At 32.2% G+C, this 46,885-nt stretch carries 49 protein-coding genes and 3 pseudogenes; 18 read left to right on the top strand and 34 right to left on the bottom strand.

Features of this window, described 5'->3' with window-relative positions:
- Positions 1 to 61: 61 nt before the first annotated feature.
- On the bottom strand, positions 62 to 340 hold the full coding sequence (locus Q4517_RS09980) for a hypothetical protein (RefSeq protein WP_303508711.1): 279 nt from the start codon (positions 338 to 340) through the stop codon (positions 62 to 64).
- A 483-nt stretch (positions 341 to 823) separates the two neighbouring features.
- On the opposite strand from Q4517_RS09980, the pseudogene Q4517_RS09975 reads away from it, so the two are divergent.
- Positions 824 to 958: pseudogene (locus Q4517_RS09975) on the top strand (IS110 family transposase); the annotation flags it as partial.
- 308 nt (positions 959 to 1,266) lie between these two features.
- Here the strand turns inward: Q4517_RS09975 and Q4517_RS09970 are convergent.
- On the bottom strand, positions 1,267 to 2,148 hold the full coding sequence (locus Q4517_RS09970) for a LysR family transcriptional regulator (protein WP_303508709.1): 882 nt from the start codon (positions 2,146 to 2,148) through the stop codon (positions 1,267 to 1,269).
- A gap of 94 nt (positions 2,149 to 2,242) precedes the next feature.
- Between Q4517_RS09970 and Q4517_RS09965 the strand changes: the two genes are divergently transcribed.
- Positions 2,243 to 3,169 (top strand): DMT family transporter, encoded by a 927-nt coding sequence (locus Q4517_RS09965; RefSeq protein ID WP_303508708.1) that lies wholly within the window; start codon positions 2,243 to 2,245, stop codon positions 3,167 to 3,169.
- Between the two features lie 208 nt (positions 3,170 to 3,377).
- Positions 3,378 to 3,995: pseudogene (locus Q4517_RS09960) on the top strand (IS110 family transposase); the annotation flags it as partial.
- Positions 3,996 to 4,050: 55 nt separating this feature from the next.
- Here Q4517_RS09960 and Q4517_RS09955 read toward each other — a convergent pair.
- The 3 genes from Q4517_RS09955 to Q4517_RS09945 are packed head-to-tail and all read right to left on the bottom strand — an operon-like array spanning position 4,051 to position 5,807.
- The gene (locus tag Q4517_RS09955) at positions 4,051 to 4,653 is read right to left on the bottom strand and encodes a bifunctional 2-polyprenyl-6-hydroxyphenol methylase/3-demethylubiquinol 3-O-methyltransferase UbiG (protein WP_303508706.1); all 603 of its coding nucleotides are present in this window, start codon (positions 4,651 to 4,653) and stop codon (positions 4,051 to 4,053) included.
- 1 nt (position 4,654) lies between these two features.
- On the bottom strand, positions 4,655 to 4,927 hold the full coding sequence (locus Q4517_RS09950; protein WP_303508704.1) for a hypothetical protein: 273 nt from the start codon (positions 4,925 to 4,927) through the stop codon (positions 4,655 to 4,657).
- The gene (locus tag Q4517_RS09945; RefSeq protein WP_303508702.1) at positions 4,902 to 5,807 is read right to left on the bottom strand and encodes an NAD(P)/FAD-dependent oxidoreductase; all 906 of its coding nucleotides are present in this window, start codon (positions 5,805 to 5,807) and stop codon (positions 4,902 to 4,904) included. Before Q4517_RS09945 ends, Q4517_RS09950 begins: the two co-directional genes overlap by 26 nt.
- Positions 5,808 to 5,994: 187 nt before the next feature.
- On the opposite strand from Q4517_RS09945, the gene Q4517_RS09940 reads away from it, so the two are divergent.
- Together Q4517_RS09940 and Q4517_RS09935 are read left to right on the top strand one after the other, a co-directional pair.
- Entirely contained in the window at positions 5,995 to 6,372 is a 378-nt protein-coding gene (locus tag Q4517_RS09940) for a Fur family transcriptional regulator (protein WP_303508700.1), read from the top strand.
- 132 nt (positions 6,373 to 6,504) lie between these two features.
- Positions 6,505 to 6,633, top strand: a pseudogene (locus tag Q4517_RS09935) (IS110 family transposase); the annotation flags it as partial.
- Positions 6,634 to 6,673: 40 nt separating this feature from the next.
- On the opposite strand, the gene Q4517_RS09930 reads toward Q4517_RS09935, so the two are convergent.
- A complete protein-coding gene (locus Q4517_RS09930; RefSeq protein WP_303508699.1) occupies positions 6,674 to 8,089 on the bottom strand; it encodes a hypothetical protein in 1,416 nt (471 codons plus the stop codon).
- A 253-nt stretch (positions 8,090 to 8,342) separates the two neighbouring features.
- Here Q4517_RS09930 and Q4517_RS09925 point away from each other — a divergent pair, with 253 nt between their 5' ends.
- The 3 genes from Q4517_RS09925 to Q4517_RS09915 are packed head-to-tail and all read left to right on the top strand — an operon-like array spanning position 8,343 to position 9,882.
- Positions 8,343 to 8,852, top strand: coding sequence for a hypothetical protein (locus Q4517_RS09925; protein WP_303508697.1), 510 nt, complete (start codon positions 8,343 to 8,345; stop codon positions 8,850 to 8,852).
- Complete coding sequence (locus Q4517_RS09920) at positions 8,849 to 9,427, top strand: hypothetical protein (RefSeq protein ID WP_303508695.1); 579 nt, start codon at positions 8,849 to 8,851, stop codon at positions 9,425 to 9,427. Before Q4517_RS09925 ends, Q4517_RS09920 begins: the two co-directional genes overlap by 4 nt.
- Positions 9,428 to 9,453: 26 nt before the next feature.
- Positions 9,454 to 9,882, top strand: coding sequence for a hypothetical protein (locus tag Q4517_RS09915; RefSeq protein WP_303508693.1), 429 nt, complete (start codon positions 9,454 to 9,456; stop codon positions 9,880 to 9,882).
- Between the two features lie 648 nt (positions 9,883 to 10,530).
- Here the strand turns inward: Q4517_RS09915 and Q4517_RS09910 are convergent.
- The 6 genes from Q4517_RS09910 to Q4517_RS09885 all read right to left on the bottom strand — a co-directional run bounded on the left by Q4517_RS09910 (position 10,531) and on the right by Q4517_RS09885 (position 18,301).
- Positions 10,531 to 10,959 carry an META domain-containing protein gene (locus tag Q4517_RS09910; protein WP_303508691.1) on the bottom strand — a complete coding sequence of 143 codons (429 nt, stop codon included), beginning with the start codon at positions 10,957 to 10,959 and terminating at the stop codon, positions 10,531 to 10,533.
- Between the two features lie 10 nt (positions 10,960 to 10,969).
- Positions 10,970 to 11,956, bottom strand: a complete 987-nt coding sequence (locus Q4517_RS09905; protein ID WP_303508689.1) for a PliI family lysozyme inhibitor of I-type lysozyme — start codon at positions 11,954 to 11,956, stop codon at positions 10,970 to 10,972.
- Between the two features lie 273 nt (positions 11,957 to 12,229).
- The gene (locus tag Q4517_RS09900; RefSeq protein WP_303508686.1) at positions 12,230 to 14,038 is read right to left on the bottom strand and encodes an acyl-CoA dehydrogenase family protein; all 1,809 of its coding nucleotides are present in this window, start codon (positions 14,036 to 14,038) and stop codon (positions 12,230 to 12,232) included.
- A 119-nt stretch (positions 14,039 to 14,157) separates the two neighbouring features.
- The gene (locus Q4517_RS09895; RefSeq protein ID WP_303508684.1) at positions 14,158 to 15,348 is read right to left on the bottom strand and encodes an acetyl-CoA C-acyltransferase; all 1,191 of its coding nucleotides are present in this window, start codon (positions 15,346 to 15,348) and stop codon (positions 14,158 to 14,160) included.
- Between the two features lie 68 nt (positions 15,349 to 15,416).
- Positions 15,417 to 17,822, bottom strand: a complete 2,406-nt coding sequence (locus tag Q4517_RS09890) for a 3-hydroxyacyl-CoA dehydrogenase/enoyl-CoA hydratase family protein (protein ID WP_303508682.1) — start codon at positions 17,820 to 17,822, stop codon at positions 15,417 to 15,419.
- A 17-nt stretch (positions 17,823 to 17,839) separates the two neighbouring features.
- A complete protein-coding gene (locus tag Q4517_RS09885) occupies positions 17,840 to 18,301 on the bottom strand; it encodes a MarR family winged helix-turn-helix transcriptional regulator (RefSeq protein WP_303508681.1) in 462 nt (153 codons plus the stop codon).
- Between the two features lie 191 nt (positions 18,302 to 18,492).
- Between Q4517_RS09885 and Q4517_RS09880 the strand changes: the two genes are divergently transcribed.
- The 5 genes from Q4517_RS09880 to Q4517_RS09860 all read left to right on the top strand — a co-directional run bounded on the left by Q4517_RS09880 (position 18,493) and on the right by Q4517_RS09860 (position 23,268).
- Complete coding sequence (locus tag Q4517_RS09880; RefSeq protein ID WP_303508679.1) at positions 18,493 to 19,422, top strand: ABC transporter ATP-binding protein; 930 nt, start codon at positions 18,493 to 18,495, stop codon at positions 19,420 to 19,422.
- Positions 19,423 to 19,425: 3 nt separating this feature from the next.
- The gene (locus tag Q4517_RS09875) at positions 19,426 to 20,748 is read left to right on the top strand and encodes an ABC transporter permease (protein ID WP_303508676.1); all 1,323 of its coding nucleotides are present in this window, start codon (positions 19,426 to 19,428) and stop codon (positions 20,746 to 20,748) included.
- A gap of 92 nt (positions 20,749 to 20,840) precedes the next feature.
- Positions 20,841 to 21,680: a mechanosensitive ion channel family protein gene (locus Q4517_RS09870; RefSeq protein WP_303508673.1), complete on the top strand. Its 840-nt coding sequence runs from the start codon at positions 20,841 to 20,843 to the stop codon at positions 21,678 to 21,680.
- Between the two features lie 71 nt (positions 21,681 to 21,751).
- Positions 21,752 to 22,063, top strand: a complete 312-nt coding sequence (locus Q4517_RS09865; protein WP_303508668.1) for a four helix bundle protein — start codon at positions 21,752 to 21,754, stop codon at positions 22,061 to 22,063.
- A gap of 41 nt (positions 22,064 to 22,104) precedes the next feature.
- Positions 22,105 to 23,268, top strand: coding sequence for a sigma-54 dependent transcriptional regulator (locus tag Q4517_RS09860; protein WP_303508666.1), 1,164 nt, complete (start codon positions 22,105 to 22,107; stop codon positions 23,266 to 23,268).
- Between the two features lie 73 nt (positions 23,269 to 23,341).
- On the opposite strand, the gene katG is transcribed toward Q4517_RS09860, so the two are convergent.
- On the bottom strand, positions 23,342 to 25,534 hold the full coding sequence (gene katG / locus Q4517_RS09855; RefSeq protein WP_303508664.1) for a catalase/peroxidase HPI: 2,193 nt from the start codon (positions 25,532 to 25,534) through the stop codon (positions 23,342 to 23,344).
- A gap of 288 nt (positions 25,535 to 25,822) precedes the next feature.
- On the opposite strand from katG, the gene Q4517_RS09850 reads away from it, so the two are divergent.
- From Q4517_RS09850 to Q4517_RS09840, 3 genes are all read left to right on the top strand, one after another.
- Complete coding sequence (locus Q4517_RS09850) at positions 25,823 to 26,464, top strand: peroxiredoxin (protein WP_303508662.1); 642 nt, start codon at positions 25,823 to 25,825, stop codon at positions 26,462 to 26,464.
- Positions 26,465 to 26,556: 92 nt separating this feature from the next.
- On the top strand, positions 26,557 to 26,865 hold the full coding sequence (locus tag Q4517_RS09845; RefSeq protein WP_303508659.1) for a co-chaperone YbbN: 309 nt from the start codon (positions 26,557 to 26,559) through the stop codon (positions 26,863 to 26,865).
- 2 nt (positions 26,866 to 26,867) lie between these two features.
- Entirely contained in the window at positions 26,868 to 27,125 is a 258-nt protein-coding gene (locus Q4517_RS09840) for a DUF6952 family protein (RefSeq protein WP_303508657.1), read from the top strand.
- Positions 27,126 to 27,183: 58 nt separating this feature from the next.
- Here Q4517_RS09840 and Q4517_RS09835 read toward each other — a convergent pair whose 3' ends face one another.
- Positions 27,184 to 28,077 (bottom strand): LysR family transcriptional regulator, encoded by an 894-nt coding sequence (locus Q4517_RS09835; RefSeq protein WP_303508652.1) that lies wholly within the window; start codon positions 28,075 to 28,077, stop codon positions 27,184 to 27,186.
- A gap of 110 nt (positions 28,078 to 28,187) precedes the next feature.
- Between Q4517_RS09835 and Q4517_RS09830 the strand changes: the two genes are divergently transcribed.
- Positions 28,188 to 28,811, top strand: a complete 624-nt coding sequence (locus Q4517_RS09830) for a LysE family translocator (protein WP_303508649.1) — start codon at positions 28,188 to 28,190, stop codon at positions 28,809 to 28,811.
- Between the two features lie 118 nt (positions 28,812 to 28,929).
- Here Q4517_RS09830 and Q4517_RS09825 read toward each other — a convergent pair whose 3' ends face one another.
- From Q4517_RS09825 to Q4517_RS09815, 3 genes are all read right to left on the bottom strand, one after another.
- Positions 28,930 to 29,103: a hypothetical protein gene (locus Q4517_RS09825; protein ID WP_164723466.1), complete on the bottom strand. Its 174-nt coding sequence runs from the start codon at positions 29,101 to 29,103 to the stop codon at positions 28,930 to 28,932.
- Positions 29,096 to 30,538 (bottom strand): sodium:solute symporter, encoded by a 1,443-nt coding sequence (locus Q4517_RS09820; RefSeq protein ID WP_303508645.1) that lies wholly within the window; start codon positions 30,536 to 30,538, stop codon positions 29,096 to 29,098. The genes Q4517_RS09825 and Q4517_RS09820 overlap by 8 nt, the downstream gene beginning before the upstream one ends.
- Positions 30,539 to 30,626: 88 nt before the next feature.
- A complete protein-coding gene (locus Q4517_RS09815; protein WP_303508642.1) occupies positions 30,627 to 31,256 on the bottom strand; it encodes an NAD(P)H-dependent oxidoreductase in 630 nt (209 codons plus the stop codon).
- Positions 31,257 to 31,472: 216 nt separating this feature from the next.
- Between Q4517_RS09815 and Q4517_RS09810 the strand changes: the two genes are divergently transcribed.
- The gene (locus Q4517_RS09810; protein ID WP_303508640.1) at positions 31,473 to 32,744 is read left to right on the top strand and encodes a DUF2851 family protein; all 1,272 of its coding nucleotides are present in this window, start codon (positions 31,473 to 31,475) and stop codon (positions 32,742 to 32,744) included.
- Positions 32,745 to 32,815: 71 nt separating this feature from the next.
- On the opposite strand, the gene Q4517_RS09805 is transcribed toward Q4517_RS09810, so the two are convergent.
- The 17 genes from Q4517_RS09805 to Q4517_RS09725 form a co-directional block, all read right to left on the bottom strand.
- Positions 32,816 to 35,269: a thiamine pyrophosphate-dependent enzyme gene (locus Q4517_RS09805; RefSeq protein WP_303508637.1), complete on the bottom strand. Its 2,454-nt coding sequence runs from the start codon at positions 35,267 to 35,269 to the stop codon at positions 32,816 to 32,818.
- A 117-nt stretch (positions 35,270 to 35,386) separates the two neighbouring features.
- Positions 35,387 to 38,209, bottom strand: a complete 2,823-nt coding sequence (locus tag Q4517_RS09800; protein ID WP_303508634.1) for an aminopeptidase — start codon at positions 38,207 to 38,209, stop codon at positions 35,387 to 35,389.
- A gap of 111 nt (positions 38,210 to 38,320) precedes the next feature.
- Entirely contained in the window at positions 38,321 to 39,031 is a 711-nt protein-coding gene (locus Q4517_RS09795) for a TIGR00730 family Rossman fold protein (protein WP_303508632.1), read from the bottom strand.
- A 592-nt stretch (positions 39,032 to 39,623) separates the two neighbouring features.
- Positions 39,624 to 39,845 (bottom strand): hypothetical protein, encoded by a 222-nt coding sequence (locus tag Q4517_RS09790; protein ID WP_303508630.1) that lies wholly within the window; start codon positions 39,843 to 39,845, stop codon positions 39,624 to 39,626.
- A 35-nt stretch (positions 39,846 to 39,880) separates the two neighbouring features.
- On the bottom strand, positions 39,881 to 40,060 hold the full coding sequence (locus Q4517_RS09785; RefSeq protein WP_303508628.1) for a hypothetical protein: 180 nt from the start codon (positions 40,058 to 40,060) through the stop codon (positions 39,881 to 39,883).
- A gap of 235 nt (positions 40,061 to 40,295) precedes the next feature.
- A complete protein-coding gene (locus tag Q4517_RS09780; protein WP_303508625.1) occupies positions 40,296 to 40,487 on the bottom strand; it encodes a hypothetical protein in 192 nt (63 codons plus the stop codon).
- 69 nt (positions 40,488 to 40,556) lie between these two features.
- Positions 40,557 to 41,846, bottom strand: a complete 1,290-nt coding sequence (locus tag Q4517_RS09775; RefSeq protein ID WP_303508622.1) for an HlyD family secretion protein — start codon at positions 41,844 to 41,846, stop codon at positions 40,557 to 40,559.
- A gap of 63 nt (positions 41,847 to 41,909) precedes the next feature.
- Positions 41,910 to 42,140, bottom strand: coding sequence for a hypothetical protein (locus Q4517_RS09770; protein ID WP_303508618.1), 231 nt, complete (start codon positions 42,138 to 42,140; stop codon positions 41,910 to 41,912).
- A 19-nt stretch (positions 42,141 to 42,159) separates the two neighbouring features.
- Complete coding sequence (locus Q4517_RS09765; RefSeq protein WP_303508614.1) at positions 42,160 to 42,366, bottom strand: hypothetical protein; 207 nt, start codon at positions 42,364 to 42,366, stop codon at positions 42,160 to 42,162.
- An 84-nt stretch (positions 42,367 to 42,450) separates the two neighbouring features.
- Positions 42,451 to 42,600: a hypothetical protein gene (locus Q4517_RS09760; protein ID WP_303508613.1), complete on the bottom strand. Its 150-nt coding sequence runs from the start codon at positions 42,598 to 42,600 to the stop codon at positions 42,451 to 42,453.
- 330 nt (positions 42,601 to 42,930) lie between these two features.
- Complete coding sequence (locus Q4517_RS09755; RefSeq protein WP_303508611.1) at positions 42,931 to 43,146, bottom strand: hypothetical protein; 216 nt, start codon at positions 43,144 to 43,146, stop codon at positions 42,931 to 42,933.
- 83 nt (positions 43,147 to 43,229) lie between these two features.
- A complete protein-coding gene (locus Q4517_RS09750) occupies positions 43,230 to 45,416 on the bottom strand; it encodes a peptidase domain-containing ABC transporter (RefSeq protein ID WP_303508608.1) in 2,187 nt (728 codons plus the stop codon).
- A gap of 79 nt (positions 45,417 to 45,495) precedes the next feature.
- Positions 45,496 to 45,654, bottom strand: a complete 159-nt coding sequence (locus Q4517_RS09745) for a hypothetical protein (RefSeq protein WP_303508604.1) — start codon at positions 45,652 to 45,654, stop codon at positions 45,496 to 45,498.
- Between the two features lie 20 nt (positions 45,655 to 45,674).
- Positions 45,675 to 45,914, bottom strand: coding sequence for a hypothetical protein (locus Q4517_RS09740; protein ID WP_303508602.1), 240 nt, complete (start codon positions 45,912 to 45,914; stop codon positions 45,675 to 45,677).
- Positions 45,886 to 46,125, bottom strand: a complete 240-nt coding sequence (locus Q4517_RS09735) for a hypothetical protein (protein WP_303508600.1) — start codon at positions 46,123 to 46,125, stop codon at positions 45,886 to 45,888. Before Q4517_RS09735 ends, Q4517_RS09740 begins: the two co-directional genes overlap by 29 nt.
- A gap of 15 nt (positions 46,126 to 46,140) precedes the next feature.
- Positions 46,141 to 46,296: a hypothetical protein gene (locus tag Q4517_RS09730; protein ID WP_170137048.1), complete on the bottom strand. Its 156-nt coding sequence runs from the start codon at positions 46,294 to 46,296 to the stop codon at positions 46,141 to 46,143.
- Positions 46,297 to 46,623: 327 nt separating this feature from the next.
- Positions 46,624 to 46,788, bottom strand: coding sequence for a hypothetical protein (locus tag Q4517_RS09725; RefSeq protein WP_303508597.1), 165 nt, complete (start codon positions 46,786 to 46,788; stop codon positions 46,624 to 46,626).
- Positions 46,789 to 46,885 lie beyond the last annotated feature (97 nt).

The following is a 46,885-nucleotide window of genomic DNA, read 5'->3' as shown; positions in this document are numbered from 1 at the left end:
CTATTATTAGAATGATTAATAATGAGCCTATGACCTGGAAACAAATAAAACAGAACGTAACTTAATAACTCAATAAATTTAATTCTAGTTGAAAATGTGGTGAGTCGTTGTTTATTGGTTTGGATTGAATAAATAAATTGGCAGGTTCTATAACTAATTTCTCAAATTGGGTACTAGGGTTTTTTCCAATTTTTAAAGGCATTGTAATAGAACTGTTTATCATATTATTGTCTGATTGTGCATATCCTGTAAAATGAATAAATACAAGTAATATAATCAGTATGTTAATTTCAGAAACCTTCATTATTAAGCTCGATTTATCATTAAAAAAGTTTGTCAAATTTGAATGCGAACATATAATAAAACATTCCTATTGTAGCCAATAAATGAATTCCAAATCCAATGAAATTTATGACTTTTACATAAGCTTTATTATGAAAACCAATTATAGAGTAGAAAGCGAATATAAAAATAAAAGCTTCCAAACATATCACTAATAATTCTCTAAATTCAAAGTTATGTTGTTTTATAGTCGGGTTAGTAATGATCCAAAAAACAAATATGCCTATCACAGTAACCATATTCAAATAAGAAATTATTAAAGTTGTTTTTTGCATTTTATACCCAATGGTAATGGCTGCTAAATGGCAAATCAATATAATAGTTATTATTGTGCTTACGTGTAAATCATTCATAACTTAGTATATCAACATTCTCATTTTGTTACGATTGCCGGTAATGTGGTTTAAGCAACCAATTTAGTAAATACAAACCGAAGAAAAAAACAAGAAATTTAAAAAAAAAGCAAGAATTCTATAAGTGAATTTTAGCTAAGAGTAAAGGGCAAAAGCTTGCTTTAATAGCGGTGTGTAATAAGCTACTAAAACAAGCTTTTGCTATCGCAAAATCAGGGCTAACCTATGATAATAATTATAGAAGTATTTTAGTGAAAAGTTAATGAGTTTTTACTTGTTTTTTACCACATTACTTTGTTGTGCATAGTGTTTTCTACCCAAGTTTTTGTGATTAAAATAATTTTTCCTTTTATTCTAATCCATTAATTTTAGTCCGAATGTTTGTTTTTGTAAATGGAATGTTCTTCAAAAGTTTTCTTCTAAAGTGTTCCTTTTGAAAGGTAGTGAAATCGACAAAGGAGATTCACGAGCATTTATTTATCATATAATAAAGAAGGGAGTAAACACTCATTTTTGCAGCGGATGAAGCGTTGGTGTAAAAGTGTGTGTAACGGGTTAAGTATTCCAATGTTTAAATCTTCAAATAGTGTTTCAAAAAATTTAGATACGATTCCAATTCATTTTCCCGTTCCGTTTTCCACACCAATTTCATATCCAATTGGTATGGCAAATCAGAAAGTTCTATACTTTTTAGGTCAAGCGAAAACCCTTTTAAGGTCGATTTTCCCATCATCGTGATTCCAAGTCCTGCAGAAACCATTCTTAGGACGGTCGATGTATTCGGCGAACGATGCACGATTTTCGGGGAATATCCATAATTTCCAATGATTTTTAAAATTTCTTCCATATATCCAAACCCCTCGGGTTGTGGATTCAAGACCCATTTTTCGTTTTTACAGTCCGCCAAATCCTTAAAATTAGAGGTGTTCAACCGATGTTCTTTGGGTAAAATTAAAAGATAGTTTTCTTTGTAAATCGTTAGGCTCGAAAGTCCATCGGGAATAAATGCGTTTGGAACAAAACCAAAATCCACCTCGTTGTCGTTCAATTTGTCGAAAATCATTTCATTAGTTCCCTCTACGAGACTTGATTTTAAGTCGGGCAGATTCGTTTCCATATATCGTAGCAGTTTTGGCAAGACAGTATGCATCGCCGAACTTGCGTGTCCAATTTTAATTTCGCCTGCCTTTCCCTGATTAATCAAAACTCCTCTTTTAATGGATTGGTCGAGTTGGTTCAACATTTTGGAAACCTCCGTTTTAAAGAATATTCCCGATTTAGTCAACGTAATTTGCTTTCGTGAACGGTCGAATAATAAAAAACCGAGTTCTTCCTCAAGCACCTGAATCTGTCTACTTAAAGCGGGTTGGGCAATAAAAATCCGTTCCGATGCCTTTCTGAAATTCAGCGTTTCGGTCAATACCAAAAAGTTTTGTAATTGCGTAGTTGTCATTCTATTGATTAAAATATGTTATCAATTAATCAAAATTAAGTATTTTTTTTAATAATAAGAGTGTTCTTCCTTTGTATTTCAATTTATATTAGAGATGAAAGTAAAAAATAATTATAAAGTTTGGTTCTATTTTATAGCGTTGGTTTTAATTTGGGGCAGTTCGTTCATTTTGATTAAAAATGGATTAAATGGTTATACGGTTTGGCAGGCTGCAACTATCCGGTTAGTATCTGCTTTTTTAGTCATGTTTTTTTTTGCCATTCGGCATATTAGAAAAATACCAAGTGAAAAAGTTCCAGTAATTTTACTAGTAAGCTTGTTGAGTATGGTTTTTCCATCCTATCTGTTTAGTATCGCACAATCTCAAATTAGTAGTGCACTTGCGGGAATATTAAATGCTTTAGTTCCAATGTTTACAAGTATTCTTGGATTACTGTTTTTTAGAAAATCTATTAATAAATTACAATGGTTGGGTCTTGCTATAGGTTTTATTTCTGCTAGTTTTTTAATTTTGATTAATACAGGAAGCACATTTTCGTTAAACGAGTATGCGTTATTAATTATTATCGCAACTATTTGTTACGGGTTGAATTTTAATATTGTAAAAACGTATCTATCTGATGTGAATTCACTTCACGTAACCACAATTGCTGTTTCTTTTTCAGGAATATTCGGCTTTCTTTTTTTATTTTTTAGTGGATATGAGTCGTATATCAAAATTAGTGAGCAACAAGTTTTTCCGTTGCTATCATTAATTACATTAGGTGTTTTGGGAACAGCTTTAGCCCAGTTTATGCAGAATCAATTAATTCAAAAATCTACAGCCGTTTTTGCTAGTTCGCTTACATATCTGATTCCCGTTGTTGCTGTGCTTTGGGGTGTGTTAGATGGTGAAAAGTTGGTTTTTTGGCATTATTTAGGGATGTTAGGAATACTTATAGGTGTTCTGATTTTGAACAAGTTTGGAAAGTCTAAAAACAATTTGGCTTATGATAAAAAAACGAAAGTGTTGCATGTTTAATTGAAGTACAGAACGAGTAAGGGCATAGAAATTTTTGTATGGATGATGAATTGGAAAATTTTATGCTCTTACGGCTTGTTATTTTAAACTTTCTGAAAACTTTTATTGCGGAATTTTGAATCTTGGTAAGTCGTTTTTTACATTATACACTTCTTAAGTTTGTAATTCATTAAATTTAAAAATATAAATAAGAAAGGAAAAAGCGTAGAGTAAGGAACAACAAGAATGTTTACAAATAGTACGTTTATTGGGAGTTTACACGAAACAATCTACTCAATTAAAGAATAAGCTTCATGGTGAATCAGTATTAGGGAATCCCTCAAAATTGGTAGTTAATTCTTTTAAAAAGGCAGCTAAAACAGTAACAAAAAGAGATGGTTAAATTAGAAGAGTTGTTATCAGAGAGCGTAAAAAAGAGCTACCAAAATGAAGTGACTTTACTAAAAAAGATACCAGGTATAGGAACAAAAACAGTATTGATGTTATTGGTTTTTACCGATGGCTTTAATCGTTTTACATCAGTAAAAGAGCTGTGTAGTTACGTAGGTATTACCCCGACTATTAGAGAATCAGGAAGCAGTATAAAGGGAAGACCATAAATAAGTAAAATGGGCAATCCAAAGCTTAGAAATTTATTATTTATGTGCAGTTTTATGCTTGTAAATACAACAAAGCATGTCGAGAACTTTATGAACGAATAGTTGCTAAAGGTAAGAGTAAAAAACTAGCATTAATAGCCGTGTGTAATAAACTATTAAAGCAAGCATTTGCCATAGTAAAAAGTGGTTTGCCTTATGATAAAAATTATAAAAGTACGTTGGTTTAAAAAAGTATAAAGTGTACTTGTTTTTTACCTCAGTTCTTTGTTGTGGGCATTATTTTTATTCCTTTTTGCATTTAATCAGGTACATTGGCTGATTTTCGCTTACTTCGGTGATTTCAAAAACTCCGTACTTTTCAAATTCTGTTTTGACTGATTCTTTGTCGTAGTAAAATATTTTTGCTCCTTTATAAATTTCGTAACGGTCTTTACTTATTAATTTGCCCTTTCCAAATTGAGATGCATTTTTGGTTATGGCGGTAAAAACCATAAATCCATTTTTTGTCAATTGGTTGTAGCAGTCTTGTATCAATTTTTTTCTTTCTTTACTGTCCAATAAATGAATAAGAGCGTGACAAAATATTCCGTCATATTTTTTGTTATCAAAAGGCATTTTCTTTACAGATCCGTGAAAAATGGTCATTTCATTTCTAAAATGTTTTTTTGCGAGTTCAATGGCTGTTTTAGAAATTTCTATTCCGCTTACTATTATTCCATTTTGGATAAATGTTTGAGCATTTCGACCATATCCAATTCCGGGAATTAAAATGTCTTTTACCGAATTTTCTACAAAAAAGGTTTTTGTCAATTCAGCCGATTTTGCAGGTTTCATTCCCCATATTTCTTGTTTGTCGTTAAATGCTGTTTCCCAAAATTCTGTCATACTACATACAAGTTTTATCTTCTAATAATTCACATTTAATTCCTTTGCTTCTAAGTTGTTGAGTTATTAAGTTTGTGTCAATTACTTTTCCTTCAATTCTTAAAATGGAATGACCACAAGGATATGGTTTGTTAAAATCCTCCAAGTCGAAATTGATTTTTAGAGTTGGAAAACTTTTCTCTAAGAGTTTCAGTATTTCTTGTGAGAGACACACTGATTTTACATTAGTTATAAATACTTCAACCATATTAAAAACTCTCTTGTGTAAGTTCATTATTAATAACTGCCCCTGAAATGTTACCACTAGAAACTGCTATGGCAACAGAACGCATCATTGTACTGTTGTCACCACAAGCAAAAATGCCTTCTTCTGTGGTTTTTTGCATAAAATTTACTTTAATGTGTCCGTTCTCTGTAAGTTCACAACCTAACTCTTTGGGGATATTCGAGTTTTGCTCAAATGGAATAGAAGCATAAGCACAATCAAAGTTTTCCGAACTACCATCTTTGAATACAATTTTTTCTAATTGTCCATTTTGATATTCTATTGCAGAAATTTCTTTTTCAATGATTTTAATATCGTGTTGTTTTAATTTTTTGAGCTGGTTTTCATCAAAATCTTTTGTTCCCGAAGTGAGAATTGTTATTTCTTGGGTTAAATTATTCACTAAAGAAGCAAGGTGAAATGCTCTTTCTCCATTGGCAATTATGGCAGTTTTATTATTTCTTATTTCGTATCCGTGACAATATGGGCAGTGCACAACTGAAATACCCCAACATTCTGAAAAACCTTTTATATCTGGCATTAAGTCTTTAATTCCTGTTGCTAAAACCAATTTCTTTGCTGTAAACATATCTCCTTTTGAAGTGGCGATTTTAAATCCTTCATTACTTTTTTCTCCACTAACTGCAAGTCCGTCATAAAATTTTATACTGTCGTATTTTGTTACTTGGTTTTTTGCAATTTCAGAAATTTCCTTTGGTGTACTTCCATCTTGAGTTAAAAAATTATGTGAATGCGGTGTTTGACGATTACACGGTTTTCCTGCATCTATTACCAAGGTTTTACGAAGTGAACGACCTAAAGTCATTGCTGTTGAAAGGCCTGCATAGCTTCCGCCTATTATGATTACTTCAAATTCTTTATTATCCATATTGTTTTTGTTTTGAGCAAAGAGAGTTAATGATTTAGGTAGTGTAAGAACTAAACCTGATTGATGCTCCAAATAGTTTTATGATCTCTCTTCTTGTCATTGATTTGTATTATTGCGAAAATGTCGCAATAGTGTTTTTGACAAATATACAATCTTTTTGTATTATTGCAACTTGTTCGCAATAAATATGAGTCGAAGAAATACACCTACAAAAGAGGCAGTACTGAATTTACTATTAAATTCAAGAAAAGCGTTAAGTCAAGACGTTATTGAAAAGCAGTTAGATATTAAAATCAATAGAGCTACAATTTATAGAGTATTAAACAGGTTTTGTGAGGATGAGATAGTCCACAAAATAGTAGCAGAAGACGGAAAACAGTATTTTGCCATTTGCAAAAAATGTGAGAATCCACAAGAAGTTATTCAACATCATTTTCATTTTCGGTGTTTGTCGTGTGATACGATTGAATGCCTGCAAGTTCCTGTTGAGTATTCAGTTCCTAATGGCTATGAAGTTCAAAACGCAAATTGCGTTCTGACTGGGTTTTGTAATGACTGTTCGTAGGTTTGTTTACATTGCCCACAACGTGTTTCTTTAGTTTGTTGCGTGTTAAAATACCTAATTTAACAAATACAAACCGAAGAAAAAAACAAGAAAATTTAAAAAAAAAGCAAGAAATTTATAGGTGAATTGTAGCTAAGAATAAAAGGTAAAAGCAAAAAACTAGCTTTAATAGCGGTGTGTAATAAGCTATTAAAACAAGCTTTTGCCATAGTAAAAAGTGGTTTGCCTTATGACGCAAATTATAAAAGTACGTTGGTTTAAAAAAGGATAAAATGTACTTGTTTTTTACCTCAGTTCTTTGTTACCTGCTGGCTTTTTCTTCTTCTTCCTCATAGTCCCAATATAATTGTACAAAACCGTTTATAGATTGAAGCCTTAATGTTAAGTTTTCAAATTTCCATTTTCTTCCATCCCATTTATCATTATTATATTCGTCGGGTTTTAACTCGCCTTCATTATTTAAATCTGTTCCAAAATAAAGCAATAATCGTTTGACAAGTATTTCTACTTCTTTCGGTATAATGAACCAATTTGTTGGCTTATCTTGACTTAAGAAGGTTGAACTTTCTTCTGATTCATCTGTTGGAAAAAAACAAATGATTTTATTAAAGAAACCAAATAAAAAGAATGGGAAATAGTATGTCTTGTAAATTCCATCTTCGGTTTTTGATTCATAAAAGTTATCTGAATTAAGAATGTCTTGTATGATTCTTAAATCTATTATTGGATTATTATAATCTAAATACCTTTTGTAAAAATCGATGAATTCATCTGGTTTAAAAACTCTAGTATTGATGTTTAGTTTTTCGTAAACTTTTTTAGTTTTTTTGTAAGACTTATTGTCATTAATCACATAAAAATTGCAAGTAGAAGCAAAAGAAGCGTGAAATCCGTCATCAGTTGTATTTTTGAATGTTTCCTTTCTTCCTTTTTTAATATTTACTTTATCTTCTTGATAACCGTGCATATCTAATTTAAGATACTCATTTGTAATATCATCGAACCATTGTGGACTGTATTTCGATTCTTGTTTTAATTGGTCAAGTGAAACACCTAGTTTATCATAACTTTTTTGAATCAAATCAAAAGGGTTTTCTGTGTCGAATATTTTATCTCTATTGATTCCTGTGCCACTTTGGACAGTTTGCCTTAAATCTTTGTAACCTTCTAATTCGTTCAGGTTGAATTTCATTTTACTGAAACTTTTAAAAAATCCATCCATTGTTGGATTTTCCTTTAAACCAGGAAACATTTTTTCCATAATTTGAGAACTTTCAGGATTATCGAAAGCTTGCTTAAAAGATTCTTCGATAGGTAAGGATTTGAGTAAGTCAAATATTGGTTTTACTAGACTTTTAGATAATTCATCATCTTCAAAGTTATTCATTAATCCATCAATGCTCAAATCACTAAAAGTGTCTTTGTCAGTGATATTTTGTTCAAATAATTCTTTAGGTGGATAAAAATCTAGGACAATTCCTTTGCCGTTATTGAATAGACAATATTCGTTGGTTACGTTTGAAATAAAATCTAAATCAGAATTAATATATTCTTTTTGTTCAGGTGTATTATTGAAACTTGAAGATAAATCGTTTATGTGTGATGTTGAAAACGGAATTAATAATTTTTCGTTGTCTTGAATTATTTCTTTTAACTCGGAATGCTTACCGTTTTTCATTTGTGATAGAACATTCCAGTCAAAATATATTTTAATCATTTTTTATTGTTTCAAAACGTATGAGTGAGTTCAGCTTGCAGGTAACGGTTTTGTATAAGATTAGTTGCGTGCTTAAGTAACTAAAATAACAAAAAGAAACTAACCAATTGAATCATTCGAAGGATTATTCCAAAAAGACAATAACCTAGCAATTAATTTTATACGGTGTTAGGTGCAGTTTTTATTTATGATAATTTTTACATAATAATTCAAATAAATTATTTAGTTTAGCGTTTTACATATATGTGTATTTATGAATTTTAAAATTGGCGAATTTGTTGAGGATGCTGCAGTAGTAGACATCTACACTTATGAGGTTTGTGATCCAAAAGGAAATACAATATCTAGTCCAACATTTGATTTTTTGAAAAAACTTTCTCAAATATCACTACAAGATGCTCAAATTTTAAAATCTCAAATACTTCATACAGCTAATGTATATGGAATCGAAGGACGTAACGAGGTCTGTAAAGGAAGAGAAGGCTTATTTGCTTTACCAAGTAAATATGAAGATGGAGTGAAAATTACCAGCAGATATAGGATATATTATTGGGTGTTAAATGGTAGTACAATAATTATTGGTGGAGGATGTCATAAACCTGAAAAGATTAACGGAGTTGAAATTAAAACTTATCAAGAAGTTCCAGAATGTGAAGATGCTGCCGAAGAATTATGTAATATTTCAAAACACATAGAAATGCTTGACAAAAAACAAGCAATATCCATTGATGAAATTGATAAAGAAGAAATTTTAGAATTATGAAAAATATAAACGATTTAGATTTTGAAATACCAAAAGAAATTGAAAATTATACTGCTCATTCTGCTGAAATAGGTATAATGATTAGTAATTATATTCGTTCTGTTGAAGGTATGAATAAGAAGACCTTTGCTGAATTAGTAGGTAAAACTGCTAGTGATGTTACTAGATGGGTTTCTGGAAACCATAACTTTACTATTTTAACTTTAAGTTTGATAGAAGCACATACTGGAATGTCAATTATAAAAAGACTTTCAAGCAGTAACATTAAAGAGCATATCAATTGTAATATTTTTAAAATTGAAACGGAAAACGATTTAAAGTTAGAGATTCATAGGCTTAAAAAAAGAGTGAAAGAACTAGAAAGGGAGACTCAGCAGATAAGTGTTAAAGAAAATATGTGGAGTGTTGTTGAAACACACGGGGTTTATGAAGTACAAGAACCTTCAAATATTCACGATTTAGTTTTAATCGGTTCAGAGGTTAGTACTTTCAAATGGAGAGCTAAAGAAGTTCGTAAAATCCGAAGTAAAGGAAATGAGTTATCCGTAGGAAAACCAACATTAGTTAATATTTAACATTGATTAATTTTAGATAATAGACAATGAAAAAATCAGATATAAGCATTGAAATATACAACGCTAAACCACTTTCTTTTCAAGTGAATAATGATAATATATTTGAAGGCGATTTGAAATTCGAAAATATTAATTTAGCATTAAACACAGAGTTTCAAATTGATGAAAAGAACTCTGCAGTTGGTATTAAGGTTGATTTAGCAGTTATACTAAAAGAAAATGAAAAAGATTTATTTAGTTTAATTTCCTTTTTTGAATTTGGTGTGTTTGACATAAAAGATGTTTTAATAAAAAGAAAAGGAAAAAATGTTTTAGATTCAAGTTTTGCTCGTAAACTATTAAACATTGCAATTGGAGGTACGAGAGGTATGTTGTCAGTTTATTTATCTTCAACACAATACAAAGGATTTACTCTGCCAATAGCTAACATTCCAGATGATTTTTTTGAGGACTAATTAGTTTTTTCAAATTGCACCTAACTTGTTTATATAGATGTAAAATACATCGTTATACACCTGTTTTGGTAGGTTTATAGTTGTATTTTATGTTTGTTTATACATTTACGAACTTACTAATAATAACTTAATTTTCTTACGAAAACCCATAATCGCAACTATTTAACGACTAAAAGTAGTTTTAGTCGTTATTAACGACCTCTGATATCTTAATTTAGAAAATTAAAAACGAGTTGACACACTTTATTGAATACTCCCATAACACGGGTCGCTGATATCACGGCGTGCTCCGTTAACACCACGGCGTACTCCGCAGACACTGCGGCATGCTCCGAAGACACCACGGCGCAGGTCGCTGACACCGCGGCATGGGTCGCTGATATTACGGCATGCTCCGAAGACACTACGGCACGGGTCGCTAATATCACGGCGTGCTCCGAAGACACGACGGCATGGGTCGCTGATGCCACGGCATGTTCTCTGCTTTTACATCTGTATAGATTCAACCCAACATTCACTATATACTTATTAGCGGACGTTGCCTTTGGCAATAAAAAATAAACCTCATACCAACAAACCCAAAAAAGGCTGTATAGTATGAGGTTTCCCCTATGTTATTAGTTCGTTTAAAGTAACAACTATCGTGAATTATTCTTCAGTAGTTACTTTTTTAAAACGCATCATGGTTACATCGTCCATTAATAAGTTTAGTTTTCCTTCTAAGTCAAAACTATACTTGTTAATTCTTTTAATGGTTTTTAAAAACTCTTGCTCCCCTTGTCCGCAGTACATCATGGTAGTTGGCCCCGCTTCTCCAAAAGAAATCGCGTTTTCTTCTCCTAACGTAAATTCAGCAGTATACCCGTTACAACCGTTGTTTCCTGTAGCTTTCTTTGTTTCTTTATCAAACGTAAGTTGTGGTTTTTTATCAGGAAACAATCCTTCAAAAGCAATTCTTGGTCCAGAGATGTATTCTAGTTCCCAAGTAGTGCCATATAATTGTTCAGCAGCCTCTTTTTTAGCACAAGACACTGTGATTAATAGAATAGTTGCGAATACAAATGATAGTTTCTTCATAATAAATAGTTTAATTGTTAGTGTTAAAGTTAGTTGAGTTTTTTACTACAAATTTTCTAGAAGCTTCACCATCAACCAATTTATAGTTAATTTGTCTAGTACCACCCGTTGGGTTGGCATTGGTGTCTTCTTTTGTATAAATAGGAAAACGTTGCGCTAAGGTTGTTTCAATAATGGTAAACTCATCATGTCCCATATATCCTTCACTTAACTTTTTATTTTCAGTAATAGGAGGGAAGTATATTTGACTCATCGATTTTTTATTGTTTACTGAAAATCCTATTACATTTCCGTAGCTTCCACTTCCGTCAGATTGTGTATAAATTAATACTTCAGGAGAACCATCAGAGTTTAAATCTTCAATTTCAGCATCAACAACGTTACCATCAATTGTTTGAGTAACAGCTGAGTTATCAATTTCTAATCCGTAAGGAGTAACTGTTAACTCGGTTTCCATTCCATTTTTTTGAGTAGAAATGTTGAAGCCAATTCCTTGTAAGGTCACATTTTTTCTAAAAATGGTTTTGTCTATCTGTGTTTCGTCAATGTTTCCTTCAATTTTATGATAAGAACCCGCAAGACTTCCTCCACCAGAACAGTAAAAGTTTAATAAACTATTATCTTCTTTGTTTGCCGTGGCAATAGAAATTTGTTTGTTTTTAAAAGAAAATACTACAGTCTTACCGTTTATAACAGCTTTGTAGGTGCTGTCATTTGTTTTTTCGGCAAGAGCGTCAAAAGTACAGGTAGGTTTTTTCTTGTCAGCACGTGAGCGAACAGCAATTTTTATATTGTTATCTGCGGCAGGTCTTACAGCAACTGAAACCCAGTCGTACCCTTCGTTCCTTTTTTCGTATTCTGAAGAAACATAGTTTCCTGTAACATCAGTTATTGTAGTTACGGTTTCTTGTGTGTCTGTTTTTTTTGCTTCATTTTTACAGCTAATTATGGCTAAGAAAGCCATTCCTAGTAGTGCTGTGGTAGTAAGTTTTATCATGCTGTTTTATTTTTCATAGGGACTGATTCAATAAATATACCATTAAAGGTATGAAAAAACGTTTTAAGAAAAACTTAAGACTCTTTCTTTTTAAGCGTATTGATACCGTAGCGTATAGGTTAAATAATAATTTTTAAAGACAAAAAAAAGACCGCCAAAAATTAATTTGACGATCTTTTAAACAAACAACTAAATTCTAAAACCTATAAAAGTTGAAGAAAATTTTTAAAAACCACCTATGCTTGTTAGCAACATTAGGTAGTTTTAATATGTTTAGAAGCAGTATTTATTTTCTGCTTTTAATTTTTCTGCGATTGTGTTACGTAACTCAACTACGTTAGGGTAGTTTGCGTATTTTGTAAAACGCTTAAGTCCCATTAACATCATACGTTGCTCATCACCTTCAGCGAAAGAAATAATTCCTTCTCTTGCACTTTTAGTAATAGTTTCTACAGCGTTGTATAAGTATAACTTCGCCATAGCAATCTGTTCTTTTTGAGCATCTTCACCAAAACGCTTCACGTTCTTTTCAGTTCTTAAAATTCCAGACTCTGCCATGTATACTTCAATTAAAATATTTGAAGCAGCGGTTAATAACTGTTGGTGTTGTTCTAATTCAGGGCCAAATTTTTGTAAAGCAGCACCTGCTACCATTAAGAATACTTTCTTCAATTTAGCGATCATCTCTTTTTCTTCTGAGAATAATTCAGAATAATCTGGAGTATCAAAAGAAGGAATTCCCATTAATTCGTTTTGAACTGCCATTGCAGGATTTAATAAATCTACATGACCTTTCATGGCTTTTTTAACTAACATTCCTACCGATAATAAACGGTTAATTTCGTTAGTTCCTTCGTAAATACGAGCAATACGAGCATCTCTCCAAGCAGACTCCATTGGAGTTTCTTCAGAGAATCCCATACCTCCGTAAATTTGAATTCCTTCATCAGCACAGTTTTGTACGTCTTCTGAAACTGCTACTTTTAAGATTGAACATTCAATAGCATACTCTTCAACACCTTTTAATTCTGCATCTTGGTGAGAGCTTCCTTCAGCTTCACGGATAGCAATTCTATCTTCAATATTTTTAGCAGCTCTGTATGATGCAGATTCACCAACATAAGCACTAGTAGCCATTTCAGCTAACTTCATTTTAATAGCTCCAAATTCAGCAATTGGAGTTTTAAATTGTTTACGCTCGTTAGCATAGTTTACAGCATGGCTAATAATTCTTCTTTGAGAATCTAAACAAGCACCAGCTAATTTAATACGACCAACGTTTAAGGCGTTCATTGCAATTTTGAATCCACCACCACGAACAGATAACATGTTTTCAACAGGAATTAATGTATCGTTGAAAAATACCTGACGTGTAGATGATGCACGAATACCTAATTTGTGTTCTTCTTCTCCTAAAGTTACTCCGTTAGGATTGTTTTTATCATATTCTAAGATAAAACCAGTAATGTTTTTATCGTCTTCGATACGAGCAAAAACGATAAAGATTTCAGCAAAACCTGCATTCGAAATCCACATTTTTTGTCCGTTAATTTTGTAGTGCTTTCCGTCTTCAGTTAACTCAGCAGTAGTTTTACCAGAATTCGCATCCGATCCTGCTCCTGGTTCAGTTAAACAGTAAGCTCCAAAACGCTCTCCCATTGCTAACGCAGGAACATATTTTTGCTTTTGCTCTTCGGTACCATATAAAGTAATTGGCATCGTACCAATACCTGTATGTGCACCAAAAGCAGTACTAAAAGATCCTGTTCCACTTGAAATGTAATCACATGTTAACATGGTAGAAACGAATCCCATTCCTAATCCGCCATACGCTTCAGGAACAGCCACACCTAAAAACCCTAATTCACCAGCTTTACGCATAGTTTCTTGGGTAAGTGCATAATCTTTTGCCTCGAAACGAGCTTTATGAGGAATAATTTCACGGTCGTTAAATTCTTTAACCGCATCACGCATCATTGTTTGCTCTTCTGAAAAATCTTCAGGAGTAAATATATCTTCGCATTTTGTTTCTTTTACTAGGAACTGCCCTCCGCGTAAAATATCTTTATTTAATTCTGACATAATCTTAGATTTTAGTATTTAGTAGTGAGTATTGAGATACTAACTACTTTTATAATTTTGTTACTTATTTTTTAAAAGAGATGAGAAAATTCTCAATACTCAATACTTATATCTTAATTCTAATTTAAGAATTCAAAAATACCTGCAGCACCTTGACCGGTACCTACACACATGGTTACCATTCCGTATTTGTTATTCATGTTGCGCTTACGCATTTCATCAAATAACTGAACAGATAATTTACCACCAGTACATCCTAATGGGTGACCTAAAGCAATTGCTCCACCGTTTACGTTAACGATATCCGGATTTAATCCTAATTCGCGAATAACAGCTAACGATTGTGAAGCAAACGCTTCGTTTAGCTCAATTAATTCAATATCATTTTGTTGTAAACCTGCTTGTTTTAATGCTTTTGGTATTGCTGCTATAGGACCAATTCCCATAATACGAGGGGGTACTCCTGCTGCTGCATAACTTACTAAACGAGCTTCTGGTTGAATACCTAATTCCTTTACCATATCTTCACTCATTACCATTACGAAAGCAGCTCCGTCACTTGTTTGTGATGAGTTACCAGCGGTAACAGAACCATCAGCAGCGAATACTGGACGTAATCTTGCTAAGGCTTCTACGCTAGTTCCACGACGTGGACCTTCGTCTTTAGTAACTGTATAATTTCTTGTGGCACGTTTTCCGTTTGCATCAATGTAGGTTTCTTCTACATCGATTGGTGCTATTTGATCTTGAAAACGATCGCTATCTAACGCTTTTAAAGCTTTCATGTGCGATTCGTAAGCAAATTGATCTTGATCTGCACGAGATACATTGTATTGTTGCGCTACTGCTTCTGCAGTATTACCCATTCCCCAATAGTAATCTTCGTGACCTGCGTTTACGATATCGTAGTTTAATTCTGGTTTAAAACCTGTCATTGGTACAGAACTCATACTTTCTGCTCCACCAGCAATAATACACTCTGCCATTCCAGACTGAATTTTTGCTACTGCCATACCAATAGTTTCTAATCCTGATGAACAGAAACGGTTTACGGTAACTCCAGGAACATCTACAGAATCTAATCCGATTAACGAAATAATTCTTGCCATGTTTAATCCTTGAGAACCTTCAGGCATCGCGTTACCAACAATAACATCGTCGATACGCTTTACGTCGAATTCTGGCAACTTTTCCATCATATACTTGATGGTTTCAGCAGCTAATTCGTCAGCTCTTTTAAATCTGAACACACCTTTTTTAGATTTCCCTACGGCGGTTCTATATCCTTTTACTATATATGCTGTTTTCATATTTTCTTGCTTTTGGCTATTGGCTTTTAGCTATTTGCTAACAGCTAGAGGCTAATAGCATAGTAATTTTAATTACGTAAAGGTTTACCAGTTTTTAACATGTGCTGAATACGCTCTAACGTTTTACGTTCTGTAGTTAAACTTAAGAAAGCTTCACGTTCAAGGTCTAATAAATACTGCTCAGTAACTTTTGTTGGTTCTGATAAATCTCCTCCAGCCATTACATAGGCTAGTTTGTTTGCAATTTTCTGATCGTGTTCAGAAATATATTTAGAAGCTTCCATAGAGTCTGTTCCTACTAAGAACATACCTAAGGCTTGCTTACCTAATACTAAAACATCTTTACGTTTTACAGGTTGTGTATACCCTGCCTCTGCTAATAATATAGCGTGTTTTTTAGCTTCTGCTATTTGACGGTCTTTGTTTACAACCACAACGTCTTTTCCTTTTTGTAGTAAGTTTAAGTCGTACGCTTCATAAGCTGAAGTCGCCACTTTTGCCATACCAATAGTTAAGAAGTGCTCTTGTAACACGTTTAATTGAACATCACCAGTGTGGAATAAGTCTTGAGCTCTTACAGCCATTTCTTTAGATCCACCACCACCAGGAATTACTCCAACTCCAAACTCTACTAATCCGATGTAGGTTTCAGCAGCAGCAACTACTTTATCTGCGTGTAATGATAATTCACAACCACCACCTAACGCCATTCCGTGAGGAGCAGCAATAGTAGGAATTGAAGAGTAACGCATACGTATCATGGTATCTTGGAAATATTTGATAGCCATGTTTAACTCATCGTACTCTTGCTCAACAGCCATCATAAAAATCATTCCGATGTTGGCACCTACTGAGAAGTTTGCAGCTTGGTTACCAATTACTAACCCTTGGAAGTCTTTTTCAGCTAAATCAACTGCTTTATTTAATCCAGCTAAAACATCACCACCAATAGTGTTCATTTTAGATTGGAATTCACAGTTTAAGATTCCGTCTCCTAAATCTTCAATAACAACACCAGAGTTTTTGAATACCTCGGTAGTTTTACGAATGTTATCTAAGATGATAAATGAATCTTGTCCTGGTTTTTTAACTTGTGCTTTTGCTGGTACATCGTAGTAATATGTTGCACCGTCTTTAACTGTATAGAAAGACTTTTCTCCTTTAGCTACCATTTCTGTAACCCAAGCAGCAGGTTCTTTTCCTTCAGCTTTCATTAATTCGATACCTTTTTCAACTCCTACAGCATCCCAAATTTCGAAAGGACCATTTTCCCATCCGAAACCTGCTTTCATGGCATCGTCAATTCTGTATAATTCATCAGAAATTTCTGGAATTCTATTTTGAACGTACGCAAACATTGCTGCGAAGTTTTTACGGTAGAATTCTCCCGCTTTATCTTTTCCGCCAACTAAAACTTTAAATCGGTCAATTGGCTTATCGATTGTTTTTGTTAATTCTAAGGTAGCGAATTTTGCTTTTTTAGACGGACGGTACTCCATCGTATCTAAGTCTAACGCTAAAATTTCACGTTTTCCTTCAGCATTTTTAGTTTTCTTGTAAAAACCTTGTTTGGTTTTGTTCCCTAACCATTTATTTTCCATCATGGTGTCGATGAAATCTGGTAACTTGAATAAGTCGTGAGCTTCGTCGTTAGGACAGTTTTCATAGATTCCGTTAGCAACATGTACTAAAGTATCTAATCCAACAACATCAACAGTACGGAAAGTAGCTGATTTTGGTCGTCCAATAACTGGTCCTGTTAACTTATCAACTTCTTCAATAGTTAAGCCTAATTCTTTTACTTGGTGGAATAACGATTGGATTCCGAAGATACCTATACGGTTACCAATAAACGCTGGTGTATCTTTTGCTAATACTGAAGTTTTTCCTAAGAATTTAGAACCATAATCCATTAAGAAGTCAGTAACTTCTTGCTTACAGTCAGGTCCTGGAACAACTTCAAATAATTTTAAATAACGAGGAGGGTTAAAAAAGTGTGTTACCGCAAAGTGTTTACGGAAATCTTCACTACGTCCTTCGTTCATAAATTTAATAGGAATTCCAGAAGTATTGGTAGAAATTATAGTACCAGGTGTACGGTGTTTTTCAACTTGTTCAAAAACACTTTGTTTAATGTCTAAGCGTTCAACAACAACCTCCATAATCCAATCTACATCTTTTATTTTATGTAAATCGTCTTCAAGGTTACCTGTAGTAATTCTATCTGCAAATTTTTTATTGTAGATAGGTGATGGTTTTGACTTTAATGAAGCAGTCAAAGCATCATTTACCAAACGGTTACGAACTACTTTGTCTTCTAAGGTTAGTCCTTTTGCTTTTTCTTTGTCGTTAAGCTCTCTCGGAACGATGTCCAAAAGCAACACTTCAACGCCAATGTTAGCAAAATGACATGCAATACCTGATCCCATGATACCAGAACCGATAATTGCTACTTTTTTAATTCTTCTTGCCATTTGTTTGTTGGTTTGTTTTATACAGCTTTATTGTCAATATCTTCTTCGTATATTAACTTATCTGTAATTAGTTTGTTTATTGTTGTGGTTACTTTAAAGAAGGTGTCTAGCTCTTCTTCAGTAATATGTTCTCTTACTTTATTATTGAATTGGTATACGTGTCCTTTAGAAACTTCACGCATTTCTTTACCGTATTCGGTAAGTTTTAAAATAACGCTTCTACCATCATTAGGATTTTTCTCGCGACATATAACTCCCTTATCTTCCATTGTTTTTAACAAACGAGAAAGACTTGTAGGTTCCATTCCCATTAACGGACCCAATGCAGTTGAAGGAGTACCGTTTTCAGAATCTATATTCAATAAAGCAAAAGCCGTAGCCATAGTGCTATCGTGCTTTGCAGCCTGCTCGTTGTACATTTTCGCAACTGCTTGCCACGTGGCTCTTAATTGGTGATCTATTGATTTATCCTTGTCCATGAATGCCAAATATATAAAATTTTATTATGCATGCATAGTATTTTGCAAAAAAAGTTATGCATGCATAATAAAATTAACAAAAAAATAATCTTGTAACGTTTAGAGAGAAGCGTATACTAATTGAGTATAAAAATATGTAAGTTTGTCACTACTGTTTTTAAATAAACGGTAATTAATCAACTATAAAATCTATGAGCAATTTATTAGAAGTTAATAATGTAGTAAAGCGTTACGGCGATTATACTGCATTAAATAATGTGTCGATGCACATACCTAAAGGAAGTGTTTTTGGTTTGTTAGGTCCTAATGGAGCAGGAAAAACCTCGCTTATTAGAATCATCAATCAAATAACAATGCCAGATGCAGGTGAAATTATTTTAGATGGAGAGAAGCTAGCTCCTAATCATATAGAATATATAGGGTATTTACCTGAAGAACGTGGTTTGTATAAAAGTATGAAGGTAGGAGAGCAGGCATTATATCTTGCTCAATTAAAAGGGTTAAGTAAATCGGAAGCAAAGAAACGCTTAAAATATTGGTTTGATAAATTTGATATTGGAGCATGGTGGAATAAAAAAATTGAAGAGCTTTCAAAAGGAATGGCTCAGAAAGTTCAGTTTATTGTAACAGTACTTCACCAACCTAAATTGTTAATTTTTGATGAGCCGTTTTCAGGATTCGACCCTATTAATGCACAACTAATAGCAAAAGAAATTTTACAGTTACGAGATGAAGGAGCTACGATTATCTTTTCTACACATAGAATGGAGAGTGTGGAGGAAATGTGTGATTATATAGCGTTGATTAATAAGTCGAATAAAATTTTAGATGGTAAACTAGACGATATTAAAAAAGAGTTTAGAACAAATACTTTTCAAATAGGGTTAGTAACTTCTAACTCAAGAGAAGTGGAGCAGAAGCTAAAACAAAACTTTGAAGTATTACCGGCAGATTTTAGATTGTTAAATGATGGGTTAAAGTTAAATGTAAAACTTACTAACGGAAATTCAGCGAACGATTTATTATCGTATTTAGCTACTCAAGGAGAGGTGCAGCATTTTGTAGAGTTGATACCAAGTGCTAATGATATTTTTATTCAAGCAATTCATAAAAACAGTTAACCAATGAAAAGATTACGATTAATTATAGAACGCGAGTTTATTGCTAAGGTTAGAAATAAGTCGTTTATCGTTATGACTTTCTTAAGTCCATTGTTAATGATTGGTATGGGGGCTTTAGTATTTTTCTTAATGAAGAAGAACGATGAAAAGGTTAAGAAGATAGTATATGTTGATGAGTCTGGGTTATTTTCAAAAGATGTGTTTAAAGATTCAAAAACGGTAAAGTATGAAGATTTTACAGCCTTAGGAATTGAAGATTCTAAAAAGAAGGTAGAAGAAGGAGATTACTACGGAGCTTTATACATTCCGAAACAAGATAGTTTAGAAATGTTGGCAAAATCGATTGAGTTTTTCTCTAAAGACTCACCCAGTATGTCTATCATGGAACGTTTAGAAGATAAAATTGATAAGGAGTTACGTCATAAAAAATTGACAAACTTCGGAATTGATATTGCACATATTGAAGAGTCTAAAATTTCATCAGAAATAAAAATGTTTAATTTTTCGGGAGAAAAATCATCTAAATTAATCAACGGATTAAAGATTGGTGTAGGGGCTATTGCAGGATATTTATTGATGATGTTTGTTATGATTTATGGTACATCAGTAATGAGAAGTGTAATTGAAGAAAAAACGAGTAGAATTATTGAGGTAATCGTTTCTTCAGTAAAGCCTTTTCAACTAATGTTAGGAAAGATTATTGGAAATGCTTCAGCAGGATTATTACAATTCTTTATTTGGGGAATTTTGTTTTTAGTGTTTAGCCTAGTAGCTTCTTCATTCTTTGGAATTGATATGATGGAGATGCAGTCAGCAAAAGTATCGCCAGAACAAATGGAAGCTATTCAACAAACAGCAACCAATAAAGGTGAAATGATTATACAGGAAATATTTAGATTGCCTTTAATTAAAATGTTCTTTTTATTTATCTTCTATTTTTTAGGGGGTTATATGTTGTATAGTTCATTGTTTGCAGCAGTAGGAGCAGCAGTAGATAACGAAACCGATACACAGCAGTTTATGATGCCTATTATGTTACCATTAATCTTAGCCGTGTATGTTGGGTTTGCAACAGTTATTAATGATCCTCACGGGCCAGTATCAGTTATATTTTCATATATACCATTTACTTCACCTATCGTGATGTTAATGAGAATTCCGTTTGGAGTTGCTTGGTGGGAAATAGCGATCTCTATGTTGCTATTAATTCTTACTTTTATGGTAATTGTGTGGATTGCCGCAAAAATTTATCGTGTAGGTATTTTGATGTATGGTAAAAAGCCAACATACAAAGATTTATGGAAGTGGATTCGTTATAATGGATAATTAAATCTTTATGAAATTGGCTTAATAAATTTTATTTTAAAGAGTTTAATAGTGAATTGGATTTGATCAATAAAAACAATAAGAACTAGTAGATGAAAGAAATAATTAAAGAAGTAACCGATTTTCTAAACCTTAGAATTCCTGTAGGAGGAAAAGAAATAGATTTTACCATAAAAACGATTCTGTTTTTAATAATTGGTTTGATTCTTATTAAACTTTTATTGAAATACCTAAAAAGTTTAGCAAAAAGTAAACTAGAACAAGATGATAAGAATAAATTTGATACAATTTTCTCTTTTACTAGTTGGTTAGCTTATGTAGTTGTTTTTTCAATAGTCTTAAGTTCAGCAGGAGTTAATTTAAGTGCTATTTTAGTAGCGTCTTCAGCCTTGTTAATTGGTATTGGTTTGGCGTTGCAAACCTTTTTTCAAGATATAATTTCTGGAGTTTTTATCATTCTTGATAAAAGTGTTCATGTAGGTGATATTATTGAACTAGATGATAAAGTTGGTAGAGTAGAGGAAATAAAATTAAGAACAACTAGAGCTGTAACTATTGATAATAAGGTATTAGTGATACCCAATCATAAATATTTATCAAATAGTTTATACAACTGGACGCAAAACGGTACTACAACTAGAGAAAATGTAACAGTAGGAGTGGCATATGGTAGTGATGTAGCTTTGGTAAAAAAACTATTAATGCAAGCGGCCAGTGAGCATCCAAAGGTGTATCAACACCCTGCTCCGTTGGTGCTTTTTGAAAACTTTGGAGATAGTTCGTTAAACTTTAAATTAGTTTTTACACTAAACGATAGTTTTCAGGCAGCTATACCAAAAAGCGATATACGGTTTAAAATAGACGAACTGTTTAGAGAGCATAATATTAGTATTCCATTCCCTCAAAGAGATATACATATTATTAAAGAGTAAAGACGAAAAGAAAAAAAAATTAGACGGTGGAAAAACATAATTTTAAAAAACTTAAAATTTGGGTTTATTGAATGAAGCATTGTGATAAGGTTTTTAAGATAACAAAAGAGTTTCCAAAAGAAGAAGTATGTTCTTTAGCATTTCAGATAAATGGATCAGTAATTTCTATCCCGTCGAATATTGCAGAAGGGTCAAGTAGAAGTTCAAATAAAGAGTTTAAAAGATTTTTAGAAATTGCACTTGGCTCGCTTTTTGAATTGCAAACACAAATAGTTCTTTCTTATTATAAAGAATATATCAATAAAGTAACGTTAATAGGTTTAGAAGACGAAATAGAAGAGCTTCAAAAAATGGTTTTGGGATTTAAGAATTCATTAAACTAGTCTTTTTTCTTTTGGTCTTACATCTAAAAGTCTAAAAAAATATGAGTAAAATATTAATAATAGAAGATGAGGCTGCAATTCGCAGGGTATTAAAAAAAATTATAACGGAAGAAAACGATTCCTATGAGGTTGAAGAAGCAGAAGATGGTTTGCAAGGAATTGAAAAGATAAAGAAAACAGATTATGATTTAGTGTTATGTGATATTAAGATGCCTAAAATGGATGGTGTTGAGGTGTTGGAAAAAGCCAGAAAATTAAAACCAGAAATACTAATGGTGATGATTTCTGGTCATGGAGATCTAGACACCGCAGTAAACACAATGCGTTTGGGAGCTTTTGATTATATTTCAAAACCACCAGATTTAAACCGTTTATTGAACACCGTAAGAAATGCTTTAGATAAAAAGGAGTTGGTAGTAGAAAATAAGCGTTTAAAAAAGAAGGTGAGTAAGAACTATGAAATGATTGGAGAAAGTGATGCTATTACTCATATAAAAGAGATTATAGAAAAAGTATCAACTACCGATGCTAGAGTTTTAATTACAGGACCTAACGGAACAGGAAAAGAATTAGTAGCACATTGGTTGCACGAAAAATCTGACCGTTCTAAAGCTTCAATGATTGAAGTGAATTGTGCAGCGATACCTTCTGAGTTAATAGAAAGTGAACTGTTTGGACATGTAAAAGGAAGTTTTACAGGAGCAAATAAAGATAGAGCAGGGAAATTTGAAGCAGCTAATGGAGGAACCATTTTCTTAGATGAAATTGGAGACATGAGTTTATCGGCACAGGCAAAAGTTTTACGAGCACTACAAGAAAATCGTATCCAGCGTGTAGGTTCTGATAAAGATATAAAAGTAAACGTACGTGTTGTTGCTGCAACAAATAAAGATTTAAAGACGGAAATAGAGGAAGGACGCTTTCGAGAAGATTTATACCATCGTTTAGCAGTGATTTTAATTAAAGTCCCTGCGCTAAATGATAGAAGAGAAGATATTCCTTTACTAGTAGATTTTTTCGCAAAAAAAATATCAGAAGAACAAGGAATGCCTCAGAAACAATTTGAAGATAAAGCGATTAAGCGATTGCAAGAATACGATTGGACTGGAAATATCCGTGAATTAAGAAATGTTGTAGAACGGTTGCTTATTTTAGGAGAGAAGAAAGTGTCAGAAAATGACGTAAAACTATTTGCGAGTAAGTAAACTACTACTTAAAATAAAAGACAAAAAAAAGAAGAGCATTTAGCTCTTCTTTTTTTTGTAATCTAGTTTTAAATTAAGCTAAATCATACCTGTCAGCATTCATTACTTTAGTCCAAGCAGCTACAAAATCTTTTACAAATTTCTCTTTGTTATCATCTTGTGCATATACTTCAGCATACGAACGTAAAATTGAATTTGAACCAAATATTAAATCAGCTCTTGTAGCTGTCCATTTAGTACTTCCAGTTTTACGATCAACAATATTGTATAAGTTTTCCCCAGCAGGCTTCCATGAGTATTTCATATCTGTGAGGTTTACAAAGAAATCGTTACTTAACACGCCTTCGTTGTCTGTAAATACTCCATGTTTTGAGCCTCCGTGGTTGGTTCCTAGTACGCGCATTCCTCCAACTAAAACAGTCATTTCGGGAGCAGTTAGGTCCATAAGTTGCGTTCTATCTAGTAATAATTCTTCTGGTTTTACAATATAATCTTTCTTTTGCCAGTTTCTATATCCGTCATGTAGAGGCTCTAAAACATCAAAAGATTCAGTATCTGTCATTTCAGCGGTTGCATCACCTCTTCCAGGGGTAAAAGGAACTTTAATGTCAATACCACCATCTTTAGCGGCTTTTTCAACAGCGGCACTACCTCCTAAAACAATCAAATCAGCAATACTAACTTTTTTACTTAACCCTGATTGAATCTCAGTGAGCTTATCTAATACTTTTTTTAGTCTTGTAGGTTCATTTCCTTCCCAGTCTTTTTGAGGAGCTAAACGAATGCGTGCTCCATTAGCACCACCTCTAAAGTCGGACCCTCTATAAGTTCTAGCACTATCCCAAGCGGTATTTATAAGTTCAGTGCGAGAAAGTCCACTATTTAATAGTTTTTCTTTTAGTTCTTCAACTTCAGTATTGTTTAAAGTATAGTTAACAGTAGGAACAGGATCTTGCCAGATAAGTGTTTCTGCTGGAGCATCAGCACCTAAATAACGAGTATTAGGTCCTAAATCACGATGTGTTAGTTTAAACCAAGCACGAGCGAAAGTATCTGCAAAGTATTCTGGATCTTTGTAGAATTTTTCAGATATTTTTCTGTATTCAGGATCCATTTTCATAGCCATATCCGCATCAGTCATGATTGGATTTCTTTTGATGTTCGGATTGTGAGCATCTACAGGTTTGTCGGTTTCGTCCATATTAATAGGCTCCCATTGCCACGCTCCTGCAGGGCTCTTTTTTGATTCCCATTCATGATTTAATAATAAATGGAAGTATGTGTTGTTCCATCTATCAGGTGTTGTTGTCCATGCACCTTCTAAACCACTAGTTACAGTATGTTCAGCATTTCCACTTCCTTTAGGATTCATCCAACCAAAACCTTGGTTGTGAATTTCTGCCCCTTCAGGGCTTTGACCTAAAGCATCAGCATCACCATTACCGTGAGCCTTTCCTACGGTATGTCCACCTGCAGTTAAAGCAACGGTTTCTTCATCATCCATTGCCATTCGTTTAAAAGTCTCTCTAACATCTTGTGCAGTTCTTAACGGGTCAGGTTTTCCGTCTACACCTTCAGGGTTTACATAAATTAACCCCATCATTACCGCAGCTAATGGATTTTCTAAGTCTCTATCACCAGAATATCGAGAGCCTTTACTCCCTGTTGGCGCTAACCATTCTTTTTCAGACCCCCAGTAAATATCTTTTTCAGGATGCCAAATATCTTTGCGTCCACCAGCAAAACCAAAAGTTTTGAAGCCCATTGATTCATAAGCCATATTACCAGCTAAAATAATAAGGTCAGCCCAAGATAGTTTGTTTCCGTATTTTTTCTTGATTGGCCATAATAACCGTCTTGCTTTATCTAAATTACCATTATCAGGCCAACTATTTAATGGAGCGAAGCGTTGATTACCAGTGTTACTACCACCTCTACCATCAGCAACTCTATAGGTACCAGCAGCATGCCACGCCATACGAATCATTAAGCCACCATAATGTCCCCAATCGGCAGGCCACCAATCTTGACTATCGATCATTAAGTCTTTAAGGTCATTTTTAACTGCTTCTAAATCTAATTTTTTAAATTCTTCAGCATAATTAAAATTACTGTCTAAAGGATTGGTTTTGGTATCGTGTTGATGTAGTATGTCTAAGTTTAATGATTTCGGCCACCACTCCATGATGTTATCATGTATTTCTGTGTTGGCGCCTTGTGAAAAAGGGCATTTGCCTTTTGAAGAATGTGAGTTTGTATTTTTCATGATATTATAATTTAATAGGTTAGAATTGGACAAAGCTACTATAAAACAATAGATAATTTTTATCTATATTTTTTATTTTAAAATAACAAATAATTATAGTTGTAGTTTTTAGACTTTATAATATGTTGAAATATAAAGGTATATTTTTTTTAATGATTTAAAAATATGTTAACTATTGGTTATAGTTATAGTGAAATAAAAAAATATTTTTAGATTCACACTTTAAATGAGAAGAAACAAAATACATTTGTGCCTGTAAAAAAATATTAATCAATAAAAAATTATAAAATGGCTACAGTAGTAGGAAAAAAATTTCCAAGTTTAAACGTAGATGCAATGAATGAAATGGGTGATACGTTTAAGTTAAATGTATTAGAAGAAGCAGTTAAAAACAAGAAAAAAGTGTTGTTATTTTGGTATCCGAAAGACTTTACTTTCGTTTGTCCAACTGAGTTACATGCTTTTCAAGCTGCATTACCAGAATTTGAAAAAAGAAACACTATTGTAATTGGAGCTTCTTGTGATACTCCTGAAGTACACTTTGCTTGGTTAAACCAATCTAAGGATAATGGAGGTATTGAAGGTGTTACTTACCCATTATTAGCTGATAGTAATCGTAATTTATCATCTATTTTAGGTATCTTAGACATCTCTAACGAGGTTTATGATGAAGCTACAGGAACTGTACAGGTTGAAGGAGATAATGTAACGTATAGAGCTACATATTTAATAGATGAAGAAGGAACTGTATTCCATGAAGGGATCAACCACATGCCAGTTGGTCGTAATGTAAATGAATATTTACGTTTAGTAGATGCTTATACTCACGTACAAGAAAAAGGTGAGGTTTGTCCTGCAAACTGGGAAGAAGGTAAAGAAGCAATGCAAGCTAACGCAAAGGCAACAGCAGAATATTTAGCAGCAAACTAATTAGACATAATTAAAGAAAGGAAACAAGTTCGTGTGAGATAAGTGAAGGGGTCGAGCACGAGCTCCTTTCGAAATGGATAATAATTAAAGAAATGGTACAAGAATTAAGTCAAGACAATTTATCAGAAGTTGTTGCAGACAATAAAAAAGTTATAGTTCAGTTTTCAGCTTCATGGTGTGGTAACTGCCGTATTATGAAACCTAAATTTAAAAAGTTATCTTCTGAGAATGAAGATATGGTTTTTGTAATAGCTGATGCCGAAAAATTTCCAGAGAGTAGAAAGCTTGCTGATGTGAGTAACTTGCCTACTTTTGCTACTTATATTGATGGAAAATTAGTAAATCAAACTCAAACCAATAAGTTTGATGTATTGAAGGATTTAGTAAATGAAGTAGCTTAGTTATGAAATTACCAGTAATTAAACACTTAACTTCATTTATTGAAGAAAATGACCAAGATTATGTACTAGAAACTATTGAGACGCTTGAAGCTTTAACAGAGGTTCCATCGTTAAAAGATGAAGAGCTAGACGTTATAGGAGAGTTAATCTCTAATATGTACGGAGCAATTGAGGTTGATAAAATGATTAAAGACGGAACACCTAAGAAAGAAGCGTTAAATAATTTTATGAAACGTGTTTTAGGTTCGATTGATAAATAGTTACTTGTACGTACAAATAAACAAAAACCTGAACATTGAAAAGTGTTTAGGTTTTATTTTATACAAACTTTCGGTTGTAGTTTTTACCTAATTTTATAGAATATTCAATAACACTTTTAATGACTTTTCTATGGTCGTTCTTTCGCCAATTAATATATAATTCTGTGCTTTCGGGTAGTGTAATAAACCGTATGTTTGTATTTAAAGAAAACTGATAGGAGTAAGGTAAAATAGATATTCCTAAACCTCTACCAATTAAGTTTAATATCATACTTCCAAAATCAGATTCAATATGGGTTTGAGGTTCAAAACCATAAGTGTTAAAAATATTGCGTAGTAATGAAGAAAAATAAGTAGTGTGATGTAAACCAGAAAGGATGAATTTTTCGTCTTTTACGTCTCTTAAATCAACAAAAGAACCTTCTGTTACCCAATGATCTTTTGGAACCACAAGGCAAACGGGTTCAGCATACAACCTTTCTGATAAAATAGAAGCATTTAGAACTTCATTTCTGCTAAAAGCAAAATCTATTTGATAACTAGAAAGTAATTTTTCAAGTGTAATATCAGTAGGTTCCATAAGTTCTACTTTTAAATCTGGTTTCTCTTCTGAAAATATTTTGAGTAACTCAGGTAAATAGTTGTAAGAGATAGAACCAGAATACGCAATACTAACAAGTCCAGAAGAACCTTCATCAATTTTTTTAGCATGTTGATGTGTACGATCGAACTCGTCCAATAGAACATCCCATTTTTTCTTAAGGAATACACCAGCTTCAGTAAGTTTTACGTTTCTTTTATCTCGCTCAAATAAAGTAACGCCTAACTCTTCTTCTAAAGATTGAATTTGCCTACTTAATGACGATTGAGAGGTGTAAACTTTCTCTGCTGTTTTCCAAAAATGTAATTCTTCTGCTAGAATTAAAAAATACCGTATCTGTTGAATAGTCATTTTAATGCGTTTTTTGCATTAATCAGTCAAAAATAAGTATTTTTTAATAAAGAGAACTGCTGTTGCTTTGCATAAAAAAACTTTGTAATCATTTTTAAAAGAGTAACGAAATGGGAATTGAGAATTTTATTGCGTTTTTAGTAGCAACTGTTCTTTTTGTGTTAACACCAGGAATAGAAACAGTTTTTTTAATTAACAAGTCAATTAGTCAAGGACGAAGGTCTGGGGTATACACTAGTTTTGGTTTAAATACAGGGGCTTTAGTGCATACGTTACTAGGTGCGTTAGGGTTGTCAATTATGGTAGCAAAATCAGTAATATTCTTTGCATTAATTAAATATTTAGGAGCAGCTTATTTAATTTATTTAGGAGTAACAAAAGTGATGTCTAAAAAAGGATTGATAACAGAAACGAATGAAGGACAAAAGAAAGATTCAGCAAAAAGTAATTTTACATCAGGGTTTGTTACAAATATATTAAACCCGAAAGTTGCATTATTCTTTATAGCATTCTTTCCGCGGTTTATAAGTCCAACAGAAATAGAAAATCCAGTTCCTTTTATGATTTTAGGTGTTATTTATGCAATGATGACTACTGTTTGGTACTTGGTTTTAACATCATTTGCAGGTACATTTTCAACTAAAATTAAAGAAAATGAAAAAATGGGTGTGAGATTGAATAAAATTTCAGGTGCTATATTCGTATTGATGGGGTTACAAATAGCGTTTATGTAAAAATTATAAACCGATAGTGATTAATGTTTCGCTATCGGTTTGTATTATTTTTAATTATGCCTTCATTTCTGTTTCATTATAAAAACCACCTTAGGGATGTTCTGTTAGATTAAATTTTTTAGCTATCTGTTGTGCTGTCATTTTCTTTTTGTTCGTTAACTTTTTTTATAATGGCTTTTAAGCGTTCTTTAGTACGTTGTTTTTCCAAACGAAGTTTGTTTTCTTTTTGTTTCATTAAGCGAGTATGCTTCGCTTTGTTTACCGTGTTTTTTGCTTTTCCTTTTTTAGGCATTTTTTGATGTTTTAATGGCTAATAATCCCAAGAAAGTTAAGAATCCGTTTAATATCAATACAAAGAATCCAAAATCAAACCCAAATTTTTTCTTGCTGTAAAAACTAATAACATAGGTTAAAGCCGGAGCAATCAAACAAATGATAGGAACAAACTTGTCTTTTATATTTAGTTTGGTAAATAAGCCAAAAGCATATAAGCCTAGTAAAGGACCGTATGTGTAGCCAGCAAATTGAAATATTTTAGCAATGACACTCTCATCAGCAATAAAATATTTAAAAATTAAGATGGTAGCCACTAAAATAAATGAAAATAGCACATGAATTTTCTTTCGTGTTCTTTCTTTTTCTTCTTCGTTTTCTTTCTTATCAATTTCAAGAATATCAATACTAAAAGAGGTAGTTAACGAAGTTAAAGCACTATCAGCACTTGAGTATGCTGCGGCAATTAATCCCAATAGAAAGAATAGAGAAGTGGCTATACCTAAATCGCCACTCATTGCTATGGTAGGGAATAAGCTATCTTTGTGAGCGTTTAGCTCATTTGCTGTAGCATAATCTGTTAATAAAACACCTAAAGCTAAAAAGAAAAAGTTAACAATTACCAATACGATGGTAAACCAAAACATATTTTTTTGAGCATCTTTTAAGTTGCGGCAGGTCAAGTTTTTTTGCATCATGTCTTGATCTAAACCTGTCATTACAATTGAAATAAAAGCACCTGAAAAGAACTGCTTCCAAAAGTAATTTCCTGCTTTTACATCGTCAAAAAAGAAGGTTTTTGAAAGGTTGTTGTCCGTTACGTACGAAAACAAATTGTCTATTTGCATTTCATCTTTTATCATTACAATACAAACCCCAACAGCAATTAGCATAAACAACGTTTGTAAAGTGTCGGTCCATACAATAGTTTTAATTCCTCCTTTAAAAGTATATAACCAAATAAGTAAAATGGTAATAGTTACGGTTACCCAAAATGGGATTCCATAAGCATCAAATAAAATTAACTGTAATACATTTGCCACTAAAAACAAACGAAAGGCAGCACCAACAGTTCTTGAAAGTAAGAAAAAAGAGGCGCCTGTTTTATACGAATACCTACCAAAACGTCCTTCTAAATAGGTGTAGATTGAGGTTAAATTTAATCGATAATAAAGAGGTAGTAATACCAATCCAATGACGGCATAACCTACTACATATCCTAGTACCATTTGCATATAACTCATTTTGTCACCCTCAACCCAACCAGGAACCGAAATAAAAGTAACTCCAGATAGTGAAGCTCCAATCATACCAAAGGCTACTAAATACCATGGAGAAGAGTTGTTTGCTTTAAAAAATGTTTGGTTGTTTGCCGATTTACCTGTAATGTATGAGATAAGAATTAATACAACAAAATAGGCTAAAATAAGGAGTAATATATGTAGTGGCTGCATACTGTTAATTACGAATTATAAATTACGAATGTACTAATTTAGTTTTTAGCTTATACAAAATCATAATTCGTAACTAACAATTAAAAAACTATAGTTCTATAACCACTTCTTCTGTTTTTCTACGAACTTTTTTTAAGTCTTTCATATAATCGTCTTCTGCCCTAAAACCAACTGGTAATACCAGAACCGATTGTAAATTATATTTATCCAAGTCTAAAATTTCATTGTATTTTTCAGGAACAAAACCTTCCATAGGACAGCTATCAATTTTTTCATTAGCGGCAACAGTCATTAGGTTTCCTAGAGCGATATAAGCTTGATTTTTCATCCAATGAAATAATACTTCTGGTGATTTATTCTCAATATCGTTTGTTAAAAATTCTTTGAAAGGGTTTAAAATCTCATCGGGGGTGTTTCTAATGTCTTTTACTAATTTAAAATAGCTCTCAACATCTTTAGTAGTAAGTTCTTTTGGGGTACATAATACCAATAAGTGAGAAGCCTGTGCAACTTGGTGCTGATTCCAAGAATGTGCAACTAATTGTTGTTGCAAATCTTTGTTTTTTACTACAACCATTTTAACAGGCTGTAATCCGTAAGAAGTAGCAGTTAAATTAAAAGCTTCTTTTAAAATGTTAATTTGTTCTTCGGAAAGAAATTTATGTTCGTCAAATTTTTTAACAGCATAACGCCATTGTAAATTTTCAATACTATTCATATGGTTTGGTTTTTATTCGATAATCGAGAGTTAAAATACTTCAAGACTTGTCTTGAAATTAAAACGTGTTTTTACGTAGTCACCTTTTAGGTTTACCTACGGTAATTTACTTTGACAAAAGTAGAGGAATAAAAAGTAGCCTAAAAATACTTCGAATAATTAATATTGATAGTATCATAAAAATATTTTGTACATTGAAGGTGAAAAAGAAAGCGTATGAAAGAAGAATTTTTACACTTTTTGTGGAAATACAAATTATTTAACAAAGCAAATTTAATATCAGTAAAAGGAAGAATTGTTGAAGTGGTAGATTCAGGGAGTCACAATACTAATTCAGGACCTGATTTTTTGAATGCAAAATTGAAGATTGATAGCCAGTTATGGGTTGGAAATATTGAAATTCATATAAAGTCATCAGACTGGTATACGCATCATCACGAAAAAGATGCAAATTACGATGCCGTTATTTTGCATATTGTATGGGAGCACGATACAGATATATTTATGAAAAATAACCGTCCATTACCAACGGTAGAATTACAAAGCTTTGTTCAAAAAGAAATATTGGCAAACTATAAAAAACTGTTTTTAAAAGAGCAGCGATGGATTCCATGTGAAAAGCAAATAGCTGAAACTAGTTCTTTTATATTGAATAACTGGTTAGAACGTTTGTACTTTGAACGATTAGAGAACAAATCGGAGGTAATAAAAGAGCTGCTACAAAAATCAAATAATGATTATGAAGCGGTGTTGTTTCAGTTATTAGCTAAGAATTTCGGATTGAAAGTTAATGGAGCGGCTTTCCTAGAACTAGCACAATCGTTTGATTTTTCAGTGTTACGTAAAGTTCGATTTAATGAAGAAGAATTGTCAGCTTTATTGTTTGGACAAGCTGGATTTTTAGCTGATGAAATAGAAAATAGTTATTATCGTAACTTACAAAATGAATATGCTTATATGCAACATAAGTATAAGTTAAGAGGAATGACTAAGCAAAGGTTTCAGTTTTTTAGAATGCGACCGAATAATTTTCCTACGATTAGAATAGCTCAATTGGTAGCTTTATATAATGAGTATCAAAATTTGTTTTCAAGATTAATAGCTATAAATAGAGTAGAGGATTTCTATGATTTATTAACTGTGGAAGTGAATGATTTTTGGAAGGCTCACTATACATTTGAGGCTACATCAAAAAAATCAGCTAAAAAACTCACAAAATCATTTATTGACTTACAGATTATTAATACGATTATTCCTTTAAAGTTTGTTTATGAACAGGCTAGAGGAGAGGTTGATCAAGAGGGTTTGTTACAGTTAATAAAACAGTTGAAACCAGAAAAAAACTCAATTATTAATAAGTTTTCTGAATTAAAAATTGAGACAAAAGATGCTTTTGAATCTCAAGCTTTGTTAGAGTTAAAAAATAACTATTGTACAAAGAAACGTTGTTTACAATGTGTAATAGGAAATAGTCTGTTACGTAAATAAAAATCTCGTGAATTTTATAATTCACGAGATTAATCTCTTTTTTACTTTGAGTCGAAGTTCTTTATTTTCTACTAATACAAACTCTTGAATTTAGAAGGGTTTACTTCGTTCATAATTTCGTATACTTTTTCAAAAATATCTTCTGCAGATGGTTTAGAGAAGTAATCTCCATCAGTACCATAAGCAGGTCTGTGTGCTTTTGCAGTCAAGGTTTGCGGTTTGCTATCTAGGTGTCTGTAACCATTTTGGTTTTCAACAATTTCTTGTAATAAATATGCTGAAGCTCCTCCAGGAACATCTTCATCAACAACTAACAAACGATTAGTTTTAGCTACCGACTTTACGGTATCGTGATTAATATCAAAAGGTAATAAACTTTGCGCATCTACAATTTCTACATCTATACCTACCTGCGCTAAATCTTTAGCAGCTTCTTCAACAATTCGTAAGGTAGAACCATAAGAAATAATTGTAATGTCTGTTCCTTCTTTGATTGTTTCAACAACACCAATTGGAGTTTTAAAGTCTCCTAAATTAGTTGGTAATTCTTCTTTTAAACGGTACCCATTTAAACATTCTACTACTAAAGCAGGATCGTCACCTTCTAATAAAGTGTTATAGAAACCAGCAGCTTTAGTCATGTTACGAGGAACTAATACATGAATACCTCTAATGTTGTTTATAATTCCACCCATTGGTGAACCTGAATGCCAAATTCCTTCTAAACGATGCCCACGGGTACGGATAATTAATGGAGCTTTTTGCTTTCCAAAAGTACGATAACGTAGCGTTGCTAAATCGTCACTCATAATTTGTAAAGCATACAATAAATAATCTAAATACTGAATTTCAGCAATAGGACGTAATCCACGCATTGCCATTCCAATACCTTGACCTAAAATGGTAGCTTCTCGAATTCCTGTATCAGAAACACGTAACTCACCAAATTTTTCCTGTAGCCCTTCTAACCCTTGGTTTACATCTCCAATATACCCTGCATCTTCACCAAAAATTAATACTTCAGGATGCTTTGCTAAAATAGCGTCAAAATTATCACGCATAATAACACGAGCGTCTACAATATTTTTTTCTGAAGCATAAGTTGGAGCTTCAGCAGTAATATTTTCAGTAGCTAATTCAGTTTCACTTACTAAATGAGCTGAATATTTTACAGCAGCTTTATCAATTGAAGCTTTGATGAAGTTTTTAAGTGCTATTTTTTCAGCAAAATCTTCATCTCTTAAGTAACGTAAAGTTTTACGAGCAGCAACTAAAATATCTTTTCTAATAGGTTCTGAAATAGCAGCTAAATCATTCTTGTATTTTGTAATAAAAGAACCATTGTTGCTTTTTTGAGCAATGGTTTCTAATAAAGAAACAGCTTCAGCTACTTCTGCCTTTATTTCATTTGTATAAGCACTCCAAGCATCACGCTTTGCCTTACTTACCTCTTTTTTTGCTTCTTTTTCAATAGTTATTAAATCTTCTTCAGAATCAATAAATTTTAAAGTTTCTCCATCTTCACTTTCTAATTCAAACTCTAAAATCCACTTACGCATTTGCGCAATACAATCAAACTCTTGTTCCCATTGTAAACGTTCTTTAGATTTGTAGCGTTCGTGTGAGCCAGAAGTTGAGTGTCCTTGTGGTTGCGTTAATTCCTTTACATGAATCAACACAGGTATGTGTTGCTCTCTTGCTATTTGAGAAGCTTTATTATAAGTGTCAATTAACTGAACATAATCCCAACCGTTAACCACAAAAATTTCATACCCATTGGTTTCGTTTTCGCGTTGGAACCCTTTTAAGATTTCAGAAATACTTTCTTTTGTGGTTTGATGGCGTGCATGTACTGAAATTCCGTACTCATCATCCCAAACATTCATTATCATTGGAACTTGTAAAACTCCTGCAGCATTGATTGTTTCGAAGAATAAGCCTTCACTAGTACTAGCGTTACCAATAGTACCCCAAGCAACTTCATTACCGTTGATAGAAAAGTTAGTGTGTTTTTCTAAACCTTCAACATTTCTGTAAATCTTAGATGCTTGTGCTAATCCTAATAAACGAGGCATTTGACCCGCAGTAGGAGAAATATCTGCCGATGAGTTTTTTTGAGCTGTTAAGTTTTTCCAGTTTCCATTTTCATCTATAGAATGCGTTGCAAAATGTCCTCCCATTTGACGTCCAGCTGACATTGGCTCAACATTAATATCAGTATGAGCGTATAAACCAGCAAAAAATTGTTGTGGAGTTAATTGCTCAATAGCCATCATAAATGTTTGATCACGATAATAACCGGATCTGAAATCTCCATTTTGAAAAGCTTTTGCCATAGCTAACTGTGGAACTTCTTTACCATCACCAAAAATTCCAAATTTAGCTTTCCCTGTTAAAACTTCTCTTCTTCCTAATAAACTACATTCTCGACTAATGCGAGCAGTTCTATAGTCTTTTAAAACTTCATTTTTAAAATCTTGAAAAGAAAGCTGTTGAGTATTAGCTATTTCGGTATTTTGCGTCATAATCATCTAATTTAGGTATGGTTACAAAGATAGGTTTTTTAGTTGAAATTTAAAAATTTGAATTTTTATTGAATATCTTTCAATAAAACAAGAAAAAAAAGAAAATTATTGAAGTATCTATAATATACCTCTTCTAATAAAATTATAAATTCTATCAATATCTGTTGTGATGATGAATCTAACTTTTGAAGGATAAGCGCTCTTATTAATTTCAAACCCCTCGTTGGTGTATACAGGTAGGTAAAACTCAAAAATCTCAGGAAGGAAATTTAAACGTATACCATTTTCATAAAAAAACTTAGGAGAAGTGTTTTTGTTTTTTAAAAGAGCAACATCATTATAAATTTCAGCCCATTTCCAAACACTTACACTAGTATTAATAGCTGTGATAAGTTGGTTTGCAAAGTAAGGTTTATTAAATTTAGATTTGAAACCTCCTTGGCCTACAACAAATTGCTGGCTAAAAATCCCTTCGTTTTCCGAGCGTCCAAATAGGTTTTGTTCAAATAAATAATCATTTCCACGATTTAACCCGAAGCTGAAATAATCTCCTTCTGTTTTATTAGATAAAAAGAGGCCGCCAAAAAAACGAATTTCAAAACTTTCGTCTGCTGTAAAAAACTTTCGATAACGAAAATCGGTTGATACTTTACTGAAGTTAGAATTTATTTCTAGGTTAGCTGCATACCGAATTCTGTGTATGGCATCAAATTTATTGTTGATGTAACGTAGGTTGAAAATATTGTATTTATCTCGATCACTTTGAATATCGTTGGGAGCTACTTCTTTATCGATACTAACTAAACGAACGGTTAAAGATTTTGAGCCGATGTCACGGAGTGTGTTTCTTCTAGATTGAAAATTAATAAATGGACTTAACGTATTATAACCTAATTCTGGCGCATAATGAAAGTTGCTACCCGAAATACCATATCGTATTTTATAAAGCTTGGAGTCTCTTAAGAAATGATTATAGCTTACAGAGAATGATCCGGTAAAGTTTCTACTTTTGAGACTGTAGTTAGGAGTTAAACTAAATTGAAAATTATGATTGACAAGTGATTTATTGTTAATGTTAACACCAAGAATTAATCCATCATATAAATTATATTTAATGTCTGGGTAATAGAACAATTGATTGTAATAGGGGTTTTCAAAATCTTTAAAAAAACGAAATTGAATAGGCTTGCTTATAATGCTATTATTTACGTTTCTAAAATTGTTTAGAGAATTAAATTCAGGATAGTTGTTTTCATAGTTTAAAGCTAGTTTATTAAAATCTCCTCTTTTAATTTTTACTGTTTTGGTAGAGTCTACATTGGTAACCCAAGTTTTAAGTTTTATTTTTTTCTTTTGAACACCATAAAGTGCTACAGGAGCTATAAAGTTTCTTTTGTTTTTTATTGTAACTAATAGAGAGTCTTTGTTTTTAGTGTAGGCTATCTTTTTTATTTTGTAGTCAATTTTTTTATCAGTAGTAAGATAATCACCAAAAAACCATTTCAAATCTTTTGAAGTCTTTTTTTGAAGGGTTTCAGCAAAGGATTTACTACTTGAAGGTTTTAATTGGTTTAGAATATAGAATTCTTTTACAGCATTTTTTAAAATGCTATCCCCTACAAAATCGTATAAATATTTAATTCCTAAACCAGCTTTGTATTTACTAACAACTTTTTTGTTAAAGTTAGAAAGAGAGTCACTAGAGGTAGTTAAAGCTTGGTCATAAAACTTACGAGAGCTGAATTGATAAACAAGTGGGTATTTGTCGTTTTGTTTTAGCTGAGCAATGTTGTAGGTTTTTATAGGCCAATAGTTGGAGTATTTCCCAAGAAAAGTAACATTTGGATAATATTTTTTTACATACTCCATCATTAAAAATGTTTGTAACCCATCAGTTAACCAATAGTCTTTTCTTGGGTTTTGGATAATTACATCATCAAAATATTTTTGAGTAAGTGCTTTAAAAAATCCAGTTTCCCATCTAAAATTTTTTGGAAAGGGTTTCAACCAACTAGGAAGACCGTAAATTTCATGTAACGAATTTTTGTTAATAGTACGTGAATCTACAAGGATTTCTGGGTGAGGGTGTTTTCCTATAAAATCTTCTATGAATTGTATCTGTCGATTTATGATTTTGGTTGTTTCTTCATTAGAAATTTTTCTTAAGTAGGCGTCCGTTTTTATTTCTTTGTCTTTTAATTTAAAAGATTTGAAAGTTTTTATAGAATCAATATGTAGTATAATGTCCTTTTTTTTGGAACCTACTAGATAATAATTGGTGTAGTTATCATTTTCGGTTTTATATTGATATAAGTTACTTTCAATGTGGTATTTTTTTGGGATGTTTATGGAGATATTATAATTAGAAAGTTCTTCATATAAATCATCTAAATTCAAGTTACTCATTAATTGCCATTTTTTATTATAAATGGCAGGAGCTATATACCAAAATCGTAGATGATATCCTGTTTTAGTTTTTCCGTATCCTGTATATTTTGCATTAGGAATTTTTACAGAGTATAACGTGCGTATTATTAAGCTATCTTTTGGTTTTAAAGGTTCGTTGAGTAGTACTTCAATAATATCTTGCTGATTTTTTTTCTCTTTGAATGAAACTTGCTTAAAGTTTACAGTTAAGTTTCGTATTTTACTATAACCTCTATCTTTTTCTTTTGAAAAGTAAAAGTTTTTTTTGTAATCTTCAATGAAACGTTTAGCTAAGGGAGTATCATCGTTTTTGTAACCATTTGCCCAATTATGTAAAAAAATACGATCTAAGGTAGATGAAGAGTGATTATAAAAGGTTGTTTTTTGTAAGACATGAATTACATCCTTGTTTACATCTAATTTGGCTTTTATTTCAACAGAGTTTTCTTGTGCTACTATTTTAAAGCAATATAAGATGATAGTACATACTAAAAGGAGTATTTTCTGTTTCAATATTATATAAAGTCGGTTTAAAAAGTTTTATAGAAAACATTTAAGTTTCATAAACTTTGTGAAAATAAAAAAGCTCGTTGTAAATTCAACGAGCCTTAAAGATAAGTATTTTTAGAAGTTTGGTTTCAGTTGATATTTAGCATAGAATTTATTAAAGTGTTCAACAGCTTCATCAGCGGTATCTACGACTCTGAATAAATTTAGGTCCTTTTCACTAATATTACCTTCTTCAATTAAAGTGTTTTTAATCCAGTCTAATAAGCCAGACCAAAACTTTCGACCAATTAAAACAATAGGAAAACGTCCAATTTTATTAGTTTGAATTAAAGTAATTGCTTCAAAAAGCTCGTCCATTGTGCCAAAACCACCAGGCATCACAACAAAACCTTGAGAATATTTTACAAACATTACTTTACGAACAAAGAAATAATCGAAATTTAGGTTTTTATCTTTGTCAATCCAAGGGTTATCATGTTGTTCGAAAGGAAGGTCAATATTTAACCCTACTGAGGTACCTTTTCCTCTGTGGGCTCCTTTATTACCAGCTTCCATAATACCTGGTCCTCCACCAGTAATTACTCCAAAACCATTTTGTGTTAATTTAAAGGCTACTTCTTCTGCTAATTTATAGTGAGGATCATCAGTTTTTGTACGTGCTGATCCAAAAATTGATACACAAGGACCAATCTTGCTTAGCTTTTCATAACCTTCTACAAACTCAGACATGATTTTAAATATTGCCCAAGAGTCATTTGTTTTTATCTCGTTCCAAGTTTTTTGCTGTAGTTTTTCTCTAATTTTTCTGTCATCATTCGGACTCATAATTCTTCTACTTTTATATTAAATAACAAATTAAACTGCTAAAATTTGCTTTTTAGCAAGCCTGCTAATTTAGTGGTTTTTTATGGATAGATACAAGATAAAAAGAAAAAACTACCTTGGAATCAAGGTAGTTTAATATTGTAGGTAAGTTTAATAGCACTGAGTTCCATCTGGGTCAATAACTTGACATGTACTTCCTCTTACTATACAACATCCATATGGAGGGCAGATAGGATTAGAATAACATTCAATAGGTCTACCACCATTGATACTCCTTTGTTCAACTTTGGTTAAAGTCTTACCTAAATTTAAGATTGATTTTTTCATGATTAAAAAATTTAAATATTTAATAATCCTTGAACTATTTAAAGACACTCAAGGTTTTGTGTCTATTCTTCGCGAAAGATTTTAATTTGTTTCTCTTTTAGCATTGCTATCCAGTTAAACATAACCATTTATATGTGCTTTTTATATAACAAAGAACATAATCGAATTAAGTTCCTTCTTTACTGAAATCTCCATTAATTTACTTTGTTTATAGTAGTTATGCCTAAATTTAAAATATGCTTTTTTATATAAAAATGTTTTATAGTTAAGAAGGGTTATTTTCTTCACAGTCAGCGTGAACAAGAACACAACTTTTATGTTCTTGAGGTAGTGCTTGATACTGAGAACAAGTGCCACAAACCCCATTGTTTATACCATAACATGGTGGCCCAGAATATGTGTTACAGCTAGAGCTTCTTCCTCCATTAATTTGTTTTTGATTAGCTTTATTTAAGGCTTTACCTAAGTTTAAGATTGATTTTTTCATGTTTTTAAATTTTAAGATTATTATTTATTTTAGGCTTAGTACCAGATGCACCCAAATCTATCACATCTACCAGCATCACAGAAAGTGTGCCCTCCTGGACCAGTTTGGCAGCATTTTCTGCCGTCTTGATAGCAACCTTGTGCTACTCCACCATTAATTTGTTTTTGATTAGCTTTGCTTAAAGCTGTACCTAAGGTTAAGATTGATTTTTTCATGATTAAAAATATTTAATATTTAATAATCCTTGAATTATTTAAAGACACTCAAGGTTTTGTGTCTATTCCTCGCGAGTAAATATTATTGGGTGATGTTTTATTAGAATAAATTTATGATCTATTATTAAATAGGTGCTATACTTAGTCTAAATTTATCCTAGGTTTAAAACTAATTAAAAATAAATAGGTCTAAACCTAGGAATGATTTAACTAAAATAATAGTAAATGAACTCTCTTATTGAGGAACATCTTCTCCTAAACAAGCATGTGTTTCATAAGAACCTAAACAGCATCCGTTAGGTAAAGAGAAACCACCGCAAGCAGAACACTCTACAGGTGTGTAAATTACACAACCAGTACCTCCATTAATCAGTATTTGTTCTGACTTTTTTAAGGATTTTCCGAGGTTTAAAATCTGTTTTTTCATAATAGAAAAATTTCGAGGGTTAATAATTCCTTGAACATTTAAAGACACTCAAGGTTTGTGTCTAATTTTTTATTTAATAATATTTTTAAGTTGATAGAAAAAACGCTCTATCAATCGTAAGTCCTCAGTTACTATATCCGCAGCACCTTTCATTTCTTGTCTGAAAGGAATTGTTTTATCATAGGTGGTTTTTAAGTTTTGAGGTAATTCGACATCAACTAAATAATTTCCTTCTTCATTTGGAATTAGTGAGATAGATTTTACAGCTCCGTTTAATTCGCCAAATTCATCGGATGGATAATTTAAAAGCTTAATTTGAACTTTTTGACCCTTTTTTATTTTTCCAGAGTTAGCAGCCGGAGCTTTAATTTTACCAATAAAAGAGTTTCCTTTGTTAGGAATAATGGTGAATATTAAATCACCCGTATTAACAGTTTGATTTTTATTCCAAAAAGATAAGAAGGATACTTTACCATCTATTGAAGAGGTTAAAGCATATTGTTTTTCCCAATCTTTAATGGCTTTTTTTAAGTATAAGAAAGATTGAATGGCTTTCTTTTTTAATCGGGTATCTTGTTGTGTCTTCTTAATAGAAGTTCCTTCTAAATTTTTGGCAGAATTATTAATCAGCTCTCTTATTTGTGAGATAGATGATTCAAGAGTTTTATATGATCGTTTCGCTTGTAAATACTCTATTTCTTTTTGGTCTTTTTCTTTGGCAGAAATAACTCCTTGACCAAACATTTTTCGACTACGTTCCAAATCCTTTTCTTTAAACTCTAACTCTTTTAAGTTTAGCTCTTTTTGTGATAGTAAAATCTGTAGTCTACCTCTTGCTTCTATAACAGACATTTGGTTTGCAAAGTTTTCAGATTTAAACGGAGTTAATTTTTCGTTTAAAACATATTCAGAATAGTCGTTTTCAAATTGCGAGTAGCTTGAGGTTATATCACCTAAAATTAACGGAGGAACTTTATCAATAGGAAAAAAGAACTTTTGTTGATTCATTTCAATAGTATCTACAATACTCTTTAGTAATAAGACATCTTTGTATGAAGCACTGTTTTCAATTACAGCCAAAACATCACCTTCAGATACTCCTTTTCCTTCACTTGTTAAAAAAGTTTCAAATTGACCTGTTGATTTTGCATAAATTTTTTCAGGTGGAGTAGAGGTAGTAACCATTACTTCGGTGGAAATAACGTCAGGATATTTCACAAACCATGAAATAAATAATAACATTATGATAAGTCCAAGAAGCAAGGTGTTACCCCAACGAATCATCCAGTTAGGTACATGAGTTAAAATTTCTTGAACTTCTTCACTTCTAACTTCTATATCTTGAGTATTGTTTGGCATCTTTTAGTTTGTAATAAAGGGAGAGTTAGTCCCTCCCTTTATGTTTTGTGAATAATTATGGTTTTAAAAAGCGAAGCACATAGGGGGGTAAGGGGAATTAAACCCATAGTCAGGTTGAGCAGGGCACATACTTACCCCGTCGCAAGGGGCGTGACCTACAAGTAAAGGTTCGTTATTATTGTTAGGGTCTGGAACTAAACAGTCTCCCATCGTTGTACCACCAAAACCACCATTAATATTTTTTTGTTTAGCTTTATTCAAAGCTTTTCCTAAGTTTAAAATTGAATTTTTCATAATTATTGATTTTAAAAAGTTAAGAAGGACAACATTGTCCGTTTTTTATAATACCTCTATTAACTCCACCCATGCCATTCGGTACAGCACAAGCATCACCTTCTTGGCAATCTAAGGCACAAAAAAAAATGCTTGAGCAGGAGAATCCAATTACTTTTCCTCCTTTAATTAATTGTTGTTCAGGTTTGTTTAAAGTTTCTCCCAAGTTTAAAATTAATTTTTTCATAATTTAAAAAATTAAAAATTTAATATACCTTGAACATCTTTAAATACTCAAGGTATATGTCTACTTTTTTTGTTATTCAATGATTTATCTGCATCCAAAAAAACCTTTTGAAACGCAAATTCCATTAATTATACATCCATCATCACAAGGATCAGGTTGCATTTCTTTTCCGTTAATCAATTGTTGTTCATCTCTATTTAAAACTTTTCCCAAGTTTAAAATTGATTTTTTCATAATTAAAATATTTAAAATTTGATAAAATCCTTGAACAGTTTAAAGACACTCAAGGTTTATGTCTATTCTTTGCGAGAGATTTTTATGATGTTAGTTTTAGAACTTTCTATCTAGGAAAGCATTCGTAACTTACTAAAACTCTACCTTTACATTCTTGCGGGAGACTGTTGTAATCTTGACAAGAACCACAATGAATAGCGTCACCCATCAAAGGATCAGGAGGACCAAAATAACAACTTGTCGAGGGGCAAGGTTCGTTACTTCCGTTAATTTGTTTTAGTTGTATTTTGTTTAGGGTTTTACCTAAGTTTAAGATTGATTTTTTCATAATTAGGCTATTTTTATTTCTTCATTAACTGTACAATGTCTTCCATAGACATCTTCACCATAACCACTACAGTCTTCACTAGAACCAGTTACACAAGCGCCACACCCCCAAGCATTACAACACTGATAACCTCCGTGTGCTGAGATTCGACCTCCTTTAATTAATTTTTGATCAGCTTTGTTTAAAGCTTTTCCTAGGTTTAAAATTGATTTTTTCATTTTAAAATAATTTAAGTTTGATAAAATCCTTGAACCGTTTAAAGACACTCAAGGTTTGTGTCTATTCTTCGCGAGTGAATATTTTATTTACCTAAATCTAGTTGGTTTTTAACTAGATGATAATAACTTCCTTTTAGGTTGATTAGTTCTTCATGACTTCCTTTTTCAATAATTTTTCCTTTTTCAAGTACAACTATTTGATGTGCATTTTTTACAGTACTTAATCGGTGTGCTATTACCACAGCTGTTTTGTCGGCAAAAAACTCATTAAGTTTTCCCATGATAACCTTTTCATTATTGGCATCTAAAGCACTAGTAGCTTCGTCAAAGAATAAGAACTTCGGATTTTTGTAAACAGACCTGGCGATTAATAATCGTTGTTTTTGACCTGTACTTAACCCGTTTCCTTCACTACCAATTTTCGTATTATAGCCTAATGGTAAGCCTTCAATATAGTCTCCAATATTTGCAACATCGATTGCATGAGCTAATTTTTCTTTATCAACATAATCTTCTCCTACAGCTATGTTTTTAGCTATAGAATCATTAAAAATATACCCTTCTTGCATCACAACTCCACAGTTTCTTCGCCACTCTTTTTGTGAAACATTCTTTAAGTTGAAGTTGTCAATCATAATATCCCCTTGGTCAACTTGATAAAAACCAAGAAGTAATTTCATTAATGTGGTTTTTCCACTTCCACTAACTCCAACAATTGCGGTTGTTTTATTTGCAGGAATTTCAAGGGATAAATCTTTTAAAACGGGTTCTAAACCACCTGTATATCTGAATGAAATATTATTTAGTTTTATAGATGCGTTATCTGGGATTGTAGTTACTTTTTCATCACCAGGTTTTTCTTCATCTTCCATGTTATGTATTTCACCTAGCCTATCTATAGAGATTTGTGCATCTTGTATATCTCTCATAAAATTAATTAGTTGTGTAATTGGCCCGTTTAATTGACCAACTATATAGCTAATTGCCATCATCATCCCCAGAGTGATTTGACCATCAATAACTAGCTTTGCAGATAGAATGGTGATAAACATGTTTTTAAGTTCATTAATGAAATTTGAACCTACGCTTTGTGTTTGTTCTAAAGCAAGACTTTTGGTAGCTACTTTAAATAAACGAGCTTGTACATATTCCCAATTCCAGCGCATGCGTCTTTCAGCATTGTGGAGCTTAATTTCTTGCATTCCGTTAATAAGTTCAATAACCTTACTTTGTTCTTGACTTACTTGCGAAAAACGTTTGTAATCTAATTCCTTTCGTTTTTTAAAGAAAAACAATACCCATCCAAAATACAGAATACTTCCTAATACAAAGACTCCAAATATTTGTATACTGTAATATCCTAATACTAAACTAAAAATAATCAGATTAAAAAAAGAGAATAAAACAGTTAAAGACGATGTGGTTAATATTCGTTCGATACGTTTATGGTCGTTAATTCTTTGTAGTAAATCGCCTGTCATTCTCACATCAAAATAGGAGATAGGTAATTTCATTAACTTGATGAAAAAGTCAGAAATTAAAGATATATTGATACGAGTACTTAGATGAAGTAAAATCCAACTTCGAATAATTTCTAGGGAAGCTTTTCCTACGAATAAAAATAATTGAGCAAATAAAATTAGATATACAAAGTTTAAATCTTGATTTTTAATACCTACATCAACTACACTTTGAGTCAAAAATGGTAATATTAATTGTAGTAAACTTCCTGCTAAAAGTCCTATAATTAATTGAACTATAAACTTTTTGTACTTGTATAAGTATTTGAAAATGAATGAAAAGCCAAATTTTTCATCTTCTTCAAACTCTTCTTGATAAAATTTAGGAGTTGGTTCTACTAATAAGGCAATACCTTCTTCTGTGTTTTCATCAGCGTTGTTTCCAATCCAGTGTTGAATAAACTCCTCTTTAGTAAAAGTAATGAGTCCATGAGCAGGGTCAGAAATATAAACAGTATCTTTTTTTATTTTATAAAGAACTACATAATGATTCTTGTTCCAATGAACAATACAAGGAAAAGGAGCTTCTTTAAGTTTACTGAAAGCTAATTTTATACCTAAAGATTTAAAACCTATGGACTCTACAGCTTCGCTTAAACCGAGTAGACTACTACCTTCTCGAGTGGTTTCACTAAGACTTCTTAGTTGTTGTGTGTTAATAGTTTTACCATAGTGCTTAGCTATGATTTTTATGCAAGTTGGTCCACAATCTTTGGCCTCAGTTTGTTTGTAATTTGGGAATTTTTTCAATGAATTATATATAAAAAAGATTAAAAAGAGTAAAATACGTAAAATTTTACTCTTTTTTTAAACTATACTCTTATTGAATTTAGTATGGGCAATATTCAGCAGAAAGAACACAGCTCCATTTTTTTGTATATGGATTGTAACAATCAAATTTTGTACAATGTCCTGGATTGCCTCCGTTAATTATAGTTTGTTCTACTTTATTTAAAGTTTTTCCTAAGTTTGAAATTGATTTTTTCATAAGATTATTTGTTTTGAGGTTTATAGGTAAGGAGCAGGACATTCAGGTGTTCCATAACAGCAATTATATTGATCAGTCCAACAACATCTTTCCAATGGATGCCAATAATATCCTTTATCTGTTCTACATCCACCAGGAATTTCTTTTCCTCCATTAATTAGCTTCTGTTCTATTTTATTTAAAGTTTTTCCAAGATTTAAAATTTGTTTTTTCATGTTTTTGTTTTTTAGTTTAACATCCTGTACAACTGATACTTCCATCAGGACAAAATTCCCAAGGATGAGTACAGTTGTTGTTATTTCCACCTCCGCCTCCACCAGTATCATTAGTGTAACAATATATTCCTTCACAATACTGACCAGAAGGGCAGTTACCATTTATGTCACAAAACCCGACAGCCCCACCCCCATTAATTAACTTTTGTTCTTTTTTACTAAGAGATTTACCTAAGCTTAAAATTGATTTTTTCATGATTAAGTTTTTTGGTTATAGAATAAAACTACAATAAAACTCTGCACAGTGTCTTCCATGGTCTTCACATACACCGTCTCTGTTTTTATCACATTGTTTTCTGCCTCCATTAATATGGATTTGTTCCGCTTTATGTAAAACTTTACCTAAGTTTGAAATTGATTTTTTCATAATTGAATTATTATTGTTTAGTTAATAGTCTTAAATAAGACATTTATTTTATTTATAATCTTTTTTTCAGATACCAACTGAATAAGTGTCCTTTTTTATAAATAGTTATTCTATATCTATAGGACATAAAAGGGGAGGACAATTTCCTGTTGGGTAGTTAGAGGCATCAATAGCATAACATCTATAGCTGCAGCAGTGATGTCCGCTACCACATTCACGATCACATTGACAAAACCTAGCAGTTCCTCCATTAACCTGCTTCTGTTCCGTCTTATTTAAAACTTTACCTAAGTTTAAAATTGATTTTCTCATAATAATTATCTACTATTAAGGGAATAAAATTAATCTACACTTTGGTTCAGCACATTGTAAACCATATTCAGTACATTCTCCATTACTCCAGGGAGTAATACATTGCACTTTACCTCCGTTAATTTGAGCTTGTTCCGCTTTTTTTAAAGCTTTACCTAAATTTAGAATTTGTTTTTTCATAATTAAAATATTAAGGTTACTTTTGCGGCGAACATTTAAAGACACTCACCAATGTGTCTATTCTTCGCGAGAGAATTTTGTTCAAAACGCAAAGCCC

Source organism: Tenacibaculum sp. 1_MG-2023, assembly GCF_030547425.1.
Classification (GTDB): Bacteria; Bacteroidota; Bacteroidia; order Flavobacteriales; family Flavobacteriaceae; genus Polaribacter.
This window is presented reverse-complemented; position numbering and strand designations above follow the sequence as displayed.

Bases quoted from the DNA above. Each gene is read 5' to 3' on its own strand.
- Q4517_RS09905 (WP_303508689.1), bottom strand. From the start codon at position 11,956: ATGATAAAACTTACTACCACAGCACTACTAGGAATGGCTTTCTTAGCC.
- Q4517_RS09835 (WP_303508652.1), bottom strand. From the start codon at position 28,077: ATGACTATTCAACAGATACGGTATTTTTTAATTCTAGCAGAAGAATTA.
- katG (WP_303508664.1), bottom strand. From the start codon at position 25,534: ATGAAAAATACAAACTCACATTCTTCAAAAGGCAAATGCCCTTTTTCA.
- Q4517_RS09755 (WP_303508611.1), bottom strand. From the start codon at position 43,146: ATGAAAAAATCAATTTTAAACCTAGGAAAAGCTTTAAACAAAGCTGAT.
- Q4517_RS09940 (WP_303508700.1), top strand. From the start codon at position 5,995: ATGAGTCGAAGAAATACACCTACAAAAGAGGCAGTACTGAATTTACTA.
- Q4517_RS09760 (WP_303508613.1), bottom strand. From the start codon at position 42,600: ATGAAAAAATCAATTTTAAACTTGGGAAAAGTTTTAAATAGAGATGAA.
- Q4517_RS09725 (WP_303508597.1), bottom strand. From the start codon at position 46,788: ATGAAAAAACAAATTCTAAATTTAGGTAAAGCTTTAAAAAAAGCGGAA.
- Q4517_RS09900 (WP_303508686.1), bottom strand. From the start codon at position 14,038: ATGTCAGAATTAAATAAAGATATTTTACGCGGAGGGCAGTTCCTAGTA.
- Q4517_RS09730 (WP_170137048.1), bottom strand. From the start codon at position 46,296: ATGAAAAAATCAATTTCAAACTTAGGTAAAGTTTTACATAAAGCGGAA.
- Q4517_RS09875 (WP_303508676.1), top strand. From the start codon at position 19,426: ATGAAAAGATTACGATTAATTATAGAACGCGAGTTTATTGCTAAGGTT.
- Q4517_RS09920 (WP_303508695.1), top strand. From the start codon at position 8,849: ATGAAAAATATAAACGATTTAGATTTTGAAATACCAAAAGAAATTGAA.
- Q4517_RS09910 (WP_303508691.1), bottom strand. From the start codon at position 10,959: ATGAAGAAACTATCATTTGTATTCGCAACTATTCTATTAATCACAGTG.
- Q4517_RS09820 (WP_303508645.1), bottom strand. From the start codon at position 30,538: ATGCAGCCACTACATATATTACTCCTTATTTTAGCCTATTTTGTTGTA.
- Q4517_RS09880 (WP_303508679.1), top strand. From the start codon at position 18,493: ATGAGCAATTTATTAGAAGTTAATAATGTAGTAAAGCGTTACGGCGAT.
- Q4517_RS09825 (WP_164723466.1), bottom strand. From the start codon at position 29,103: ATGCCTAAAAAAGGAAAAGCAAAAAACACGGTAAACAAAGCGAAGCAT.
- Q4517_RS09845 (WP_303508659.1), top strand. From the start codon at position 26,557: ATGGTACAAGAATTAAGTCAAGACAATTTATCAGAAGTTGTTGCAGAC.
- Q4517_RS09780 (WP_303508625.1), bottom strand. From the start codon at position 40,487: ATGAAAAAACAGATTTTAAACCTCGGAAAATCCTTAAAAAAGTCAGAA.
- Q4517_RS09830 (WP_303508649.1), top strand. From the start codon at position 28,188: ATGGGAATTGAGAATTTTATTGCGTTTTTAGTAGCAACTGTTCTTTTT.
- Q4517_RS09790 (WP_303508630.1), bottom strand. From the start codon at position 39,845: ATGAAAAAATCAATCTTAAACTTAGGTAAAGCCTTAAATAAAGCTAAT.
- Q4517_RS09770 (WP_303508618.1), bottom strand. From the start codon at position 42,140: ATGAAAAATTCAATTTTAAACTTAGGAAAAGCTTTGAATAAAGCTAAA.
- Q4517_RS09945 (WP_303508702.1), bottom strand. From the start codon at position 5,807: ATGGATAATAAAGAATTTGAAGTAATCATAATAGGCGGAAGCTATGCA.
- Q4517_RS09810 (WP_303508640.1), top strand. From the start codon at position 31,473: ATGAAAGAAGAATTTTTACACTTTTTGTGGAAATACAAATTATTTAAC.
- Q4517_RS09740 (WP_303508602.1), bottom strand. From the start codon at position 45,914: ATGGAAGTATCAGTTGTACAGGATGTTAAACTAAAAAACAAAAACATG.
- Q4517_RS09765 (WP_303508614.1), bottom strand. From the start codon at position 42,366: ATGAAAAAATTAATTTTAAACTTGGGAGAAACTTTAAACAAACCTGAA.
- Q4517_RS09815 (WP_303508642.1), bottom strand. From the start codon at position 31,256: ATGAATAGTATTGAAAATTTACAATGGCGTTATGCTGTTAAAAAATTT.
- Q4517_RS09950 (WP_303508704.1), bottom strand. From the start codon at position 4,927: ATGAACTTACACAAGAGAGTTTTTAATATGGTTGAAGTATTTATAACT.
- Q4517_RS09955 (WP_303508706.1), bottom strand. From the start codon at position 4,653: ATGACAGAATTTTGGGAAACAGCATTTAACGACAAACAAGAAATATGG.
- Q4517_RS09915 (WP_303508693.1), top strand. From the start codon at position 9,454: ATGAAAAAATCAGATATAAGCATTGAAATATACAACGCTAAACCACTT.
- Q4517_RS09865 (WP_303508668.1), top strand. From the start codon at position 21,752: ATGAAGCATTGTGATAAGGTTTTTAAGATAACAAAAGAGTTTCCAAAA.
- Q4517_RS09895 (WP_303508684.1), bottom strand. From the start codon at position 15,348: ATGAAAACAGCATATATAGTAAAAGGATATAGAACCGCCGTAGGGAAA.
- Q4517_RS09925 (WP_303508697.1), top strand. From the start codon at position 8,343: ATGAATTTTAAAATTGGCGAATTTGTTGAGGATGCTGCAGTAGTAGAC.
- Q4517_RS09870 (WP_303508673.1), top strand. From the start codon at position 20,841: ATGAAAGAAATAATTAAAGAAGTAACCGATTTTCTAAACCTTAGAATT.
- Q4517_RS09840 (WP_303508657.1), top strand. From the start codon at position 26,868: ATGAAATTACCAGTAATTAAACACTTAACTTCATTTATTGAAGAAAAT.
- Q4517_RS09890 (WP_303508682.1), bottom strand. From the start codon at position 17,822: ATGGCAAGAAGAATTAAAAAAGTAGCAATTATCGGTTCTGGTATCATG.
- Q4517_RS09850 (WP_303508662.1), top strand. From the start codon at position 25,823: ATGGCTACAGTAGTAGGAAAAAAATTTCCAAGTTTAAACGTAGATGCA.
- Q4517_RS09930 (WP_303508699.1), bottom strand. From the start codon at position 8,089: ATGATTAAAATATATTTTGACTGGAATGTTCTATCACAAATGAAAAAC.
- Q4517_RS09735 (WP_303508600.1), bottom strand. From the start codon at position 46,125: ATGAAAAAATCAATTTTAAGCTTAGGTAAATCTCTTAGTAAAAAAGAA.
- Q4517_RS09805 (WP_303508637.1), bottom strand. From the start codon at position 35,269: ATGACGCAAAATACCGAAATAGCTAATACTCAACAGCTTTCTTTTCAA.
- Q4517_RS09775 (WP_303508622.1), bottom strand. From the start codon at position 41,846: ATGCCAAACAATACTCAAGATATAGAAGTTAGAAGTGAAGAAGTTCAA.
- Q4517_RS09745 (WP_303508604.1), bottom strand. From the start codon at position 45,654: ATGAAAAAATCAATTTCAAACTTAGGAAAAACTTTAAATAAAGTAGAA.
- Q4517_RS09970 (WP_303508709.1), bottom strand. From the start codon at position 2,148: ATGACAACTACGCAATTACAAAACTTTTTGGTATTGACCGAAACGCTG.
- Q4517_RS09785 (WP_303508628.1), bottom strand. From the start codon at position 40,060: ATGAAAAAATCAATCTTAACCTTAGGTACAGCTTTAAGCAAAGCTAAT.
- Q4517_RS09885 (WP_303508681.1), bottom strand. From the start codon at position 18,301: ATGGACAAGGATAAATCAATAGATCACCAATTAAGAGCCACGTGGCAA.
- Q4517_RS09965 (WP_303508708.1), top strand. From the start codon at position 2,243: ATGAAAGTAAAAAATAATTATAAAGTTTGGTTCTATTTTATAGCGTTG.
- Q4517_RS09860 (WP_303508666.1), top strand. From the start codon at position 22,105: ATGAGTAAAATATTAATAATAGAAGATGAGGCTGCAATTCGCAGGGTA.
- Q4517_RS09795 (WP_303508632.1), bottom strand. From the start codon at position 39,031: ATGAGTCCGAATGATGACAGAAAAATTAGAGAAAAACTACAGCAAAAA.